Source organism: Leptospira ainazelensis, assembly GCF_016918785.1.
GTDB classification, from domain to species: domain Bacteria; phylum Spirochaetota; class Leptospiria; order Leptospirales; family Leptospiraceae; genus Leptospira; species Leptospira ainazelensis.
In genome coordinates, this window is record NZ_JAFFPT010000078.1 from 1 (window position 1) to 57671 (window position 57671).

The 57671-nt window shown below is 41.6% G+C and carries 55 protein-coding genes and 3 pseudogenes (1 of these 58 running past the window's edge); 17 read left to right on the forward strand and 41 right to left on the reverse strand.

Annotated elements, in window-relative coordinates; genetic code table 11:
- Positions 1–597 precede the first annotated feature (597 nt).
- From JWG44_RS18585 to JWG44_RS18600, 4 genes are all read right to left on the reverse strand, one after another.
- Positions 598–1860, reverse strand: a complete 1263-nt coding sequence (locus JWG44_RS18585; RefSeq protein WP_205276524.1) for a tetratricopeptide repeat protein — start codon at positions 1858–1860, stop codon at positions 598–600.
- Between the two features lie 256 nt (positions 1861–2116).
- Complete coding sequence (locus tag JWG44_RS18590; RefSeq protein WP_205276525.1) at positions 2117–2947, reverse strand: M23 family metallopeptidase; 831 nt, start codon at positions 2945–2947, stop codon at positions 2117–2119.
- 137 nt (positions 2948–3084) lie between these two features.
- A complete protein-coding gene (locus tag JWG44_RS18595) occupies positions 3085–3831 on the reverse strand; it encodes an SH3 domain-containing protein (RefSeq protein ID WP_232371740.1) in 747 nt (248 codons plus the stop codon).
- A 107-nt stretch (positions 3832–3938) separates the two neighbouring features.
- Positions 3939–4889 carry a hypothetical protein gene (locus JWG44_RS18600; protein ID WP_205276526.1) on the reverse strand — a complete coding sequence of 317 codons (951 nt, stop codon included), beginning with the start codon at positions 4887–4889 and terminating at the stop codon, positions 3939–3941.
- 436 nt (positions 4890–5325) lie between these two features.
- Between JWG44_RS18600 and JWG44_RS18605 the strand changes: the two genes are divergently transcribed.
- From JWG44_RS18605 to JWG44_RS18615, 3 genes and pseudogenes are all read left to right on the forward strand, one after another.
- Complete coding sequence (locus tag JWG44_RS18605; RefSeq protein WP_332460810.1) at positions 5326–6069, forward strand: hypothetical protein; 744 nt, start codon at positions 5326–5328, stop codon at positions 6067–6069.
- 2 nt (positions 6070–6071) lie between these two features.
- Positions 6072–6617: an SH3 domain-containing protein gene (locus JWG44_RS18610; protein ID WP_332460811.1), complete on the forward strand. Its 546-nt coding sequence runs from the start codon at positions 6072–6074 to the stop codon at positions 6615–6617.
- Positions 6618–6666: 49 nt separating this feature from the next.
- Positions 6667–7454: pseudogene (locus JWG44_RS18615) on the forward strand (IS3 family transposase); the annotation flags it as partial.
- 19 nt (positions 7455–7473) lie between these two features.
- Here the strand turns inward: JWG44_RS18615 and JWG44_RS18620 are convergent.
- Together JWG44_RS18620 and JWG44_RS18625 are read right to left on the reverse strand one after the other, a co-directional pair.
- Positions 7474–8337, reverse strand: a complete 864-nt coding sequence (locus tag JWG44_RS18620; protein ID WP_232371741.1) for an IS3 family transposase — start codon at positions 8335–8337, stop codon at positions 7474–7476.
- Positions 8334–8609, reverse strand: coding sequence for a transposase (locus JWG44_RS18625; protein ID WP_205276533.1), 276 nt, complete (start codon positions 8607–8609; stop codon positions 8334–8336). Before JWG44_RS18625 ends, JWG44_RS18620 begins: the two co-directional genes overlap by 4 nt.
- Before the next feature lie 47 nt (positions 8610–8656).
- On the opposite strand from JWG44_RS18625, the pseudogene JWG44_RS18630 reads away from it, so the two are divergent.
- Both JWG44_RS18630 and JWG44_RS18635 read left to right on the forward strand, forming a co-directional pair.
- Positions 8657–9037 (forward strand): annotated as a pseudogene (locus JWG44_RS18630) (DDE-type integrase/transposase/recombinase); the annotation flags it as partial.
- Positions 9038–9068: 31 nt separating this feature from the next.
- Positions 9069–9455, forward strand: a pseudogene (locus JWG44_RS18635) (SH3 domain-containing protein); the annotation flags it as partial.
- A 42-nt stretch (positions 9456–9497) separates the two neighbouring features.
- Here JWG44_RS18635 and JWG44_RS18640 read toward each other — a convergent pair.
- The 6 genes from JWG44_RS18640 to JWG44_RS18665 form a co-directional block, all read right to left on the reverse strand.
- Complete coding sequence (locus JWG44_RS18640) at positions 9498–10127, reverse strand: hypothetical protein (RefSeq protein ID WP_205276534.1); 630 nt, start codon at positions 10125–10127, stop codon at positions 9498–9500.
- Positions 10128–10130: 3 nt separating this feature from the next.
- Complete coding sequence (locus tag JWG44_RS18645) at positions 10131–10853, reverse strand: NADase-type glycan-binding domain-containing protein (RefSeq protein WP_205276535.1); 723 nt, start codon at positions 10851–10853, stop codon at positions 10131–10133.
- Between the two features lie 226 nt (positions 10854–11079).
- A complete protein-coding gene (locus JWG44_RS18650) occupies positions 11080–12009 on the reverse strand; it encodes a WG repeat-containing protein (RefSeq protein ID WP_205276537.1) in 930 nt (309 codons plus the stop codon).
- Positions 12010–12063: 54 nt separating this feature from the next.
- Entirely contained in the window at positions 12064–12456 is a 393-nt protein-coding gene (locus tag JWG44_RS18655) for a hypothetical protein (protein WP_232371742.1), read from the reverse strand.
- A 266-nt stretch (positions 12457–12722) separates the two neighbouring features.
- Positions 12723–13586: an SH3 domain-containing protein gene (locus JWG44_RS18660; RefSeq protein WP_205276539.1), complete on the reverse strand. Its 864-nt coding sequence runs from the start codon at positions 13584–13586 to the stop codon at positions 12723–12725.
- A gap of 353 nt (positions 13587–13939) precedes the next feature.
- Positions 13940–14749: a hypothetical protein gene (locus JWG44_RS18665; RefSeq protein WP_205276541.1), complete on the reverse strand. Its 810-nt coding sequence runs from the start codon at positions 14747–14749 to the stop codon at positions 13940–13942.
- Positions 14750–15035: 286 nt separating this feature from the next.
- On the opposite strand from JWG44_RS18665, the gene JWG44_RS18670 reads away from it, so the two are divergent.
- The gene (locus JWG44_RS18670) at positions 15036–16337 is read left to right on the forward strand and encodes a transposase (RefSeq protein WP_408612020.1); all 1302 of its coding nucleotides are present in this window, start codon (positions 15036–15038) and stop codon (positions 16335–16337) included.
- Between the two features lie 6 nt (positions 16338–16343).
- Here JWG44_RS18670 and JWG44_RS18675 read toward each other — a convergent pair whose 3' ends face one another.
- Together JWG44_RS18675 and JWG44_RS18680 are read right to left on the reverse strand one after the other, a co-directional pair.
- On the reverse strand, positions 16344–17063 hold the full coding sequence (locus JWG44_RS18675; protein ID WP_205276637.1) for a class I SAM-dependent methyltransferase: 720 nt from the start codon (positions 17061–17063) through the stop codon (positions 16344–16346).
- A 74-nt stretch (positions 17064–17137) separates the two neighbouring features.
- On the reverse strand, positions 17138–18478 hold the full coding sequence (locus tag JWG44_RS18680; protein ID WP_205276543.1) for a hypothetical protein: 1341 nt from the start codon (positions 18476–18478) through the stop codon (positions 17138–17140).
- Between the two features lie 110 nt (positions 18479–18588).
- Between JWG44_RS18680 and JWG44_RS18685 the strand changes: the two genes are divergently transcribed.
- Both JWG44_RS18685 and JWG44_RS18690 read left to right on the forward strand, forming a co-directional pair.
- Positions 18589–20601, forward strand: coding sequence for a protein meaA (locus JWG44_RS18685; RefSeq protein WP_205276544.1), 2013 nt, complete (start codon positions 18589–18591; stop codon positions 20599–20601).
- A 21-nt stretch (positions 20602–20622) separates the two neighbouring features.
- Entirely contained in the window at positions 20623–21573 is a 951-nt protein-coding gene (locus tag JWG44_RS18690; RefSeq protein WP_205276546.1) for a P-loop NTPase family protein, read from the forward strand.
- 258 nt (positions 21574–21831) lie between these two features.
- Here the strand turns inward: JWG44_RS18690 and JWG44_RS18695 are convergent, their stop codons facing one another.
- Positions 21832–22368 carry a DUF1564 domain-containing protein gene (locus tag JWG44_RS18695; RefSeq protein WP_205276548.1) on the reverse strand — a complete coding sequence of 179 codons (537 nt, stop codon included), beginning with the start codon at positions 22366–22368 and terminating at the stop codon, positions 21832–21834.
- A 124-nt stretch (positions 22369–22492) separates the two neighbouring features.
- Here JWG44_RS18695 and JWG44_RS18700 point away from each other — a divergent pair, with 124 nt between their 5' ends.
- Entirely contained in the window at positions 22493–23701 is a 1209-nt protein-coding gene (locus JWG44_RS18700) for an ankyrin repeat domain-containing protein (protein WP_205276549.1), read from the forward strand.
- 10 nt (positions 23702–23711) lie between these two features.
- Here JWG44_RS18700 and JWG44_RS18705 read toward each other — a convergent pair whose 3' ends face one another.
- Positions 23712–24362: an NADPH-dependent F420 reductase gene (locus JWG44_RS18705; RefSeq protein WP_205276551.1), complete on the reverse strand. Its 651-nt coding sequence runs from the start codon at positions 24360–24362 to the stop codon at positions 23712–23714.
- A 301-nt stretch (positions 24363–24663) separates the two neighbouring features.
- Here JWG44_RS18705 and JWG44_RS18710 point away from each other — a divergent pair, with 301 nt between their 5' ends.
- Both JWG44_RS18710 and JWG44_RS18715 read left to right on the forward strand, forming a co-directional pair.
- Positions 24664–25173, forward strand: coding sequence for a hypothetical protein (locus JWG44_RS18710; RefSeq protein WP_205276553.1), 510 nt, complete (start codon positions 24664–24666; stop codon positions 25171–25173).
- A 209-nt stretch (positions 25174–25382) separates the two neighbouring features.
- Positions 25383–26198: an acyl-CoA desaturase gene (locus tag JWG44_RS18715; protein WP_205276554.1), complete on the forward strand. Its 816-nt coding sequence runs from the start codon at positions 25383–25385 to the stop codon at positions 26196–26198.
- A gap of 805 nt (positions 26199–27003) precedes the next feature.
- Here the strand turns inward: JWG44_RS18715 and JWG44_RS18720 are convergent.
- On the reverse strand, positions 27004–27477 hold the full coding sequence (locus tag JWG44_RS18720) for a hypothetical protein (protein WP_205276555.1): 474 nt from the start codon (positions 27475–27477) through the stop codon (positions 27004–27006).
- The gene (locus JWG44_RS18725) at positions 27474–28394 is read right to left on the reverse strand and encodes an ATP-binding protein (protein WP_205276556.1); all 921 of its coding nucleotides are present in this window, start codon (positions 28392–28394) and stop codon (positions 27474–27476) included. The genes JWG44_RS18720 and JWG44_RS18725 overlap by 4 nt, the downstream gene beginning before the upstream one ends.
- 282 nt (positions 28395–28676) lie before the next feature.
- Between JWG44_RS18725 and JWG44_RS18730 the strand changes: the two genes are divergently transcribed.
- From JWG44_RS18730 to JWG44_RS18740, 3 genes are all read left to right on the forward strand, one after another.
- Positions 28677–31031, forward strand: coding sequence for a SpoIIE family protein phosphatase (locus tag JWG44_RS18730; protein ID WP_232371743.1), 2355 nt, complete (start codon positions 28677–28679; stop codon positions 31029–31031).
- Positions 31032–31269: 238 nt separating this feature from the next.
- Positions 31270–32169 (forward strand): NAD(+)/NADH kinase, encoded by a 900-nt coding sequence (locus JWG44_RS18735; RefSeq protein WP_205276558.1) that lies wholly within the window; start codon positions 31270–31272, stop codon positions 32167–32169.
- Positions 32166–32510 carry an STAS domain-containing protein gene (locus JWG44_RS18740; RefSeq protein ID WP_205276559.1) on the forward strand — a complete coding sequence of 115 codons (345 nt, stop codon included), beginning with the start codon at positions 32166–32168 and terminating at the stop codon, positions 32508–32510. Before JWG44_RS18735 ends, JWG44_RS18740 begins: the two co-directional genes overlap by 4 nt.
- Before the next feature lie 7 nt (positions 32511–32517).
- Here JWG44_RS18740 and JWG44_RS18745 read toward each other — a convergent pair whose 3' ends face one another.
- Positions 32518–34149 carry a PhoX family protein gene (locus JWG44_RS18745; RefSeq protein WP_205276560.1) on the reverse strand — a complete coding sequence of 544 codons (1632 nt, stop codon included), beginning with the start codon at positions 34147–34149 and terminating at the stop codon, positions 32518–32520.
- 126 nt (positions 34150–34275) lie between these two features.
- Here JWG44_RS18745 and JWG44_RS18750 point away from each other — a divergent pair, with 126 nt between their 5' ends.
- The gene (locus tag JWG44_RS18750) at positions 34276–34776 is read left to right on the forward strand and encodes a hypothetical protein (RefSeq protein ID WP_205276561.1); all 501 of its coding nucleotides are present in this window, start codon (positions 34276–34278) and stop codon (positions 34774–34776) included.
- Here JWG44_RS18750 and JWG44_RS18755 read toward each other — a convergent pair.
- From JWG44_RS18755 to JWG44_RS18845, 19 genes are all read right to left on the reverse strand, one after another.
- Positions 34757–35332 (reverse strand): hypothetical protein, encoded by a 576-nt coding sequence (locus JWG44_RS18755; protein WP_205276563.1) that lies wholly within the window; start codon positions 35330–35332, stop codon positions 34757–34759. The two genes, JWG44_RS18750 and JWG44_RS18755, sit on opposite strands and share 20 nt — an antisense overlap.
- Positions 35333–35349: 17 nt before the next feature.
- Positions 35350–37179: a molecular chaperone HtpG gene (htpG, locus tag JWG44_RS18760; protein WP_205276565.1), complete on the reverse strand. Its 1830-nt coding sequence runs from the start codon at positions 37177–37179 to the stop codon at positions 35350–35352.
- On the reverse strand, positions 37180–38841 hold the full coding sequence (locus JWG44_RS18765) for a BatD family protein (protein WP_332460812.1): 1662 nt from the start codon (positions 38839–38841) through the stop codon (positions 37180–37182).
- Positions 38838–39530, reverse strand: coding sequence for a TPR repeat-containing protein BatC (gene batC / locus JWG44_RS18770; RefSeq protein ID WP_205276574.1), 693 nt, complete (start codon positions 39528–39530; stop codon positions 38838–38840). The genes JWG44_RS18765 and batC overlap by 4 nt, the downstream gene beginning before the upstream one ends.
- Positions 39527–40570, reverse strand: coding sequence for a VWA domain-containing protein BatB (batB, locus tag JWG44_RS18775; RefSeq protein ID WP_205276576.1), 1044 nt, complete (start codon positions 40568–40570; stop codon positions 39527–39529). The genes batC and batB overlap by 4 nt, the downstream gene beginning before the upstream one ends.
- On the reverse strand, positions 40567–41505 hold the full coding sequence (gene batA, locus JWG44_RS18780) for a VWA domain-containing protein BatA (protein ID WP_205276578.1): 939 nt from the start codon (positions 41503–41505) through the stop codon (positions 40567–40569). The genes batB and batA overlap by 4 nt, the downstream gene beginning before the upstream one ends.
- Entirely contained in the window at positions 41502–42371 is an 870-nt protein-coding gene (locus JWG44_RS18785; protein ID WP_205276580.1) for an LB_053 family protein, read from the reverse strand. Before JWG44_RS18785 ends, batA begins: the two co-directional genes overlap by 4 nt.
- Positions 42368–43198, reverse strand: a complete 831-nt coding sequence (locus JWG44_RS18790) for a DUF58 domain-containing protein (protein ID WP_205276582.1) — start codon at positions 43196–43198, stop codon at positions 42368–42370. Before JWG44_RS18790 ends, JWG44_RS18785 begins: the two co-directional genes overlap by 4 nt.
- Before the next feature lie 9 nt (positions 43199–43207).
- Entirely contained in the window at positions 43208–44197 is a 990-nt protein-coding gene (locus JWG44_RS18795) for an AAA family ATPase (protein ID WP_205276584.1), read from the reverse strand.
- Between the two features lie 808 nt (positions 44198–45005).
- Complete coding sequence (locus JWG44_RS18800) at positions 45006–45620, reverse strand: LIC20036 family protein (protein ID WP_205276586.1); 615 nt, start codon at positions 45618–45620, stop codon at positions 45006–45008.
- A 281-nt stretch (positions 45621–45901) separates the two neighbouring features.
- Positions 45902–47221: an LIC20035 family adhesin gene (locus JWG44_RS18805; protein WP_205276596.1), complete on the reverse strand. Its 1320-nt coding sequence runs from the start codon at positions 47219–47221 to the stop codon at positions 45902–45904.
- A 76-nt stretch (positions 47222–47297) separates the two neighbouring features.
- Positions 47298–48365 carry a DUF1574 domain-containing protein gene (locus tag JWG44_RS18810; protein WP_205276598.1) on the reverse strand — a complete coding sequence of 356 codons (1068 nt, stop codon included), beginning with the start codon at positions 48363–48365 and terminating at the stop codon, positions 47298–47300.
- A 94-nt stretch (positions 48366–48459) separates the two neighbouring features.
- Positions 48460–48831, reverse strand: coding sequence for a hypothetical protein (locus JWG44_RS18815; protein WP_205276608.1), 372 nt, complete (start codon positions 48829–48831; stop codon positions 48460–48462).
- A gap of 59 nt (positions 48832–48890) precedes the next feature.
- A complete protein-coding gene (locus tag JWG44_RS18820; RefSeq protein WP_205276609.1) occupies positions 48891–49313 on the reverse strand; it encodes an SRPBCC family protein in 423 nt (140 codons plus the stop codon).
- Positions 49314–49322: 9 nt separating this feature from the next.
- Entirely contained in the window at positions 49323–50126 is an 804-nt protein-coding gene (locus tag JWG44_RS18825; RefSeq protein ID WP_205276610.1) for an SDR family NAD(P)-dependent oxidoreductase, read from the reverse strand.
- Positions 50127–50364: 238 nt separating this feature from the next.
- The gene (locus JWG44_RS18830; RefSeq protein ID WP_205276611.1) at positions 50365–50817 is read right to left on the reverse strand and encodes a sugar:proton symporter; all 453 of its coding nucleotides are present in this window, start codon (positions 50815–50817) and stop codon (positions 50365–50367) included.
- A gap of 202 nt (positions 50818–51019) precedes the next feature.
- Complete coding sequence (locus JWG44_RS18835; protein WP_205276612.1) at positions 51020–52291, reverse strand: NAD(P)/FAD-dependent oxidoreductase; 1272 nt, start codon at positions 52289–52291, stop codon at positions 51020–51022.
- A gap of 25 nt (positions 52292–52316) precedes the next feature.
- Positions 52317–52868: a low molecular weight protein-tyrosine-phosphatase gene (locus JWG44_RS18840; RefSeq protein ID WP_205276613.1), complete on the reverse strand. Its 552-nt coding sequence runs from the start codon at positions 52866–52868 to the stop codon at positions 52317–52319.
- Complete coding sequence (locus JWG44_RS18845) at positions 52844–53590, reverse strand: SDR family oxidoreductase (RefSeq protein WP_205276614.1); 747 nt, start codon at positions 53588–53590, stop codon at positions 52844–52846. Before JWG44_RS18845 ends, JWG44_RS18840 begins: the two co-directional genes overlap by 25 nt.
- A 151-nt stretch (positions 53591–53741) precedes the next feature.
- Between JWG44_RS18845 and JWG44_RS18850 the strand changes: the two genes are divergently transcribed.
- Entirely contained in the window at positions 53742–54758 is a 1017-nt protein-coding gene (locus JWG44_RS18850; protein WP_205276615.1) for a GGDEF domain-containing protein, read from the forward strand.
- Position 54759: 1 nt separating this feature from the next.
- Here the strand turns inward: JWG44_RS18850 and JWG44_RS18855 are convergent, their stop codons facing one another.
- Positions 54760–55158, reverse strand: coding sequence for a cyclic nucleotide-binding domain-containing protein (locus JWG44_RS18855; protein WP_205276616.1), 399 nt, complete (start codon positions 55156–55158; stop codon positions 54760–54762).
- Between the two features lie 94 nt (positions 55159–55252).
- Here JWG44_RS18855 and JWG44_RS18860 point away from each other — a divergent pair, with 94 nt between their 5' ends.
- Positions 55253–56431: an acyltransferase gene (locus tag JWG44_RS18860; protein ID WP_205276617.1), complete on the forward strand. Its 1179-nt coding sequence runs from the start codon at positions 55253–55255 to the stop codon at positions 56429–56431.
- A gap of 10 nt (positions 56432–56441) precedes the next feature.
- Here the strand turns inward: JWG44_RS18860 and JWG44_RS18865 are convergent, their stop codons facing one another.
- Together JWG44_RS18865 and JWG44_RS18870 are read right to left on the reverse strand one after the other, a co-directional pair.
- Complete coding sequence (locus JWG44_RS18865) at positions 56442–57044, reverse strand: NADPH-dependent FMN reductase (RefSeq protein ID WP_205276618.1); 603 nt, start codon at positions 57042–57044, stop codon at positions 56442–56444.
- 224 nt (positions 57045–57268) lie between these two features.
- On the reverse strand, positions 57269–57671 hold the 3' portion of the coding sequence (locus JWG44_RS18870; protein ID WP_205276619.1) for a ParB/RepB/Spo0J family partition protein. 305 nt of this gene lie beyond the right edge of the window; the window shows 403 of its 708 coding nt (coding positions 306–708); its start codon lies off the right edge, out of view — the gene reads right to left on this strand; it ends in the stop codon at positions 57269–57271.

Consider the following 57671-nt stretch of genomic DNA (forward strand, 5'->3'; position numbering starts at 1 on the left):
TTTTTCATCTGCCAAATCGATACTAATTTCATTGAATAAAGTAATATGACAATTATCCCAATGGGAACAAGTAAATTAGTTAGCTTAAATACCCCTCTACTAATGTCATCGAAATTTGATTTAATATAAAAAAAACAAAATAAATGAACGGGATGAGTATATACCACGATAATCGAATTTTGATTATAAATAAATTACTAACTGGTTCGATAGTCACATAAATTAGAGGGTTGTAGTTTTTTACACTGAAGGTTCCATATTCCGTTGGAAGCTTCATTCTTAAGAATAGCATTTTATTCGAAATTACTTTGACAAAGCCATTCTTAAACTCATAAACACGATTTGGCATCAATTCAAGACTCATTTTCAAAACGACTGACTGATGAAGTAATATTCCAGTAGAAAAATCTAAGTTAAAATATTGGTATTTTGTTAAGTAGGAGAACCAAAAGCCAATTACGACAATTAAAAATATAACAAGAAAAATCGATGAATAATCGAACATTTGCAATCAAATCCTTTAAATAAATACCAACTACTAATGTAAGTTTCTCGCCTTTACATCTCGAAACACCGTGAGAAGCCGAAAGGCGCAGACTAAAGCGATTCTGCCTTTGCGATCCACTGCTCTATATATTCTAAATACCCTTTATCAGGAATAAGGTCTTTCGCTTTTTTTAAGTGCTCCAATGAAGACTTTTTATTATTTAACCAATAGTAGGTGACCCCAATATTCAAATTTGAAATGAAATCATCGGAATAAAGTAACAAGGCCTCAGAAAGGTATTTTTCAGCCATCGAATAATCTTTTTTGATCAAATACATATTCCCTATATTAGATAGATTTGGCAGCCTCTGATCATAATCCAATCCATCAGTCATTTCTAACGACTTTATGTAAAACTTTAAAGCTTCATCGTACAGCTTCATTTCGCTTAATATGAATCCGATTCCATAAACTTGTTTATATGTTAATTCTTTAAAATTCTTTATTTTAACAATGTTTTTCTGAAAATAATCGGAGTCCCCTGAATAATATGCAATCATCGATTTTAGATATAACAAATAATCTTGTAATGATTCCGAAACTTTAATAGTCTCTAATTTATTCTTAAATTGACGATGCTCTTTCATGCCAATGAAATGGCCCGCAACTTTCAGATAGTTTTTAGGTGAGGTAGTTGATAATTCCGATAACTTATTATAGATTTTAGGATTGGATATAGATGGGACTTTGACTAAGCTCATTTGTCCATTTGGGGTTATGGTATTGATCACAGGTGCGCAAGTTAGATCAACGAAGCTATACATTACATTATCCGAAATAACCGTACAATTTTTGAAACAATCTAAAAGAGTCTCAATTGCTTCTTCTTTCTTTCCGATTTTCAAGAGGGCGAATGCCTTATTGCCGTAAAGGTCGCCAAATGAAGGTCGGGACTTAAGTCCATCATCCGCATACTTGATTGAAGCAAGGTAATTACCATTGCCTGCTTCCAGGAACGACAAATAATTTAAGACATTAGGATCGTTCTTATTCTTTGTAAAAGCTTCGTTGAAGTGGTAGAAAGAATCTTTTTCATCTAAAGGGAAGCCGACTAAACTGGAAACACCAAAAAGCAAATCTCTACGATAATGATTATTTTTTGAAAATTGGATCTCAGCAATTTTCTTTACTTTAGATAAAGGTATTTGCATGTTTTTAAAGTAATTTAAAGCTGCATTTGAATTTGCATATTCATCTGCAAGTTGGTGAGCAATCCCCGCTAACAAATAATATTCGGGTTCGGATTTTGCTTTAATCCTAGCTTGCTTAGCCGCCTCTGAATATCTACCTTCAAGAAAAAGATCTTCAAACATATTAGTTTTTCCGCATACTGCGGTGGAGCAAAATATTAATAGTATTAGATATAGATTCTTCATGTTTTCCTTTAACAATTTTATTTTCAATATCGTTCGCATATATTTCTCAACCTTTGCGTTCCTGGGAAGTTTGCACTCTAAGCTCGAATTGAATCCAAGAAACGAACGGAGCCAGAGCATAAATCAATTTTTGTTCTGTTCATTCTATACATATGGCGACCAACTAAACGAGAGTCAACGTTAGACGTCGTTATTACCTTTTTCGCTCCACTTTTCTCCAATCAAATTTCAGAGGATCTTCAAGCTGAGCAGTTGTATCGAATGGGTGATTATATTTTGAATTTGAAAAGATGATATAGTATAGAACTTTAGCGTTCGAAATCGGCCATTTTGTAGATGTTCCGACTTTTCCAAGAACTTGACCTTTGGAAACTTTATTTCCCTCTTCAACTTCAATGAAATCAAGTGGTCCATAAATGGATTTTACGCCCCTTCCATGATCCACCATAACTACGCCGCCATATCCTCTTGAATTTCTATCAATAAACGCGATTACACCATCACTCACAGTTGGTATATCCGAACTTTTTTCAACTTTCATTCTCAGTCCTCTTGTATAGATGGACCCAGTTGTGTCTTTAGTTATCGGCACCACGCTTCCGTATAATTCTCGAACATTATCCTCCATCCGGACTAACTGTGACCCCAATTCGATCAGTGAATTTTCTCCATCTGATAAACTATATTTTATTTCTATGGCTTTCGGGTTTTTAACAAGTAACCTTAGAATATCTGAGTTTTTCGAATTTTTAATTGTACAGATGTATGACTCATCGCAGCTTACATTTAAATCAGTTGCGATAAAGTCTGCATAAACTGAATTTATAATTAGAGCGTACTTGTTATTACTCTTATTTGTAAGAAACCGAAGATAAATCGGTGAATAATTTTTATCTTTATAACTATTTTCTGATTCTGTATTAAGTTTCCAAAGACCATCCAATTGTACAGAATAATTATTATCAGAGCCATTTATCAGTTCCGCCTGAGCCAACAATAGTATTACGATTAAATACTTTTTCATTTTTACCTATTCAATGTTAACCTGAAATAAAAACACCTAAAAGAAAATATTTCTCGAAATTCTCGCTACCGAAACATCCGGAGAAGTCGGAGCTGTCCAATGTAAAATCTATTTAAGAAACGGGTATAACCAAGACTTCAAATGTGAATTACAAACGTAACTTGGTTTCTCGTCAGCTCTATATTTGAAGTCGTCCCAATTGGAACCAGCTCCCTTTTACCCCAATTAAATTCTTTTCTTTTGCTATCCAGAAACCATTTCGTCACCGAAACTGCATTTTTATCTTCGTTGTTATTGCTCGAGTAGTAAATTTGAACTTCTTCAGAATTTCTTTTTATATCTGTAACCCTTACACTAAAACTATTATACTTACTCAATATAGCAATTGTATCTATGACGGTGTTGATTTCAATTGTGTAAACTTCGTAAAAAACATCGTCCCCATCCCCACTCAAGAACCCATCCGAAATAAAATTTAATTGACAATGGTTCTTCCCCGTCTTCTTGAAATAAGATCTTAACTCATTGTAGAATTCCTCTTTAACGATAGCATCACCTCTATATAATGAGTTGCGTTTGTCATAAAAACTTTGATCAAGAATTTGAGCAAAGCCACTAAATATCCATCCCGTCTGGTTTAAATATTTGACTTTCCACCAGGTGCCTTTCGTATTTTCTATTGTTTCATAAACTTCACTTTTAGCAAGAATTGTAAACACCTCGTCTTTCGGAATAAGCATTAGTTTGTCAGAGTTAGTTTTAGAATTCGCTCTTAGATATAGCCCTTTAGGTGCAATAACGTATCCTTGCTCATCCATTGGAATCTTACAGTTTAGCGAAATAATAAATATGAAAAAGTAACTTATAGCTTTTCTGTAGCTCATTTTTAATTCCTATAATTCTAATTCATGCATAAAACTACGTAGATTTCTCGACGTTTTGCTTTCGAGCAGGAATCGAATAATACGGCGTGGGGCCTTTTTCTTAAATCTTACTCTTCCGTAATAAACACGGAGAATATTTTTTTGTTCTTAGTTTCAAATGAACATTGCGAAAAGTCAGAATATAGCAAATCAATTTCTGGAGATTGTTTACGTTCTTTCAACTTAACGTTTAATTTCTTTGAAGCAATTTGAATATTGTCCCCAAAAACGACTGACTTGAATAGTTCCTGATTCGAATTGCCGTAGGTGCTTAATTGAAGAGAATAGACTTTACCCGCCTCCTCTTCTCCGCCATCATAAACGTAAAGAACAGTTTTCGTGTCTTTGTCTATTATATAAACTTTCCCATTTTGATTCCTATGCTTCATAGTATCATAGGCGGGACCATATTTATCTTCAATGGAATCTATAGTTTCATTGTAATTTGATCCGAGTTTAATTCCCATCAATGAGTCTGAGAAACATGCACTTTGATCCAATGGTGCATTCGATTTTTTTAGGGATCCAAGCAAGAATACACGTTTTTTATTTTTGAAAGCTCCGTAAAAAAACACGGTCGCTTTAAATTGAATGTTAGAATCTATTTCCTTTTGTAGTTCTGCAAATTGAGATTGAGTTATCCAAATTTTTTGTGTTTCTTTGCGATTTTGGAATGGGATCTCGTATTTATAATCACTGAAATTAAATTTTTCAATTCGTACGTTACCAAATGAGTCAATAATCCATTTCTCATTGTTAGGAATTTCAATGATTGGACCTACTGCCCTAACCAACACATCAAATTTAGACAATCTTGCGTCTGTATTAAAATCTGAGTCAGGAGAATTTTCTAAAGGAACTGCTTGTCGAAAACGCGAGAATGAAATCAGGTCTTCGGAAAAGAGATCAATCGATATCAGTAAGATGAGTAGCGGAACGAATTTTTTCATTATTTCTCCAATATTTTCGTAACTTGTCGCCTTAACAATACTATACCTTATCCATCCGTTTCCAGACATAGAATTTTTTCAACTACACCCTTACGAAATTTCGCCATAACTTCCCCTCTTCTTTGAGCGAACGTCCCCCTAACAAAACCTGCTTTCTGAATATCCAACAGCCCTTTACAGACAAGTTAAAGAGCAAATACATTCCAAAGTGGAATGGTCCATCACTGTTAGATGTGATTATCTTTTCGGTAATCGAAATTCTTTTGGAGATCGGGCGATTCCTACGCTGATTAGGAATCTCAATAGGATCAGCAATTTCAATTACTCGGCGATGGCAATGGAAATTATAGATGAAGCACAATAGGAACGGAATATTTGACAAAATCTAAAGTCATAATTTGCTCGCCATCAACACAAAGGTAAAAATATTATAATTTAAAACTTCGATTCTCAAACTTAATACAAACAGGTTATGATTAAAACGCGACTTTACTTTTTTTGCATTGTGATTTTGTTATTAGGAAACTGTAAAAAAAATTCCAACTCTCTACCCGATTATCATTGGCCTGATTCAGATCACGAAAAGAATCAAATACTCTTAAGTATAGATAAATGGAATAGTTCCGATGGAATTTATATAGAATTTCTTGCTGAAAATAAAATTAACTATCACGAGGAATCTGAACCGGTTCGATCAGGTCGAGGCGTTTACTCTATCAAAGATAACAAATTAAATCTCCAATTTAAAGAAACATATGGAGAAAATAATTATGAACACGAATTCGATTGTATATTCGGCTATGAAGAAAATAGCTATTTACCCCAGCAATACATCGAGTGCCCGCAATCGATTATGTCAAGTAGACCCGTAAAGATATATAATAAAAAATCGATTAATCCACCAGGAACTCCAGCCTTAATAGAAAACGAGAAAATCCTAACAATGGGTAATATACTTGGAACAATCAATTTTGACTCATTCTTTCGTTCAAAACCAGATCTTAACTCGAAAGAAATTCCTTTCTATGACCTCGCCCCTGAAGAATGTTTGGAAGATCTATCTAAATCTCCTAAGCAAGTAAGATTACCAAAAGGATTCAAAATCGTAATTATCGGAAAAACGGAAAAACTTAGTAAAATCGAAAACTGGAACAGTCCTTGGTATTATATCGAAGCGAGTATAAACTGTTACGGAGAGATACATAGGAGTAACGGTTGGATATACGGTCAATTCGTAGATTTAGAATAAGAATGGTTCCATCTAAAAATCTAACTACTATTAGGAAATTACAAATGTACTCTAAAATTACGATTATTATTCTATTACTCATTTCAACTTTTAATTGCACATCCAAAGAAACGATCCAAGTAAAAAGAGAATCTCTAAAAGGATATTTTTCAGTCAACGCAGAAGGCGGGCTACGATTGCGTGAAAATCCAAATATTCAAGCAAAAATAATTCTAACGATTCCGGAAAGTAAAATTGTCTATGTTCTCGAAGAAGTGGGAGAAATTGAAACGAACGATGAAAAAAAAGGGAAATGGGTAAAACTTGAATATAAAAGAACGATTGGTTACGCATTTGGCCCATTTCTCGCGAAGGTAGAAAGAGATCTTAGCAATTTTAAGAACAAGTCTTTAAAACTCGGTAACAGTAAAAGCCACACAAAAATTTTCGAAACATTGATAGAAAGTAAATTGCCTGAAACCTACGACCAAAGTAAAGATAGAAGAGAATATAAATCGGATGAATATCAAATTGAAAATTACCTTGCACGCGACGAATATTTAACCTAGTTACGTAAAAGTAGACACCTTTTTCGCTCCAAATAAGGAAAAGGTTAATATGAGTAGAAAGGGAAAATACTCCCCGGAGTTTAAAGAACAGGCAGTAAAACGAACGCTTTCTGGTTCATTTACAATAAAAGAAGTTTCCCAATCATTAGGAGTCAGCTATTTTATGCTACGACAATGGAAGGCAGAATACTTGAAAAAGTCTGACGATCAAAATCCCCCGACAGATAAACAGCTCAAAGAAAGCGAAGAGCTGAAAAGACTCCGAAAAGAAAATCTTAAACTTAAAGAAGAGAATGCTATCCTAAAAAAGTTTGCAGCCATGCTTTCTCGGGAACAAAATCCAGATTAGAGTTTATGGAAAGCCATCGTTCAGAGTTTTCCATTAAAAGCATGGCGGAAGTATTGAGTGTTTCTCGAACTTATTATTATAAGTTCCTAAAACGTTGCAGAAATGAATTCGATAAGGTTGATCGCGTTTTAGTCGATTTCATTCAAGAGACATGGATCAAAAGCAAAAAGAATTATGGGTTAGTTCGTCTCTTGGATGAAGTTCGAAAGGCTTCTCTTCCTTATGGAGCCAGGAAGGTTCGTAAAGTGATGAAATTATGCGATATCCGAGGAAAACAAGAGAAACGATTTCGGGTATTTACGACAGATTCGGATCATTCTGAGCGAACTGCTCCCGATTTGGTAAGACGTAACTTCCATGTAGCATCTAAGAATCGAACTTGGGTATCGGATATCACATTCATAAAGTGTTTTACTGGCTGGTTTTATCTTTGTGTCATCTTGGACTTGTATTCGAGAAAAGTAATAGGTTGGTCTCTTTGGAGTTCCCCCGAAAAAACGGACAGAGCTATGCAGTAATTCTTTCTCTGAACTCGACCGGGCTAAGATATCCTAAAGCCGAGTGCCTTCTTCTTCTGTTGTAATATCTTTCGATGTAGTCAAACAGAAAATATTTTGCTTCCTTAATTGTGTTGAATTTTCTTCTGTAAACTTCCTCAACTTTTAATGTTTTGAAGAATGATTCCATCGGAGCATTGTCATAGCAGTTTCCTTTCCTGCTCATGCTCTGAATGAACTCATTCGTATTTAACGCTTTTCTAAAGTCTTCACTGGCGTATTGAACTCCTCTATCCGAATGGAATATGATCCCTTTTGGAGATCGCCTTCGAATCAAAGCCTTTTCAAAAGCGTTCAGGAGATAGAGAGTTTCAAGAGTTGGTCCTAATTCCCATCCAATGATTTCTCGATTAAAGAGATCCTTGATTGCAAATAGATAAGACCATTTTCCTCCAACCGGTATATAAGTGATATCCGACAACCAGATCTTATCCAGACCTGATACCTTAAAGTCTTGATTCAAAATATTTGGAGCTATCGGAAGCTTGTGTTTGGAATCAGTAGTCACAGGGCGAAAGGAACGCTTCCGATCGGCTTTTAAACCCATTATACGCATTCTTCTGTAAACTCGATTTTTTGAAACGAGGATTCGTTCTGCTCTGAGGTCTTTGTGAATTCGCAAATAACCGGCTCGACTCTCATTCTCTCCATAAAGACGTTGGATATGTTTATCCAATTCTTGATTTGCTTTAAATGTTTTGCTATCGGGTCTCTTTAGCCAATCATAATAACCGCTCTTAGATACATCGAGTATATTGCACATCTTCTCAACTCGAAAAGGAATACGGTTCTTTTCAATATACGAATATTTCATTTGCGGGGTTTCAAGAAGATGGCCACGGACTTTTTTAAGATTTCCCTCTCCTCCGTCACTTCCGCTAATTCTTTTTTGAGGCGAGCTACTTCATCCTGAAGGGCATCTTTGAACGGTCCGTCATCTGTAAGATACTTCTTCTTCCAGTTTCTTAGGGTATTTATCGATCTACCTAATTCTTGGGCCAATTGACCTAGGGACTTGCTGCTTTTTAACAAGAGGTCTACTGCGTTCTTTTGAAATTCTTCATCGTATTGAGATTTACGCGTCATGCTTGTTGATCCTTTTTCTATTGCATAACCGTGTCCACTAAATCGGCGGAGGTTCACTTAGCAAAAGGAACGACTCTGAACTCGTTTGTAACACGCTCGCGAAGGCTATCGAATCCAGAAATCCAACAAGGGGTTTAATTTTCCATTCTGACCGAGGATCCAATTATTGTTCTCGTGAAGTTCGCGAGCTTTTGTTTGCGAATAAAATCCGTAGAAGTAATAGCAGAAAAGGAAATTGCTGGGACAACGCTGTTGCTGAGTCCTTCTTTGGTTCTCTTAAAAGAGAAATGGAATATAACGTCTTTTATAATCTTGAGGAAGCCACATGCGCTTTCTTTGATCATATAGAAGTATTTTATAATAGACAAAGGTCTCACTCCTTTTTAGGTTACGTGAGTCCTACGGAATTTGAAGAAAGAATTGCTTAAAAAGTGTCTCCTAAAACGTAAATAGGCTAATTCTGTAGTATCCATCTCTCCTCGCAAAGAACCGTGTGCCGGATACCTACACTCTTATTGCTATAATTTTATATTGAAGAATGGGAAGACAATCAATACCGATATGAATCGGGAATCTTACGGTGAGCTTACTCATATTTCAAAGAAGGCCGCATTCTTTACTATCTTCGGCGGCGAGGGTGACGAATATGGTGGCGGGTCGGAAAGCCATACAGTCGCTTTCGTATTTAAAACAAAGAAATCATTAGTTGCCAGGAGCGGGTGGAGCGAAACTTGTCCTAATGAATGTCCATGTGCCAAGCCAAAAGTATTTACCAAAACTGTTTACGAATATCTTGACGGCGGGGGAATTCCTTCAGACTCAGAGTTACGAGGAATTTTTAAATAGTGTGCAAGAATTTAAAGGGTGAACTAGTAATAGTATCTAAATTTAATCAGCTCTAATATGCAGCTGCAGATTCTTATCCAATTTAATATTCTTACCGCGAAATTCCCACAAATAATCGTTAACACAATCGCCGGGGAAAGTTGGATTTACTTTTTCTATTCTTGAACATAAGGGTTCTTCAAAAGAAACAGAAATCGTAAGATTTTCCAATTTTCCTCCCCAGAGCGAGCCTGTTCTAAGTATATATTCTAAATAATCTCCTTCACGACCGTCATACTTATCGTTTTCCCAACGGACCAAATCATAATCATAACTGATGATATGATTGGAATTCATTTGTCTCATGCTATCCACTTTAAACGTAATCATTGAGGAATAAAGGTCATCACCTAATTTAAAATACCCACCAATCGGAGGTTCCAATCTGGAACATTCCAACTCGATATTATTCCAAAATGCGCGAAAGTTTCGATACTTAATAAGCGAATTTTCAGGAAAAACAAGTTTTTCTTTAAACCCACGGGTCCCTTCAAAATTGAATTCGATTCTAACGTTGATTATTCTATCCTTTCTTACAAATAATGTAACCTTTTCATCTTTAAATTTTGGTATTGAATTTAGGTCAAATAAGGGAAGCATGAAGAGCGCGATAATTGGCCCCTTGAACAACATATACTAATATCGTTTTTTAATACTTGGATCCCTTTTAAAGTATTCCGGACCATAGTCACTCAAATTTAAGTCAAGAAAACTAATCTCCGCTATACATGTATCATTGTATTTTGAACCAGGATACGTAGAAAGAATCTCAAATTTAAAATATACGATCTTCAACCTATCATTAAAGTATATCCGTTCTCCTCCTCCATCATAATCACTCATAATACACTGATTTTGAAAATCATTTATGCAGGCTTTGAATTTGCTCGTATTCGCTGAAAATTCATTACAATAATCTTTGGCTGACTCTATCTTACCTCCCCCATTCTCTGATCCGCACGCATTATCACCGAAAGTATAAGTAAATTCTTTCTTTGTGCCATTTTCGGCAAGTATAGAGATTTTCGCTTCCTTAACTCGATTATTACTTAAATATTTGTCTTTATATTTTCCGAATCCATTTAAGACGTTCAATCCTATTACATCCGTTGGCGGAAGTATAAATTCTATATATTCGTTCACTCCAGAACCATCTTTTCCTTCGCACCAAGCCGTCTCGACTTTTCCGTCCATAGCCTTGATTGTATCATAAAAATCTTTTGGTTTACTTTTCTCTGTCAAGATCGAGCTTGAAGAAGCCTTAATTTTATTGATCGACAAGAAATGATAAGTTGTCGAATCCGCATTTAAATACATTGAAACGAATAAAACCAAACAAGTTAAAATTATTTTTTTCATTTTGCCCCTATTTTACTTTTTATTTTGTAAATATCGTTTTTGAATAATATGTTAATCTAAACGAAAAATTACGTTCTAAATTCTTAATGATCATAGTTATATCCTCTTATAATCTCCATTTCTTAGGTTTTTATAAATTATTGCATCTTCCTTTCGAAACCGTTCATTACTTTTGCCTTTGCCAAAGAATTCTAAGAATTAAGACTATGTATGATAGAATTATCGATCACTTTTGAAAATCATTTTGTTTCGTATAGTTTTTCAGTTCGAAATAACCAACTTTGCCTTTATACTTTACGGCAACAATGCCTTCGCTTTGGGTACCGGCTTCTTCGAAAATTGCCGGAATTAGAATACTACCATCCTTATTTATATATCCTTCTTTTCCTTTATCTCGAAATGCTGCTACACCATCTCTAAAAAAACCTACCCATTCAAATTTCGGATGTAAAACTTTAGATCCTTTTTTGTTAATGAAATAAGATTCGCCATTTTTTAATACACGTGCGTAACCTTCGCTAAAACTAAAACCATCGTCAAATATAGGCTTAATTTGAAATTCACCCTTCATATCGATATAGCCAAATTTGCTATTTTCATTTACAAGCGCCAACCCTTCAGAGAAAATGCCTGCTACTTTGTATTTTAGTTTAATTTTAAGTTTTCCATAGATATCAATATATCCAAAAAGTCCATTAGAAGATACCGAAGCCAATCCTTCACTAAATTCAAATACATCATCATATTGAGGCGTAACGATAATTTCCCCACTTTTATTTTTAAAACCCCACAATGAATTTGAATCATCCATAAATGGAATCAAACCGGAATTAAACTCATATGGGACCATGAATTTAATATCTAAAACTTCATTTCCCTGCTTATCTATATACCCATGAAAATTTTTTGAATAAACTGGAGCCAAACCCTCAGAAAAATATGTGGTTATTTCGTACGTTGGATTCAATATAAAATCACCTTTCGTATTAATAAAACCAAACTCCCCATTAATTTTTACAGCGGCTAAGCCTTGCGAAAATTTTCTTCCCTCTTCATAAGTAGGCGGAATGAGCCAATCAATTTTAATTTCTTCGGAGAATAACGAAGTCATTGTTAAAATCAAAATACTAAAGTAGATTATTACGATATTTTTCATTGCCTAATTTCCTTAGATATTATAAAGCGAGAAATCAAAATAAGACGTAAATACTTACTTTTTAAACCCTACACAGTAAAATAAATCCATCGGAAATGGAATCGATTTTTGTAGGTCATTAAATAAGATGAATATGTATGCAAAGCCTACTCCTTTCTTCCATAGTCCAATTACATGTACATATTTGTAACCTTTTGAGAAGTTTGAGTTACCTTCAATTAGACCTGACATGCCATAATCAGCTCCATACTCGGGTTTAACTCCTTCAGGTGGAAACATGCTAAATCTTCCTATCAATTCTCCATCTTTCGGTTGGCTAATGTTCAGCATTACAACCTCTGTCGAAGTGCGAAATAAATACTCGTTTTTCTTTTCATCAGAATATGTTGTTGAATTAGGAAATAACGAAATCCTAACCTTCTTTACTAAAAGCGTGCTGATAAACAACGTCTTCTTGTTTTATTCGACTTACAGGTTTGTATGAAGATTTATTCTTGAAATAGACAGAGAGTGATGATAGTGCTGATTCGAATTCAGGGTATTGGTTGTCACTTGCATTTAAATCAGTTAAAACTAAAACCAAGATAACCAATATATAAACTTAATCTTACAAAGAGCCTCATTGCCACCTTTACCTAATATCTTAAAATTGAATGTTTTTTATATAGCTAAAATTTTTAAAACGAATGGCGTCTGATGACGCTGGCTGTTTTTTATTTCTCGAAACATTGACATGAATCGTCGAACCCAAGTTTTTCACACAAGAAGCTTGCTTCTGCACCCCCATATGGCTCTCCTTCAAAAAATCGACAATTACTCTCCTCTAATACCCAAGCATTATAGTCTCCTTCAGGATGCGGTTTCCCGTCAAAAGCCTGAGCAAATATTTCTTTCCAATCAAAATTGTCATCTAAAGAAATGAATCCTTTAAATCTGCCATCCCACTTGTATTGTTTTCCATTTATTGATAAATCATTTTTATTTCTTTTGTAGCTTGCATCGGAACTGTCACAATATCTTTGACTAGATTCTTCAGTGTTAGGTGGACCCGACCAATAACGACAAGAATTCATTTTCCCCTTCTGTGACTTTTCATCTAGGACAAACTGAATTATTCCAATATCATGTCCTTGAACTGACATTCGATACAAAACGAGTCTATCTGATATTGGTGCAGGTTCTGGCAGTGGAAGCTCACGTATCGCTTTTCCGTACGAAATTTTGAACGCTAATTCTCTTGAATACTCTGATTTCAAAAAAGGCGAGAATACCCATCCTTCTTTATTTAAGAATTTTATTTGGCACCATGGACCAGAAAGATTTAGGAGTGTTTCATTAGTATTTTTACAACTGATAATTTGCGTACTTTCATTAAAAGGAATCTCTAATATTTTTTTACTATTAGCCGATGGTTCAGTGCGGACCACTAAGCCTGGTTTAACATTTACTCGAACAACGGTTCCAGGTTCAAAAATAGTCTTTTCTATTCCATTTCTTTCTGTTTTTTTACAGCTTATTATAAAAGTAATCAATACTAACAAAATCAAGGTGCTTTTTCTTCTTCCATTCAATGACATTTTTTGATCCTAATTCTTAATTTGATATTTTCATTCGCCAGCATGCTTATTAAACGAGGCTCGCAATGTTAAGTTTGTGGGTGACTAAAAAGAAATTTCTAATTTCAATTTACATCTATAAAAAAGAAAGAACTTAATTTTCTAATGTCATCTTTCCTTGTCCATTGTGATATGAGTCATTTCTACTAAATCTTTTTCTCAATGGTTCCGTAACCGATTGATATATTTCTTTTGACAAGCTGACCTTTTCATTTTCCTACAAATTTACGGATTCTTCTCTTTTACATCCATCCCCAATGAAATGAACAAAAGAAATGTTAGTAGCAACATTGTGGATTTAACACTTTTTATCATCATTTTTTTTCTATAAACTCCCCATAAGCCCAACCATAAAGTGATGTTTCATAGCCAATACAAGAAACAAATACTTTAACGAAATACCAATTGTTTTCGAATTTATCTACGATGTCTTTTTCTTTAGTTTCAGCAATAAGTGTTAGGTCAAATTTCGCAGGGAAGCGAACGTAAATATCTGAATTTACTTTTTCAGGTTTTTGTACTGATGGAAATAAATGGAATTCGTCCAAACATTCTTCGCTCCCAAGGTCCGAAAACGGAATTATTTTACCCGATATAGAGGGCGCTTGCCGGATATATAAAGAACGCTTTGTATTTGCTGGTTTATACCCAAGTATTCGAACTTCAACTTTATCAATATTACTTTCATTTCCTGAGTTAATTGATTTTGGGTTGGTAAGTTCAAATTTCTCTTCGCTTCTTCCTTGAATGCAAGATATGTACTGTTGAGGTTTCCAGGCATGTTCATTTACAATAAATTCGCAAACAATTTTTTTTCCATTTAACCAAGTGTGGGTATTTTTATTGCTAAAACTTAATTTAATCTGCTTGTTGACTAAGTGATATTTGCCAATTCCAGACACTACAGGTTCGCTTATTTGAGTATATTCGAATGTATTATCTTTATTGAAAGCGATGCGCTTACCTTTTTCATTTTCCCATTGATCGATAGAGGTTAATAACTGATTCAATTCGTGATCAGTTTTAGGGAGAGTCAATTTAACATCTTTTACATTATTTGATTTTGAACAATGCATCAAATAGATTCCAGATAATAACAGAAACGAATTTATAATTACTTTCATAATTTTCCTTTTGCCGTTTTTTATAACTCTATAGCAGATTTTTACCAAATATTCTCATATCAACTTTTTCAGTTATATCGCTACAAAAGTTTCAAAGAGCCTCTCTTATCCCAATAAATCAAAAAATAATAATGGTTTTGAAGGTTTTTTTCCTAAGACAATAGAATCCACTCTTACACAAAAAGACTTTTAACGCCCCATTTTCTCAAAAGTAGCCAAGAAAGAGAATTTCCGCTTGACAATCTTCCCTCTTTATGTATACAAAAGAACCTTCCAGGAACCAACTGTGGCCCTCACCTTGAATCAAAAACTTGCTCCAAACCCCCAAATTTCTACCCTCCCCGTAGAAACCACAGGAACTAACGCAACTTGGTCAGACTTAGGCATATCTCCTCGCACCAATCCTCACCAACCGTCCTTTTTCAAGATATCCACTAAGCCTTTCATTACCTCAAAGAACGTTAACTCTCATCAGAACAGTAAACAAAAGTTATTTCTTAAAGAATCTCAATTCCACTACTCCACCTTAGACAATTCTCCTTTCAACATCCCATTCTATACAAAAATCACAAAGAAGATCTTAAACGACTTCTATCCAAAGCATTGCCCTCACTGTGATGATCAGATTTTAACAAAAGAAATCTCTACCAGACCCGATGTAATTCGTTGTAAAATCTGTAGATACCAATGCTCAAGACTCAGCTATACTCCCTTAAATCACTTTAAACTACCCCTCTATATGTTCGGATTCGTCTTCTATGAATCTCTGATCCAATATCCTAAGGTAATTACATCTTCTGAGATCTCCAGGAAGCTAAAGATCAGTTACAAAGCCGCCTCGCTACTAAAGAGAAGGTTCCAACTACTCTGTTCTGATTTACTACCGATCTACAAAGATCTCACATTCAGAGTTTTAGAAACTCAGTTCAAAGACTTCAAGTTAGATCCTAATTCCGATACAGCTCTTACTCGTAAAATGGCTAAAAAACCCTTTGTATGCGCTGATTCAGCGGTTTTATACAGTGCGAGTCAAAGAGCGAACAAAGGAAGAGCTCGTTACAGAAAGACTGGTTTAACAGCTTCCATCTATCTCTCAGAGAAGCTCGGTGGTAAGCAGGTTGGAACACTTTTACATTCAATCGCAATAAAAAATGGACCTGCTTTCTTTACCTCAGTTTCCAATACAAAAGCTGATACGATTGGCCCACTGTTAGTAAAACAACTACCCTTCTCTACACCGCTTTTCACAGACGAAGGCTATCCATGGCTCTTTGGAGTCTACAAAAACCACAGGTCAGTAAATCACAGTGCGAAGTCGAAAGACAATCGTTACAAGTTCGCTAAGAATCGTTGGTGTAAAGACGGAATTCACAATCAGGTAGCGGAAGGAAATCACCGTTTAGTAAAGGCCGCCTTCTCTGCATACGGATACATTCGGCCGCAGTTCAGTCAGTTGTACTTAGATGAGTTTAGTTTTTTAAAGAATGCGAATCTGTTGGGATTCGACGATTTACCGATCAACTTTTTAAGGACGAGTGATGTGCGATCCTTGGGCTCCGATCCGGTGAGGATTGGAGGGAAGGGATAAGATGGATTATTCGTCCTTAAACAATTGATCGGTAAAACGGGAATCTGAAACGAGGCGGCTCTCTAAAAGATTAAAACCGACCCTTCGGAAGTAAGGTTCGATCATCTTCATGTATTGTTTTTTAGTTCTCACGAAGGCGTAAGGATCTTCAAAGTAGATTTCTTTTTTCATTCTTATGTAGTCGTCTTTCGTGGGAACGGAGAAATAGAGATACTTTACGATCCTATGAAGTTTTTCGAAGACCGGTTTTAGGTCGCCTTCTATGTATTGAACCACGGAATTGCAGATCCCGAGATCGAAAGGAAGATGAACAAAATAAGACAGATCCAATTCCTGAACCGTCGTGTTTAAGACGGAGATGTTCCAGGCGCGGATCCATTTTTGTGTTAGAAGTTCGTCGAGCATCTGTTCCGAAGGATCGATCGCAAGAACCCTCCCCGGCTTGAAAATCTTCACCATCTCTTTTAAAAGAATTCCCTTCCCAAAACCGAAATCCGCAATCGAATTTACGTTGATCTCCATCAGATTGAAGATCGATTTCGCATAACGTGCGTGTTCTTTTGCGTTAAATGTCGCGTCTACGTCGGTTCCCGATCCGTAGATGTCCCTCCAATACGCGGTCTCGAAGGGAAGTCCGTTGGCTCCTATCGTCAAACCCTCGTCCTCGGAAGATTCTTCTTTTTTGCCTTTTAAACCGAACTTTAATTTTTCCTTATATTCCGACAAGGAGACGGCGATCTTTTGACCTTTGGAAGTCGGATTCTTATCTTTTGGATTTTTCTTTTGATTCCAGATGGACTTCAAGGATTTTGTTCCGGACTCAGCGCGGAAGAGGTAAAGAGCCCCGTCAGAAAACGATTGAGCCCTTTTTCTCCATTCTTAGATAAGAGCTGAGAATTGGCTTTCTCCACCTGAATCTTGATCTGAGTATTTTCTTTTTCTCCGCTGATTACCTTTGTCAGAAATCCGGTGATCAAAATCTGTTCCCCGGATAAAAAGACGTATTGCGGATTCTTAAACTTATAACGTTTTAAAAGATCTCTCTTGTCTGCGAGCCAGACTTCTTCCAAAAAGAGATAATCTCGATTCTTCCATTCCTTTGGCTTAAAAGATACGAGCCTTTGTTTGGAATGAAAATACACGTAAGACGAAACAGCAGGACTTGCAAAGATCTTCTCTTCCGCCTGAATCACTTCCCTACTCTTTAAATTTACGAGATCTTTTGTAAAGGCGCTCAACTTCGTCGCGTTGATTCCCGTCGTAGGTTTTACGGAAAAATATGCGGAAACAAGAAGAGCGACAAACAAGACCGCGCTCGCGGCGATCGTATTCAGCTCTTTCTCCGATTTCAAAAGAAAACTTCCTACGTAGAGAATAAGAAACAAAGGACCGATGTTGATCAGATAATTCCATCCGAGTTTATAAAAACTTTCGAAAGAATTTTCTCCGTAGAATTCGACGTTGATTAGAATCGTTAGAAGAGCGAGAAACGCTCCGAGATAAACAAGCAATACAAGCTGAGGAATATTTCTTCTTTTGAAAAATACGGACTGATGTTTTTTTCTTTCTTTGATTCCCACGGTCCCGGCTTTGATCACAAAGACGGTCATTCCAAAAAGAAACACCGAGAAGTGGGAAAAGAAACTTCCGAGAATACAAATCACAAGCAAGAATATGTCGCCCAGAGTTTCCATTCTAAAAGCAAGAAAGAGAATCAACAAAAAGGAAAGACTAAACAACTCGGGATAAAAGTGCAAAGGTATAGAAAAGGTCAGCGGAGTCAGAGCCGAAAGATAACAGATCAGATAGTGATTCGGTTTCCATTTTTCTCTCTGAAGAATCAACCCGATCACGTGGATACAAAACGAAAAAACAAAAGCGGAAAGAGAATAAAAGGCCGTGGTATAATTGAGCCCTGTGATCGATTTCCAAAAATCCAAAATGAAAAAGGAAAGCGGCGCTTGATCGGAGAAAAATTTTCCTTCTTCGGTCAGAGAACGAAGGTTGGCGAGAACACTCAGCGCCTCCGGATTCAGAGGTTCTCCAAACCAGTGATAAAGGACGGAAAGCACGACTGAAAGGCCGATCGCCGAAAGAAAAAGGTAGATTGGGTTGGCTTTGTTGCTTCTTTCTAAATCCATTGCGGGTCCGTAGGGTTTTTGCGGAAATCAGAGCAAGGATAAAAATTGAGGTGAAATTCTACCAACACATTTTGAAGTAACAATGAGAACCTCGAATCGGGACAGAATTCATGGAAAATAAAGATCATATCCTTTACGACAAAGCCGGAAAACCATCCAAAGAACCAGCCTGGATCTTCCGAACCTACGCGGGACACACAAACGCGAGAGAATCGAACGAACTCTTTCGAAAAAACCTCTCCAAAGGTCAAACCGGACTCTCCATCGCCTTCGACCTCGCGACTCAGTGCGGTTATAGCTCCGATCACGCGATCGCAAGACCGGAAATCGGAAAAGTCGGAGTTCCCATCAATACTTTAGAGGATTTTAGAATTCTCTTCGACCAGATTCCTCTCGAGGAAATGAACACTTCGATGACGATCAACGGGACTTCGATGTATCTTCTGTCTCTTTACGTCGCCCTCGCACAAGAAAGAGGCGTGGACATCGGACTCCTCCAAGGAACCACTCAAAACGACATCATCAAAGAATACCTTGCAAGAGGAACTTACATCTTCCCACCCGCTCAATCCATCCGCGTGATCGTGGATATGTATGAATACAGCTTGAAGAATATTCCGAAATGGAACCCGTCTAACATCTGTTCGTATCACTTACAGGAAGCGGGCGCAACGCCGGTGCAGGAACTCGCCTTCGCACTCGCGACTGCGATCGCAATTCTTGACGCAATCAAAGAAAGAAACTGTTTTACTCCGGACGAATTTGAACAATGCGTGGGAAGAATTTCGTTCTTCGTAAACGCGGGAATTCGTTTTGTGGAAGAGATGTGCAAGATGCGCGCCTTCACCGATATGTGGGACGAGATCACAAGAGACCGTTATCAAGTAAAACAGGAAAAGTATCGCCGTTTCCGTTATGGGGTTCAGGTGAATTCCCTCGGTCTCACCGAAGAACAACCGGAGAACAACGCCTGGAGAATTCTCATCGAAGCGTTAGGCGTCACAATGAGCCGAGACGCGCGTTGCAGAGCGCTTCAACTTCCCGCTTGGAACGAGGCCCTTTCCCTTCCAAGACCTTGGGATCAACAGTGGTCTCTGAGACTTCAACAAGTTCTCGCTTACGAAACCGACTTGCTCGAATATCCGGATCTTTTCGAAGGTTCTAAAGTTGTGGAAAGCAAAGTAAAAGACCTCAAAGAAGAAGCTTACAAGGAAATTCAGAAAATTCTGGATATGGGCGGAGCGATCAAAGCGATCGAAAACGGTTACATGAAATCCCAACTCGTCAAATCGCAGGCGGAACGTCTCGCAAAGATCAACAACAACGAACTCATCATCGTCGGAAAGAACAAGTGGACCGAAGGAATTGAATCTCCATTGATGACCGACCAAGACGGAGGAGTTTTCAAAGTGGATCCTAAGTCCGCGGAAGAAACTCTGAAAGTATTGGCAAAGACAAAGGAGAAAAGGGACGCGAACCAAGTGAAGACCGCCCTCGCCAATTTAGAAGCGGATGCAAAAGCTAATAAGAATCTGATGACCGCTTCCATCGAATGTGCGAAGGCCGGAGTTTCCACGGGAGAATGGGCCGACGTCTTAAGATCCGTCTTCGGAGAATACCGACCCTCCACGGGAGTCGAAGGACAAAAACTCAATCTCGAAACCGAAAAGGTGACAAGGGTCAGAGGAAAAGTGGAAGCCTTCTTAAAAACAAACGGAACCAGACCGAAGATCGTGGTCGGCAAACCGGGGTTAGACGGACATTCCAACGGAGCCGAAATGATCGCCGTTTCCGCAAAACACGCGGGTTTTGACGTGATCTATTCCGGAATTCGTTTAACACCGGAAGAAATCGTTCAGACCGCTGTGGAAGAAAACGCGGACGTGATCGGAGTTTCGATCCTTTCCGGTTCTCACCAAGAACTCGCGGAACAGATCTTTCAGGAACTCAAACACTACAAAGCTGACATTCCCGTGGTCTTCGGCGGGATCATTCCTCCGGGAGATTTTGACGCTCTTTTAAAACTCGGGGTTAAAGCGATCTTTACTCCGAAAGATTACGATCTGATGGACGTGATGGAAAAAATCATCGACATCATTTCCAAAACGATCAAAGCCGCTTAACGCGTCTCTGCGGAATTGTCTGTGAACACTTCTTTGCAAGAACTCGCGGAGCTCATTGAAGGCGCGCGGGAGGGAGAAAAATTTCCTCTCGCGAAACTGATCTCCGGCGTGGAAAGACCGGATTCCTTCGAGTTTAGAAAGAATCTTTTTGAAGAACTTTACACAAGAGGTTTGACCGGAAAAAATTCTTTGACAGTTGGTTTTACCGGAACTCCGGGTGCGGGGAAGTCCTCTCTTCTCGGAGAACTCGCGACTCAATTCTTAAAAGGCGAAAACGAAGAGACGATGGCGATCGTTGCGATCGATCCGTCCAGTCATATCTCCGGAGGTTCCTTGCTCGGAGATAGAACCCGCCTTTCGCTTCCTGCTCGCGAGAAAAGAATCTACTTTCGTTCCCAACCGAGTCAACTCGAGCTCGGGGGAGTCAATCCTTACACGTATCACGTCATTCGTCTTTTACGTTGTTTTTTTCGTTACGTCTTTATCGAAACAGTCGGAATCGGACAAAACGAAATCGAAGTTTCCAAACTCACCGATCTTTCGTTTCTCGTCTTGCAACCGTTAGGCGGGGATCAGGTCCAGTTTATGAAAAGCGGAATTATGGAAGTTCCGGATTCTTTTATCCTAAACAAATGCGACGAGGAACAACTCGCGAATTCGAGTTATCATATGCTGATAACTACTTTGGAATTCTTAAAGGATATCATGCCCGGAAAAAATCTTCCTCCGGTTTTCAAAACTTCCACCAAAACAAAAGTCGGGATCGTCGAACTTTTGGAATTCATTCGGAAAGCGGCTCCTTCCGGAGTTCGTTCCAAAGAAACCCTTCTCCAACTCAAAAAATGGATCAAGAACGAGTACGGTAACTTCGGTCTAAGATTGATCGAAAATCTCCCCTTCTCTAGTTCCACAAACTTTGAAACCTTAGAATCCCTCGCCTTGGTTGAGATCAGGAAACACCTGAAAAGTTGAAATTCGGAGAAAGGACTTTGGGTAGAATTCATACGAAGTCTTTTCGCGAAAATTCCGAGTTCAAATGGATTGAGATGCCGGTTTTGAATTGGTTTTGTCGAGAAATTGGAGTGGGCGCGCGGTCTTGACGGTCTTGACGGTCTTGACGGTCTTGACGGTCTTGACGGTCTTGACGGTCTTGACGGTCTTGACGGTCTTCGAATGGTTGCGAGACCTTTGCGGTTGTGCGGTTTCTTTTTTTGGGCCGGACGGTTTTGTTTAGGCGCTATTCGGGGGAAGATGGTAGGGGAAGGTGTCGGTCATTGGGTTGGGTTCGAATTCCAGTTCTCGGGAAATGAGGTTTTGTCGTAAATCGAGGGTCCAAATCATCCTGTAAGACTCGTGAAACCTAGGAACTCCTTGGTTCAAAGTATCCAGGATAGAATCCCCAACTCCAACGTCATCCAACCAAAGCAAATAATTAAAAAGATAACACCTCGAAACCCCGTGCGCGGCCGCAAGCGCACCCAAAACCGCCCAAGCTCCGGTGTTCACACGAATGCTCATCTTCTTCATTTTCCCAACTCCCCGATTGTATTTAATTTTCCCGGCCCTCCAGTGTAATCTCTTCAGAGAACTCACGTACTTCGTATATCTCCTCAAAAGATACGGAAGTTTTTTCCGAAGAATGTTCCTTTCCTCCAAACTCAATTCATCCCAATAAGAAAGAGGGATCAAAATAGAGTCTGTCCCAATCTCTCCTTCAATCAAAGCAGATTCAATCTTTCTCTCAGAGCTTAACGATAGAATGTCCATTAACCAGAACGGTTCCCGAAACATTCCACGATATCGCAAAAAGAAGAAAAAAAATCCTCCGAGAATCATTTTTAAGAACACTTCTCCTTGACATCGGAAATTTATTTCTTACATTCCTTTCTCTATGAATCTACCAAAGTTCATCCTCCTCTTCTTCCTTATCTTACCGATTTTCGCCGAAGGCGAACATCCAAATCACGCAATTGGAGAATCTCTACTCAAAATCTCCAAACGCGCAAACTTACCGGAAGCGACGATATCCGGGAACGGATACAGGGCGGTCGCTTTAGTTGGAGATGTGGACGGAGACAACGGACCGGGAACATTGGGTTACATAAAGAATATGCAAGAAGTAACAAAGGTCCTCAAATCTCGCGGAGTACAAGTCACCGAATTTTATAGTCCTCGAACATCCTGGGAACAAATCAAAGAAGCGATCCAGGGAGCAAACATAGTCCTGTATGCCGGGCACGGAATCGGGAGCAATCTTACGAATTCACCTTTTCATCAAAAGTATGTGGGAGGATTCGCTTTGAAGGGGAAATTCGTTTCCAACGAAGAGGTGGAGAATTCTTTAAAACCGGCGCCTGGCGCCGTTGTCCTTTTTCTTGGAGCCTGTTTTACTGCGGGGAATATGGCTTATGATATGGGAGTCATTGATGCGGAAGAAACAAAACACAGGGTCTCGATGTATTCCGCTCCATTTTTAAAGGCTGGATTTCAAGGGTATTATGCGACCTGGGCCCATTGGACCGCGCAGAGTATCGTAGCGGAACTTTTTACGGGAAAGAATTTTGGAAGTGTCTACGATACGCAAACCAAAGTCTCCGAAGTGACAAAACTCGATCATCCTGAATTTTCCAATGGAAAACTCTTTTATCATCGGGGAGTCCAAGGCGCCAAGGTGGTTTTTGACTATGCATTCGCCGGAAACCCGAACTCCAACCTTTCCAATCGAACTACCCCCGAAGAATCGAAACCATCAAACAACCCGCTCCCTCTGACGCCGGAAGAACAGGCTTCCAAAAACAAAGCCCTTATCAAAGCGGTTTACAAGAAGGATCTCAATACCGCTCTTCGTTTGTTAAACGAAGGCGCCGATCCGAATACGGAAACAAAAAGTTGGAGAATTCTTCATCTTTCCGTTTATTTTGATCTTCCGGAACTCACCAAAATTCTTCTCGAAAAAAAAGCGGATCCGAACTATCAAGTGGACGGTTATACGGCGTTATCTTTGGCAACCGCATACGGAAGGACCGCGATCATTCCTCTTCTCGAAGCGGCAGGAGGAACGAAATCCAGATCCACTTCGAGCAAACCGAAACCGCAATAAGCCGCTCAGCTCACTTTAAAAGTTTGAAAGCATGTGTCCAGGATTGGGATAAGAATCCGGGGATACACCAAAGAATACAAAGCGGTTCGATCGCACGGGCCGCTTCGACTTTCCCCATATCTTCCGTCTCCCAGCCGAAAGTATCCAAGATTTCTCTCGTCTGTTTTTTAGAGTTCTCGTCGTTTCCACAGATGAACATACTTGGCTTTCCATCTTTCAAAAGAGGATTGACCATCAAAGAACTACCGACCGAGCTGAAACACTTTACAAAGTTCGCCTTAGGATATTCTTTTTGAATCTGTTCCATAAGAGATTCATTATATGATGTGAAAAAATTCAGAACACCGTTCACGGGCGCGCTATCTCCGATCGGATTCGTAGTATCCAGAATGGTCTTACCGTTTAAGGAATCGCTCCCCGCCAATTTCAAAACCTCCTTCGCCGCGTTTCCCTTGCAAGCGAGAACAAGGATCTCACCGAAACTCGATGCTTCCGCAAAAGATCCCACCGAAGCGCCTTTTCCGGTTTTGGACAACCAGTCTTTGAGTTTTTCAGGATCCCTCGTGCCGATCTTTACCTCGGCCCCATACTTAAGGAATCCATCAGCTAACGTCCGCCCAACGATTCCAGATCCTAAAATCCCTATTTTCTTTCCTTTCATTCAAGCCTCCGTTTCAAAATAAATTTCTTTGCGGATGAAAACTGCCGTTTCACCCGCCGCTCTGCGAGCGGCGGGTCCGCCTCTTCTTCAAAACAACCTTCCCACTTAGACGTCCTTGTATCCTGTTTACTCCCAAGGAAAGACTCCGTTATTATAAAAACGAAACTTTCAAATTAGGAAAATATTTGTTTCCTCAAAAGATGAGATGTTCACCCTGGATTCTTAGAATCGGATCGAGTCCGATTCTAATCTAAGGTATTCCAATTTCAAATGAGAATACAACTTTGACAAGGAGTCAAAAATGAAAAAAAAGTTTCACTCTATAACCGCGATTTTGGCCTTCGCGATTTCTCTAACTCTCCTACCCTCTCTTCTTTTTGCCGAAGAGGACGCGCACTACATTCAACCGGATGACTTTTTTATTTCCAAAGAAGAATTCAAAAATCAGTCTTGGATTTACCTTCACCTCGCCAAACAACTCACTCCTCCGTCTGCAAAGACAAAAAGCGAAGGAGAGTTTTTACAAGTTCACGACGGAAATAAGGTCTGGACTAAATTCTTTTATTCTACCGAAATCGCAAAACAAAACGATCTCAAAATCGGAATAAACGTGATCATAGCTGACCTAGGAACCGAAGACGGTTATCGAGCGCCTGAAAACAAAGAAGAAGCTCGAACTTGTTCCTGGTTTATCGCAAAAATCACCGATGTTTCCGATCTCTACAAAGGGGTCGTCACCGTATCCGGCGGATATAAAATCAAAGTAGACGCAATCCGAGTTCCCGTAAAACCGATTCACAAAGGGAAATAATTTCTCCGTTTTATCGTTTTGAAAAAGGCCGAGAAAACTCGGCCTTTTTTATTTTCATCCAAAACGGCACTTCTGCTTTCAAAAACCTTCTTTTTCGGCGAATATCGATTCTTTAGAACGTTTCCAGTTTTTTTAAAAAATTTCAGAACTTTTCTGCAACAAGCTTCCTCAGTTCGGCTCCTATTTATTACAATAGGAGCTAATATTCAATGGCAATCATTCTTACCTTCTTTTTCGCACACTGGTTTTTATCGGCCTTTGTTCAGTCCTTCTTTCTTCACAGATACGCGGCTCACGCGATGTTTAAGATGAACAAGTTCTGGGAAAAATTCTTTTATATTTTTACCTGTGTCGCTCAAGGTTCTTCCTTTTTAAATCCTCGCGCTTATGCGATTATGCACAGACAACACCACGCTTACAGCGATACTGCGAAAGATCCGCATTCTCCGATCGCCTCTAAGGGTTTTTTGGACATGATGTGGAAGACCGCACTCAACTACGAAGCGATTTTGGATGAAAAAGCGAACGTCGAAAAAGACTTTCGAGGAAACTATCCGCAGTGGCCTGCGATCGATAAACTCAGCGATTCTTGGCCGTTTCGTTTGACCTGTGGAACACTCTACACGTTATTCTACCTTTACTTTGTTCCTGCCGGTCAATATGGATGGTATCTTTTACTTCCGATCCACTGGTTGATGGGACCGATTCATGGAGCGATCGTAAACTGGTGCGGACATATGTATGGTTATAGAAACCACAAAGAAAATCCTGATCATTCGAAAAATACTCTTTTCGTGGATTTTTTGATCGCTGGAGAATTGTATCAAAACAATCACCACGCACATCCGAATTCTCCGAATTTTGCATTTCGTTGGTTTGAATTGGATCTAACCTATCAAGCCATGAAGGTTCTGCATCTTTTGAAAATTATCAAAATCCAAAGAGCCGTCTGGACGGAAAAAGGGAAAAAGATTCTTCGGGGATCCGATGTCATCGTCGATCCTTCCCCCAGCGTAGCCGCTTAAGAATTGCTCCTATTACAAGCCCGCCTTCGGCGGGCTTTTCATTTTATAACCCACTTTCTTATTTAGAACCTCTCCCAAAATCGTAAAAGAAACCGCTTCAAGATTCAATGAGCTCGTATTCGGAAACGCGGGAGTTCCCACATTCAAAGAACTAGTCTCAAATGTGGGAACTCACACCCCCGTGCAAACCCATAACCTTACCCACAAAGTGGACTGAATCTTTAAAAGAATCTGTCGGAACAGCGACAGTCCTCCGTGAAACGAAAGCCCCGCCCAAATTTCGGGTGGAGGGGTGGGAGGCGGAAAAACTCCGGGAGACTTTTGCTCTATCATAAAAACCTTATCTTTGCAAGTAAAAAGTCTCGAATGTAGGAACTCCTACAAGAATTCCGATGGCCCCCTTGTTGATTCCAAATCGTTTTTCCATTTGCGGGTAAGGATATGGTGCATACCAAAGGAACGATTAGGAATCCAACAAAACGTCGATGAGACGTAATTTGTGGAAACTCCTGCACATGGATTAGAATTTTATAATTTAGGATTCTCGTATTTTGAGGCTTTTGGACGATTTCAAATTTTTTCAGACGAACTCTGAAATCAAATCAGAGGATGTGAAGAATCGCCTCCTTCCCACGAATAGCATCAGCATCCATCCTTTCTCCCCACAAAAAAAATTCATCGAAAGAACTTGTTTGAATTCGGACTTTAAGTTGGTCCGACATAGAATCAGGAAAGAATTTAAACGTTTCGAATACTCGGTAAAAAGTAGGAACTCACACATCAGAAAGATTTTTCAAAAAGAATCCTATTCCAAATTCTCCAGATCCTTTAAAACTTCTTCTTCGTAATTTTTTTTGAGGGTTTCGAGAAAGTTTTCAGGAAGAGGGATTTTATCGTTTAGGACGAGGGAGAACAATTCGTTTAACAATTTCTTTTCTTCAAAACCGGTAAAGAGCCATTCTAAAAGTTCCAGAGCGAGATCCAACTTTCCTTCCGAGGAAATCATCGTTCTAAATTCGTTTTTGATTTCTTCAGTTTTTCCGACCTTTAAAAAACCGCGAATCTTTTCGGGATAAAGATTCATCAACGTCTGTTTTTTTGCGTTCGGGGTAAACACAAAACCCTTTTGGCCCGGTGAAAGATGGGAGCCCACGGCTTCTTCGGCTGATTCCGAAGATACATTCAATTCTTTTAATGTTTTTAGAAGCACTTCTCCGAGCAGAAAATCCCGGAACGGATAAAACGGAAATCCCGCCCCCGACGAGGAATCCGAACTCATTCCTTTTCGATCTCCACCTGTTTACGAACCTTTTCGAACAAGTTTTCCAATTCTCCAGGCGTAAACTCGCGGGTCGGCTCAAAGGAACAAAATACAGCTCTATAATACTTGTCCTTATGCACGAGATAGAATCCGGCTTCTTCCATCAACGTGCGAAGTTTGGTTTCTCTGGATGCGGTGACCACGATCGTCACGGAGGACAACTTACTCTTTCTGTGATCGATATGAAAATAACAAAGGGCTTCTTCCGGATCCAAACGGTCGATTTCTTCTTTGATCTCGTCAAAACTCGTTACGTCCCTCGGTCCCTTCGGATCCCTGTAATTGATCAAAACCCTTTTGAAGTAGTGAACCTTGTTTCCTTCTGGAGTGATTTCGACGCCGTTTAAAACCCTTCTCTCGTCGGCGAGTTCTTTCATTAAAAACTCCCCTCTTCCCCGGGAACTTTCGATATCGAAAAGTTCGGAGGAGAAATCCCCTTTTTTTACGTTCTCGTTGATTTGAGAAAGAGTGTATTTCATTCCGGGTTTCATCTCGTGTTTGAAAGACATCTTAAAAAACGGGTTTACGACTTCATTATGTAATTCTAATTCGATTTCGGCGTATTTTCCCTGTCCGTGTTCCACGATGTTCTGCGTGGCCTCGGTCGCTATGATTCGGATCGTATCGGGATCCAGTCCGGCTAAAGACGAATAACGGTGTACGAAATTTTTAATCTCGTAGAGGGTTCCCAAACTTTCGTCGATCCTTCCTCGGATTTCATTCTCGACGATCTCTTCTCGAAAAATTCTCGCGTAGTATCTTACGCTTGCCATCCCCTTTTTTAAGTAAGGAGATTGAGCCGTATTTTCGATTTGCCGTTTGAGTTTTTTGTTTTCATCTTCTAATTCTTGAATTCGTTTCTCTTCTGGGGACATAAAGCTCTTTATTTCTGTAACGAGATTTTCACATTCCCGATCTGAAAACCGGGGGATTTCTAAACTACCTTCCACTGCTATGGGTTCAAGTGATAATTCACTTTCGATGCTGAAAAAACAAATCGAGCCGATTTAGACCTTTAGAATTTTTTTCGAGCCGGCTCGATTCCGATGAAAAAATTCTCAACATTTGAAATCGAATGAACTGAGTATATCTCGAACCCGAGCGAGTTTTTTATGAGTTTCCGACAAAAAATATTTTTAATCCTAAGTGCAAGTCAATTGTTCCTTGTTCTCATTCTCGCGTTTACTTTCATTCAGATGATCGACCGAGTCAAAAACGAACCCCAGGACAAACGCGCCCTAGACAAATCCGTAGACTTTCAAAAAGAGCTCAGACATAAGGAAGAAACGATTCGTTTTATGCTAAAAGAGTTGGAACGAAATTCGAAAACGATTTCGATCTTAGAATCCGGTTCGAACAACCGCTCACTCTTGAATTCCCAACGGGAATACTTTTTGGGGATCATGAAACAATACGACCTTTCGATCTTTGAAGTGATCTCCGCTTCGGGCAAAGTTGTCTATCGTTTTCACAGACCTGCGGATTTCGGAGACGATAAATCCAAACAGAAGATCGTGCAGGAAGCTCTCAAGGGTAAGATCGCTTCCACTCTGGAACTCGGTCACAGCGGCTTGGGTCTTCGTGTAACATCGCCTCTACGAAACGGCTCTTTGGTGTTAGTCGGGCAGGTCGTGGATCAAAAATTCACCGAGAATATCACGGGGTCCACGGATGTCCACATGGCTATTTACGAAAAGGACAAACAGATCTCGGTTTCCGGCGATCAAATCCAGAAGTATCTAAAGAATCATCAGCTCCCCTCTCTCAAAAGCGGATCCCGTTTTCCCTTTGACGGAAAGTATTTTTATCTCACAAGAATTCCTTACGAAAACAAGGGTCTCACCAATTTAGCGCTCGAGTTCGTTCTAATGATCGACGAGACGGAGCTTCATACGACCACACAGAATCTCTGGATATATTGCGGTCTTTTAGCGCTTTCGATTTTTATAGGAATTCTTCTCGTATCGTATCTTTTTTCGAGGGACATCATCAACGCCGTCAAAGCCTTAAACTTCGCGATGAAAAATCCGTCCGAAGACGAGACCACCATCATCGATCTGGATCGCACGGATGAACTCGGTCAGATGGGAGAAGTATTCGTTCACATGAAAAAGGAACTTTTGGATCATCAGCTTTTTCTGGAAAGAAAGGTAGAAGAAAAAACCCAGGAACTTCAGGACACCCTGAGCGAAGTCCAAGCTTTGAAGGAAAAACAGGACGGGGATTATTATCTCACCTCTCTTCTCATCCAGCCTCTGACTGCGCTTCGTTATTCCGATGAAAACACAAGGATAGAATCCGTTCTCAAACAAAAAAAGGAATTTCAATTCAGAACTAAAAATTCCGAAATCGGAGGTGATCTCTGCTCCATCCAAGAGATCACCCTTATGGGAAAAAACTATGTAGTCATCTTGAACGCCGACGCGATGGGTAAATCCATCCAAGGAGCGGGCGGAGCCTTGGTGATGGGAACCGTTTTTAAGGCGATCATCACAAGAACACTCCTCTCCCGTTCCAACCAGAAAAAAACTCCGGAGAAATGGTTAAAGGACTGTTATACGGAACTCCAAAACGTCTTTGTAACGTTCGACGGAAGTATGTTAGTTTCGGCGGTGATCGCGTTATTTGATCAGGAAACAGGAGCCTTATATTCGATCAACGCGGAACATCCTTGGATGGTTCTCTACAGGGACGGAAAGGCGAACTTTCTAGATCCCGAACTTCTTCTTCGTAAGATCGGATTTACCGAAAACGCATCGGAACCGATCATCCGCGTTTTTAAACTCGAACCGAACGATTTCGTTTTTATAGGCTCGGACGGAAGAGACGATCTCCTTCTGAAAAGACCGGGCTCCGAAGAAACGTTTATGAACGAGGACGAAACCCTATTCTTACGGCTCGTGGAACTCGCAAACGGAGACCTCGCCGATCTCGAAAAACTGCTCCATCACGCGGGAGAAGTCACGGACGATCTTTCCATTATGAAAATTGCATATAAAACCGAAGTGGAACTCCCTCTGCAAAAAATTCCATCCGCCGGAGACGAATACAACCGTCTGGTAAAAGAGGGAATTCAGGAAATCCGAAAAAAAAATCTAAAAGTCACAAGGGAACTTTTCGAAAAGGCTCTTACAATCAGCGACGCGGATCCGGGTCTTTACAAACAACTCGCGAGAATCTGCATCAACCAAAAGGATTTTTCCGCGGCGGCCGCTTATTCCGAAAGTTACGTGGATAAGTTTCCGTTCGACAACGAATTCTTATATTACACTTCCTTTGCGTTGCGTAAGATCAAAGAATATTCCAAGGCGATCGAATATTCGGAACGTCTTCGTTCCCGCGAACCTGAAAATATCCGAAACCTAAAACATCTTGTGGAACTCTACAGACTCGTCGGAAATCGTTCCAAGTTCCGTTTTATCATGACGAACCTAAAGGCGCTCGTCGCGGAAAAAGAAGCCAGAGACGAAGACTACGATCAGGACGTTTCTTCCGAAACGATTCTGGTTTAATTTAAAAACGCGGAGCGTCCGATTCTTACCGATCCTTTTTTCGGAAAGAATCGAACGGCGCGCAAAACCGAAACGCTCCCCACTGAACGTTCCGTAATCCTCAAGACCGGTTTTGTGAAACAATTCTCCCTCTAAAACATTCTTCGCAAAAACCTTCCTTTCAACCGGAAACAAAAGACCGGAAACTCCCAAAAAATGGGTTTCTGTTTTCCAAAGGATCTTGTATTTGGATCATTCAATGGCTTTGGAGAGATTACAGTCCGTCAAACGAGTTCTCATCTTAGGAAAACGAACCAAGTTCGAGTTGGATTTGGAAGAATGGGGTTCTCTCGAAATTCTCCAAAAAATCTATAAGATCCAGAACGATTCTTTTGCGAGAATCCACGAATCGCATCTGAGACAAGTCTCCAATCGGGAAACTCTCAAACGGCTTTTCCCCGAAAGCACGTTTATCTTCCGCAAATCCATGGAAGAATTTCCGCCTTCCGGCTATGACCTCGTGATCGCGCTCGGAGGGGACAATCATTTTACCTATGTGGCGCACCACGCCGTCGATACGCTCGTCCTGGGATGTAATTCCGACCCTCCTACATCGGTCGGAGCCCTTCTTTCCTTTCACGTCGAAGATATCAAGGAAGCCTTGGAAACCGGTTGGAAAAACGCGATGATCGAAGAATGGCCTTTGATCGAAGTAAAAATCGATTATCCGGACGGAAGAAAGGTCAGCACTTTACAGGGAATCAGCGAGATTTCGATTCGGAACAACAGCCCGGATCTTACGAGCCGGTTTTTTATCTTTCACGGGAAAGAGATGGAAGAACAGAAATGTTCCGGTCTCCTGGTTTATACGGGCGCCGGTTCCACGGGATGGGTTATGTCCTGTGAAAACAAAGATACAAGTTTTGACAAACAATCTCCGTTTTTCAAAGTCTATTGTAGAGAACTTCGGAAAAAGGAACACACTCGATATACCCTCGACCATTTCACGGTCTCGGATAGTTTTAGTTTGATTTCCGAAATGAAAGGCGGAATTTCGATCGATTCTCTTGCGGAAACGATTTACGATTTTCCACCCGGCGCAAAAGCTGAATTTAAACTCTCTGAAAAAAAATTACATGTAGTGGTTCGTAAGTTATGAGTCAATTGAGCATCAAAATAAAAGAGACATCTGCGGGAATTTTCGTTTATACGCTCGATGGAAGACTGGACGAAAGCAGCTTTACCGATTTTAAAAAGGACATCATCGATCCGCCTCACCCGGACGTAGTCATTCTCAATCTCGCGGAATTAAAATACATTTCCAGTTCCGGAATTCGGGCGATCTTTGAACTCAGAAACAAACTTTCCAACGAAAGTAAAAAACTTCTTCTCACCGAAGCTTCGGACAAGGTCATTCAGATCTTCAATCTTCTAGGTTTGTGGAAACCGTTCACTCATCTGGAATCCGAAGCCGAAGCTCTCGAAGTCGCCAAAAAATAAATCCGATCTACTTTAGATAAATTGCAATCACTCCCGGTCTTGGGATCGAGTTTCCGCCTTGAGGCCAATGACTCGTCGGATTCCGATAGTCCTTTGTGGTTTCACCTGGATGTTGCACCGAGACAAACAATTCCTTTTCATCGGGAGTAAACCAGAGTCCGGTGAGTTCGGCTCCGACCGGAGCCGAGGCAAACTGAAACGCTTTCCCCGAGTCCGTTCCCGAAGTCGGAATCACGAACATTCCGTTGTTTCCAAATTTCTTATATACCGAACGATTGAGATTCTTTTGGGAAACGTCGGTCACCATCCAAAGATTTCCCCGTTTGTCAAAGGCGAGATTGTCGGGCGAGGCGAATCCGGACCCGCGTCCGCCCGCTGCGAATACTTCAAAGTCGAATTCTAAACCTGCGTGATTTCCGGATTTTTCCTGAATTCTTACGATCTGACCGAAAAAATTCCCGTGAGAATCGTTGTTCGTCATCGCGATAAAAACAGTCCCGTCGATCGGATGAATTTCTATGTCTTCCGGCCGATCCATCGGAGTCGCTCCGCAGATCTTCGCCGCCTCTCTGCAATGAACAAGAACGTCCGCCTGAGAATTGAATCTTCTTTTTCCGTTTTCTAATTTAGAATTTTTTAATACTTCATTGATTTCCAAATCGAGAGGAATCCAGGTTCCCTTCTCGAAATCGGCCGCGTAAAGAATCCCTTCTTCCAAAAGACTCGAGTTCCCCGCTCCGTACGACGGATCATAAGAATTTTTTGATATATACTTATATACGAATTGATCCTTCGCGTCGTCGCCCATATAAACAACGAGTTTTCCCTCCGGAGACAAAACCAGAGCCGCGTTTTCATGGGAGAATCTTCCGAGTGCGGTATGTTTTACCGGTGTGGATTTGGGATCGAACGGATCGACTTCGATCACCCAACCGTAGTGGGCTTCTTGGCTGAGTTTACAGGATTCGATCACCCATTCCACGTTTTCTTCGCAGGAAAGAATCGTATTCCAAAACGTGGTTCCTCCAGCACAATTGGCGAAGGTTCCAAAAACGCGATTTGTGTTCCCTAACGCAGAACTACCGGCTGCGGGCCCCGTCATACGAAACTCGGTTAAGCCGTTGATTCTTCTTCCGTATTTCGAATCGGGAGACATCTTCCAGTCTCCATTCTCCTTAGATATCCGGAGAACGGAACCGCCTAACGCATACAGGTGCTGTTCGATCTGTTTATCGGTCCTCAAATTCGGGCCTTGTTTCTGACTATCGTAGCCGTTTACGTAGTATTCCAATACTCCGAGGGTCTCGTGATTGTTCCAAAGAAGACCGTTGTCTTTTTTTCCCTTAAAAGGAAGATAACAATTGAAATCGGAATTAAACCCGAACGTATCTCCTTGCGGATTGATACGATCTCCGAAGAGCGCGATCGTGCCGTATCGATATCCTTCGGGTAGAATCAAAGAATCCTGTTCTCTCGCGCCGACGGGTTGAAACTTAGGAAAGGAATTTTTGACGGTCGGAATGGAAGGTTTGTTATAAGTGCGTTTGCCGGAACCGAAAAGGTTCCCGGACTTTGCAAGAGCGAGCGCTCCGATTCCCTTCCCTAAGTATTCTAAAAACTGGGATCGAGTCAGTGTCATACGTCTAAGTTTTCAGAATCTAAAACGATCGCCATCCTGAATTTCCCGATCACTTCCTATTTTATCTGGTTGTAATAATCCGAAGGCATTGAAAACTATCTGACAGAACTTGATTCTTTTTCTTCCATGAATTCATCTTCCTATTCAACTCCGTTTTATAAAATTCTTTTCGTACTAGGGTTGGGTTCGATCCTTTTCTTTCTTCCTTTTTATCTGGTAGTCTCCGGAGAAAACAAACATCTCGATCGGATTTATCAGAGTTTGAGAGAACCTGGCGCGACCGTCTTCGGGACGTTGACGGAATCGGTTCGAGTGGAGAAGTCGGGCAAACGCGCCTATCTAGTTTCCTATCGGGTTCCAGACGAATCCGGAAAACTCCACGAGATCACGGAACAAGTCGACGAAAATCTCTATCAGAGACTTCGGGTCGGAGATAGTATCGAAATCCGCAGAAAAACTTTCGAAACCTTCGGTAAAATCCGCGTTTTGGCGAGAATCAAAAAGAATTCCCTTTTTATCAACGACTTCGATTTTTTGGAAATTTTCGCTCTGACCGGACTTTGTTTTTCGGCGGCTCTGATTTTGACCGGAATCTATTACGGAATCTTCAAGGGTCGGGCAGTTTGATAAAGAATGGATTTTCTTTCTTAAAAATCAACTGCACCTGATACGGCTCCATCACGTAACGGGCCGGATTCATCTCATAGGAAATATAACAGAAATACTTGTCATATATTATGATATACATATATTCCTGAAACTTTATATGTTGCATCTGATTTTTAATTCCGCGCATCCAGATCGAATCCAGCTGTACTCGTTCGTAACGCACTCCTGCCGCCTTGATTTGTTTTAAATATTCCGGCGGGGTTGCGGGCTCTCTTCTTCTGAGCTCCAGCTTAAAGGAGCGGATGAGATTGTATTCTAACTTTGCCTTTTCTAAGGAATCGATATCCGGAATCGTGCGGAAATAGTATTCGTAGTATTCCTTGTCTAAGGATGCGGCGTTTTTATGAGCCTCTCCGTTTTCTTCCGGAGCTCTGGAGATGGGTTGAGAGGTCGGAGCAGAAGGCTCCTCTGCGTAGAGGATTCCCGAAAGAATCAATAAAATAGAAAAAAATTGTTTCCGAAGTCGGTCCATAAAACGCACATTATATGTATCGGACCGACTTTGGAATTCCAAGCTTTTTTTCCCGGTTTTTAGGAGGCGCTCAACTCCTCTAAGGTCTCCGTGGTCCGTTTGAGATACTCGGCGAACTCCGCTTCTCCGAATATCTTCGAAGAAAGAAGGGCCATGTCGTATACTGTACGAGTCAATTTCGCCGCCTTTTCGGGGTTAGGTCCTTTAGAAAGAGCCAGGATGTTTTTCACAAGAACCGAGCGGGTATTGAGAACGAGCGTATGGTTTTTCAGAAGATCCATCGGCTTCTGACCTCCCATCAGATTCATCTCGCTCAATCGACGCAGATGTTCGGGAAGAAGAACTACCGCGGGAACTCCTTCGGCTTTGAGAGGTTCCGCCTTGATTTCCAATCCGTCTCGTTTTAGGGTTTGTTCAAAACATTCCTTCACACGATCGGCTTCGGTTTTGTTTTCGGAATCGACCAAGGTGGAAGCGTTTTCCTTGTCCACAACTCCGTCCGCGAGTTCGGAATCCACTCTCTGGAACTTCATTTCCGAATTCTTAGATTCAATAAACTGAACAAAGTGAGAATCGATTCTGGAATCCACAAGAATCGCCTCGAGTCCTTGGGACTTGAGAAGATCCATATAAACGGAAGAAGTTTCCGCTTCGTTTGCGTAGAAGACCTTTCCCCCGTTTTTTTCCTTATTTTTGGTCCAGTATTCGTCGAGACGAACGACGTCTCCGTTCGAAGTTTTGAAAAATACGAGATCCTTTGCGGCTTCGTAGAACTTATCGTCGGTGAGCATTCCGTATTTTACAAAAATGGAAATCTCTTCCCAATTCTTCTTAAACTCTTCCTCGTTCTTTTTGAATTCCTCGTGAAGACGATCCGCGATTTTTTTTACGATATGCGCGGAGATCTTTTTTACGAGAGGATCGCTCTGAAGATAGGATCTCGAAACGTTAAGCGGAAGATCGGGAATGTCGATCGTTCCCTTAAGAACGGTCAAAAACTTCGGCACCAATTCGTTTGCGTCGTCGCTTACGAATACGTGATTGCAGTAGAGTTTGATTCCGGATTGATTCACGTCCAATTCGTGTTTCAATTTAGGAAAGTATAATATTCCCTGCAATCGAAACGGATAATCCACGTTGAGGTGAACATGAAACAACGGTTCTCCCGAAAAAGGAAAAAGATAGTTGTAGAACTCGTCGTATTTTTCCTTTGTCACCGAAGCCGGAGTTTCGGACCAAAGAGGAGTTTGTTTGTTAGCCTGTTCGGTTTTTACATAGATGGAAACGGGAAGAAAATCGCAGTATTTACGAATGAGTTCCTTTAACTTCCACTGATCCAGATATTCTCCCGAATCCCCGTCGAGATAAAGCGTGATCTTGGTTCCTCGAGTTGTTTTATCGCCGGCGCGCAGAGAGAACTCGGTTCCGGATTCGCTTTCCCAAACTACGCTCGTGGAATCTTTTTTGTAGGATTTGGTTTCTATGACAACCTTTGTAGAAACCATAAAACAGGAATAAAATCCTAAACCGAAATGGCCTATAATTTCGGGTTTTCCTCCTTCACCTTGAAATTTTTTGACAAATTCTTCGGCGCTGGAGAATGCGATTTGATTGATGTATTTCTGAACTTCTTCGGAACTCATTCCGATTCCGTTGTCTTCGATCGTAAGAATTCTTTTTTCCTGATCGAAGTCGAGATCGATTCTGTAATCGGTGCCGCCTTCGAATTCTTCGGAAAGGGAAATTTTTCTTAACTTGGTGATCGCGTCGCTCGCGTTGGACACGAGTTCTCGAATGAATATGTCTTTTTCGGAATACAACCACTTCTTGATGATTGGAAATATGTTCTCCGTTTCTACGGAAATTCTTCCTTTGATCTCTTCGCTCATTTAAGTTTCCTCCCTTAATTTTTTAACGATTGTCTTTGCGATTCTTAGCAAATTCTTTTTCCCATCGGAGTTCAATCGACGGGAGATTTCGACAAAGTTGGATTCCGTCCGGGAAATGTTTGCCAGAAAGGAAGCGTCCGGTTCAGAGATCCCCTTTGACAGCAGAGATTGCTTTAATACCAAGCCTCTTTTGCTCCCTACCAACAAGTCAAGTTCTTTTAGTATCGGCCCTCCGGTGATCCGGAGGATGCCGGGAATCCAATCTAAGAATTGAAAACCGTTTTCATTTTTTTTCCAGCGAATCCAAATCGAAAGTGATGCCGAAAACAAAATCAAAAAAACGAGAGATAAGAATAAAACTCGTTTCGAAAAAACGGAAGACGCCCCTTCTTCAGTCTTTTCATCGATCGAAGGTTTTTTCCTTTTAGACTCGGCGAGCACTTCCACGGATGGGAATTCTAAAATCGAGTTTTTATAGGTTCCGGAATCAGGATCGAAATAGACAAAAACCTTGGATCCTTCCTTCCAGATTCCTTTTTTATCCATCGGAATCCCGTATTCGAATTTTGCAGTGGAATAAAATCCGTATTCCGAGTTTTCCAACTCGGTGAATTTCCAGGACCGATATGTGTCATACAACGTGGCGTGCGGAAAACAATTTTTTCCGCCGTTACAGGAGGAGGAAAAAGGATCGGAAACGGAGGAAAGATTTCCTTCTCCTTCGATGATCACGGTGAGATAAAGTGTATCTCCCACGGCAATTTCGGAAGGATCGTTTTTGATTCTTATCTGAGTTTTAAACTTCCCCACTCCTCCGCTGAAATTTTCTTCTGTTTTTGGGAGCGGTCGCACCGAGATCTGATTCGGAATCGTGGAGACCGTCTTTACGTTGAAGTAGGATTGCAGTTGTCCTTCCAATGAGAACGTCGTTTTGCCGAGATAAAAATCACCGGGGCGAAGCGGGATGAGAGAATAGATTTCCTTATTGTAAACCGCGACGTCGTAGACGTTTCCTTCGTATAAAATCTGTTCCGGAATTTTTACCGCGACTCCTGATAAAACCTCGCTTCTAAAATACGGAAACTGAATCGAGTCCGCGGGATTTCGATCGAAATAGGGTTTTCGTACGTCGCGATAATAAAGCGTAAAATATCCGATGATCGGTTCTCCGATCCAGGCTTGTTTTTTACTCGTCTGAAACAAAACGCGAAGATCCGCGTTTTCCGGAAGATCCTCTCCTTCGACTTGAAAGAATCGATCGAAAAAAGATCCTCCTCGACTTTTCGCGGTTTGTGTTCTTGCAAGCACCTGGACTTGAGTTGCGCCGGGAGTAAACGTTTTACCGTTGACCTCGATGCTCAGCGGCGGGAGTTCGAAGGTTCCTTGTTTGGAAGCCTTGATTCTAAACTTCAAAAGTCTTTTTCGAAAAACTTGAAAGTTGATGATCGTGGTATTCTCTTCGATACTCGCGTAAACAACGGTGATATCTCCGTTGGAAAAGGAATTCCGAGGGATCGTATATTTAGAATTGAGATCCATCTCGAAAACGGCAAAGGATTCCTCTCCGAGATGAAACATGTTTCGCGTAACGTAGAATTTGGTTTCTTCCGCGCCGAGCGCGAACGCGCAAAAAAAGATTAAAACTGATAAAATCCTTTTCACCAAAAGACCTCTCTGTCCCGGCTCTTTCTGCTCTTTCTTCGAATCTGATTGAGATCTAAGGAATCCAAAATTCTTTTGGCTTCCTCTTCGGTTAACTTCCCTTTTTGATCACGGGGAGATTCTCCGATGACGTCCCCGTTTGAGGAAGGATCGTTTCTATTCTGCGGTTGATTTCCTTTTTGTGAAGGAGAATTTTTCGGATTTTGATTGGAAGAATTCGGAGTCGAGTTCGGAGAATTTTTCGGAGGAGGATTTTGTCTGAGATACTCCAGATTTTTTCTGGCTTCTTTGAGATCGGGATTGAGTTTGAGGGCTTTGATGTATTCTTCCGCGGCTTTTTTCCGATCTCCCGCGCGCATATAACTGTTTCCTAAATTAAAGCGCGATCTCCACTGCAGTTCCGGTGAAGAAGAATTTGCCGACTTTTCAAAATGGCGGATCGCCTTGTCCAGATTTCCAGACTTAAACTCCGCGGCTCCTCGGTTGAACTCCAGTCGCGGATCTTCCGGGAAATAAGTTTCCGCCTCCTGGTATTTTCGCAAGGAATCGAGATATTCTCCCTGATTGTAGTGTTCCAATCCTTCGCCGATTCGATTGCCGCCCGGATCCAATTCCACCGCGCTGGCGGAGGCTGAAAAAACTAAAAAATACATAATTGCAGAATATTCTAATATACGAATCCGTTTCACGCCGCGGCCTCCTCCTTTTTTTTGGAGAATAAAAACGCTTCCACAAAAACCCAATCCATGAGCATACAAAGAATCGCGGCAAATAAAAATTTACCCGAACCTTCGGCCCGTTTGAGATCTTTCTTTCTGGAATAAAGATTCTCCTCCAAAGAACGAATCTCCTTCTGAAAAGACTGCAAATCGGGTGGATTTGTTTCCAAAGAATACAAGGATCCGCCGTTCTTTCCCGCGAGTTCCCGTAAAAAAGCGGGATTCATCTTCGTCTGAATGACTCCGGGAACGTTCGCATTCGGACTCAAGGTTCCGTCTTTCAAAAGATAACCGCTGAGACCTGACTCTTCGTCGTTGTATGCGATCGGTCCTCCGGCTTCCGTTCCCGTAGCCCAGATCTGAAAGTTCGCGGGAAAGGAAACGAGTTCAGGATCGTTCTGATCCTCCCCGTCGGTCACCAAGATAAGAATTCGATTGCGAAACACCTTCTCCGAGTTTAACAGATCTTCCGCTTTTTGAAAGGCCTTCTTTAAATCCGTTCCACGGTCTCCCACCATATCCACGTCCAATCCTCGGACATAGTCGGAAAAAGCCGCCACGTCCGAAGTCATAGGACAGTATAAAAACGGACTCGCGGCAAAGACTATCATTCCAAAACGATTCCCCGCAAGCGAAGGTAACATTCTCAGAAGAGTTTCCTTAAATTTTGCGAGTCGGGTCGGCGCGTTATCGATCGCCTGCATCGAAAGGCTGACGTCAACGAGAAAAAGAATGTCGACTCCACGGAACGATTCCTCTTTTTTTTCGTCCTTATAATCCGTCTTCCAGCCCGCAAAAAAAATACAAATCAAAGTTATAAACAAAAGAACGATTCTCGCGGCAACAAGGCCGGCCTTTGGGAAGGAAGAAGTGCGTTCCAAGCCGGGATACTGGATTCTCCAATTTGAAATTTTATAAATCAAGTATATTCTAATACTCGAATATATGGACCAAAAAGCGAGGACCGCGTAAAAAATAGTCTTGAGATAGGACGAAAACTCGTGACTCATACGTAATACCGAAAGACAAACGATCGTAAAATAAGATCCAGGAGTAATACAGCAAGAGCGCGATAGAGCCAGAGTTCGTATTCGGTTTCCCTAACTTCCTTCGGAGGAGCGGCCAACGGATCCTTTTCTAAAGAATCGATGGAGGCGAGAACTTCCTTCATTTCCTCGGGATCTTCCGCCCGAAAAAACTGACCGCCGGTGTTTGCGGAAAGCTCCTGTAAAATTTCGAAGTTGATCTCGTATGAACTGTCTTCCTTTCCGATCCCGATCGAATAAATTTTGGCTCCGATATGTTCCGCGAGATCGGTGGCAGTGACCGGATCGATCTTACCCGTATTGGAAACTCCGTCCGTGATCAGAACGATGACCCTTGAACGAGCGCGAGAGGCTCGTAGACGATACGTGGAGAGAATGATGGCGTCTCCGATGGCCGTCCCCTGCTCCGCAACGGTTTCCTCCTCAATCGTGCCCAGAATCTCGTTTAAAGACTCCCTATCTCCGGTTAGAGGCGCCTGCAAATACGCGGCTCCGGCAAAAACCACAAGACCAAGACGATCGTTCTGACGTTTTTCGATAAAACGTCGAAGGAGTTTTTTGGAAACTCCCAGTCTTGTTTCCGGAAGAAAGTCGCGGCTTCTGGACATCGATCCGGATACGTCGAGAGCGATCATGATATCCACTCCTTCCTTTTCATCCGGAAGAAAGGTCGTTTTTTTTCCGGGTCCGGCAAGAGCGACGATGAGAAAGCTGAGTGCGATCGGACGAAGTAAAGGAAGAAGAATTCCGAATCTTTCCATCTTCGAAAAAGAACCCGTTCTTCTTCCCGGAAGACGAACCTCCATCCTCCGAAGATACATTCTTCTTTGATAATATATCAGAGTCCAGATCCAGACCGGGGCAAAAAATAAAAAAGCGTAAGGATATTCAAAATTCATGATTTATCCCAGGTGTTTTTCCAGTGAGAAAATTTGTCTTCGGCGTCTTCTTTGGTGAGAAAGGATTCTCCTGGTTTGAATTTTTTTTCGGTTAAGAATTTTCTCCAAGACTGCAGTTCTCTTTCTTCAAAAGGAAATTGATCGTATAAAAATCGAAAGAGTTCCGCTTCGGTAAACGCCGAAGTTTTTTTTCCCGAAAGATTCGCCGTTTTTTCCCGGATATAACCGGACAAAAGTCTCGCAAATTCCCTCGCAGGGATCCGGTCTTTTTTTAAAAGTTCTTGGAGACGGATTTCATAAACATCCATTCTTTCCAGTTGTGGAGTCGTTTGTACGATCGCGTCCATCGGCGAGGATTGTCCCGCATACAATCGATACGCGTAAATTCCGAACGCGAGAAGAATTCCGAAAAGAATTAGAAACACAAGAAGTCTTCCCAGATACGATCCGGAAAAATTCAACGGAGGAATGATATCGGATGGGCCGGTATCCGAATCGGAAAGCGCCGAATTTACGAATACTTTTTTTTGCGAGGATTCTCGTTTTCCGTTGGAAAGAATCCAGGAAACCGGAATCGGAAATTCTCCCGTTGCGTAAAAAGAAATTTCAAGCGCAATACTCGTATCCTTTTTTTCGGAGAGAAGAACTTCGAACCAGGGAAGATCGGAAACTCCTTCCGCAAAATGAATTCCGACCTGGGGCGCTACGATCTCCTTGATTTCTCCGGCGGACCACTTGAGTTCGTAACGCACCTTCTGCGCGACCAAAACCGTTTCGGGGGAAAGAGTTTCGACCGCTTCCCCCGCGAGCGAGGAAGTAAGGATTAGAATCCAAGAATATACGATCATTTGAATTCTTTTTTTCATTTTGAAAAATACCGCATTATTTTCTTCGGATCCAATTCCGATTCGGTAAGATCCAAGAAAGAGCCTTGAAAAAAAGAATTTAAAGTTTTTGTTTCGTATTCGGGAGAGAGGGTTCTTGCAAAAAGGCCTCCGCTTTTTTCCTCGGGATCTCTTGTGTAAAAAAAGGAAAGTATGGACTTCGGAGTTTCCATTTCGATCGGATCTCGAAAACGAATCGCGTGGAGAGAATAAAGTTTTTTCAGACTCGAATATTTTTTGAGAGCTCCGATTCCGATGAAGTCGCTTAACAAATATACTTCGGCGTGTCTGTGGACCCGATTTTTTAGATATCGAAACGGTAAAAGAGGATCGGAGATTCTTTCGACCGATTTTTTTTTCGATATTTTTTGGAGCGTGGGGAGAAGTTCGTCTCGGGATCGGAGAAAGTCGGTTTCCCATTCCACCTTATCGCTGAAAAGAACGATCTTGACACGATTCCCTTTTTGGACATAGAGTAAGGAAAGAAGAGCTAAAACTTGAAACGCATTTTCAGAACGTGAGAATTCTCCGGAACCGAATTCCATAGAACTTGAGATATCGTAAAAAAGAATCGCTTGTCTTTCTTTTTCTTCGTAGAATTCCCTTACGTAGAGTTCGCCAAAACGGGAAGTCACGTTCCAATCGATCAAACGAGTGTCGTCGCCGAAACTGTAGAGACGAACGTCCTTAAAGTCGAGCCCCCTTCCGCGTTTCGAACTCTCGGCGCTTCCCGCTTTTTCCCGAAAGGACCGCGTTCTACGACCCAACTCGAGGTTCGAAAGAATGGATAAGAATTCTTTACGAATCATAAAGGACGTTTAAGGAACCGGAGTCGCCTCGACCACGGTTTTGATCAGAGATTCCACGTCCAATTCTTCCGAAATGGCTTCAAAGGTGAGAAGAATTCTATGTCTCAATATTTCCACGAGTGAAACTTTGACGTCTTCGGGAATCACGTAAGTCCTTCCGTTAAGGAGCGCATTCGCTTTAGAACTTTTTAATATACTCAAAGAAGCTCTCGGAGAAGCGCCGTGACGGATATAAGGAAGGAGTTCCGGAATCGTCCTTTCCTCGGGTCTTGTGTTTCTTACAAGACGAACGATATACGATTTGATCTTCTCCTCGATAAAGACGTTATCCAAAAGCGAAGACAGTTTTAGAATATCTTTCGAAGTTACTACCTTTTTGATCTTCCCGTTCTCCGTATTCAAACGTCCGTGTTGTTCGAGGATTGCAATTTCTTCTTCAAGCGCCGGATAACCTACGTTGACCTTCATAAAAAATCGATCCATCTGCGCTTCGGGGAGAGGGTAGGTTCCGTCTTGATCGATCGGGTTCTGAGTCGCGATCACGAGAAAAGGCCTGTCGAGTTTGTAGGTTTTGTCTCCGATGGTGATCGTCTTCTCTTCCATACTTTCCAGGAGAGCCGATTGAACCTTTGCGGGCGCACGATTGATTTCGTCGGCGAGCAAAACCCCCGTGAAAACCGGACCCTTTCTCGTTTCAAACTCGGTCGTCTTCGGATTAAAAACTACAGTTCCTACAAGATCGGCCGGCAACAAATCCGGGGTAAACTGGATTCTTTTAAAATCCAAATCCAAAGCGGAAGCGAGAGATCTTGCGAGTAAAGTTTTTGCAAGCCCCGGCATCCCTTCCAAGAGGACGTGACCTTGACAGACAAGACATACGAGGACGTTTCGGATGACCTCGTCTTGTCCGGTAATTTCCTTACTCAATTCTTTCTTAAGAGTTTCCAGAGTGATCCTGGCAAACTCGACGTCTTCTCCAGATAGAAGATCTTTTTCCATATTGTAAGAATCGGAGAACCTGGGATCTGCTTCAAGCGAATTCCCTCGAACGCGCCGCGCTTACTTGGTCGGTTCTTCTTTTACGGGGAGAGATTTCCGAAGAAAATCGGATCTATGAAGTCAAGAAAATTCTTTTAGGTTTGTCGGAGTTCCGACAAAGGAATTTTGGAAAATCGTCCTTGCGAGAACGGCTTTTCTGTGCTCGAGAAAAATCTCACGATTTTTTTCCCTGCAACGCGATCCATAGAGAGCGTTGCATTGAGTTCACGCGATCCATAGAGAGCGTTGCATTGAGTTCACGCGATCCATAGAGAGCGTTGCATTGAGTTCACGCGATCCGTAGAGAGCGTTGCATTGAGTTCACGCCACTCCACCCAATCAGCATAACCTTACCCACAAGTTAAAAAGGCGATTTCGAATCAGGGCGATCCCAATCAAAATTTTTGTAGGAGTTCCTACATTCGAGACTTTTTACTTGCAAAAAATTGATTTTATGATAGAGCAAAGCCACCCGGAGTTTTCCGCCTCCCGCCCCTCCACCCAAAAATTCAGGGCGGGGCTTTCGTTTCACGGAGGATTGTCGTAGTTACGACAAATTCCTTTAAGATTCAGTCCACTTTGTGGGTAAGGTTATAACCCGATCAGGGTGGGGCGGGGCCGCGATCGTTTCACTGAAAAATCGTCGGACCTACGACGGATTTTTTGGAAAGGATGACTCTTGCGACAAGAGATTCTTCGTTTCTCCTCGAATAACGGAAGAGCGTCGCCTCGAAGGATTTCGGAAGAAATCATATCGAGGAAAGAAAACTTATCTCTTCGCGTCCCAGTTCCCGGAGCTGTTGTTCCCTCGATAGGTTCCGGAGATCGAGCGCCCTTCCAACACTCCGGTATATTTTTGGGAAAAAGGAACATTACTTCCGATCTCCGAACATTTCACACCCGAACAAGATCTTACAAATTGAATCTGATTCCCTTTTATAAAAGGCCCTCCGACGAGTTCCCATTTTCCCTTTCCCCAATTGGAGAATTTTAGATTTCCATAGAGGCGACCATTCTTACCTCCGAAAAGTTGAAGAACTCCCTTGTGAGGGCCGACCGTGAGCTGATAGGTTCCGACGAAAAGTTTATCATTCGAAGAGAGTTCCGCAGAGGTCGTTGGAGTTTCTTCGGGAAAAAACTCGATCTTTTCCACAGTTTCCATGGAGATCTCTTGATCCGGGTCTCTCAGCTTTATCGTATTCTGATCCAGAAATACCAAGGTGCCTTGGGTAAAAGAACCGTTATAAGTCACCTTTGCCGATCGATGTATTCCCGATCCGCAGGTTCTTAAGAAAAAGCCCAACAGAAAAAATAAAACGGCGATGGAAATCCAAATCGTAAGATCCCTTCTCCAAAAAGATCGGGAAACTGTTTCAGTGTTCATACGATATTATCGGAGAATTCGAAAAAGCATTCACGCCTGAAAACAAAAAAAGCAGAAGGTCACCCTTCTGCTTTCCTGATTCTTAGATCTCGTATGTTTTCGGATTTCTAAAAAATCGAAAACATTTTTTTCGTCAACACACAACACACAAAGGTCACTTGCGAACCGAATAAAAAAACCGCCGCGATTTTATCCGAAAGCGGACTTCAAACCCGCTTCCGACTTTTTTCAACGGGCTCGGTTTTTCGGAGCAACAAATGTTGTGTAAAAAGAAATAGATTCTATTTACAACCCTGCATCTCACCCATCTTTTTGTTTTCGTTTCCATTGATGTAGTAAGTCTTACCGGAACTCACCGACCAACAACCGTTCTTCTTATTTGTTCCCGGCATGATAGGACCTTCTCCGAGTTTTGTTCCGCTTTCGTCGTATTCGATCGCCTTTGTTTCGCTCAAAATCTCGAATTGTTTTTTGCCGTTCTTGTAATACGTAAAAGGGATATCCGGTCTGTAACTCGACTTGAGCTCGTTAGTCGCTTCGTCGATGTTCATGATCGAAAACTGAAGTTTTCCCTTTCCGATCATCTGCCCTTCTTTGTTGTAAGCTTCCGCAGAGGACATCATAAACTCGTTCATCATCTCGCCTTTGTAAGCCGGATTCCCGTTGCTCCAGTTGAACTTCCAAACTCCTTTCCGAGTGTGTTCTCTCTGGCCTTCCGCGAAAACATTTCCATTTTTATAATATTCTTTCCAATAGCCGGAACGAAGAGCCTTTTTTTCTTTCGGATCTTTTTCCTTATCATCCGCTGGAGCCGGTTTCGGTTTGTAGCCGCCTTCCATCTGGATCGAAGCGTTGTCGTAGTAGGTTTTCCAGATTCCGGTTTTAAGATCGTCTTTGTAGGAACCTTCGCTCTGAATCGTATTTCCGTCTTTATGATACGAAGTTTCCGGACCTTGTTTTACGCCGCTGGAATACGTGGAAACTTTTTTCTTCGCGCCGTTTTGTCCCGGTTCCGCGTAGTATTCCGTCCAGACTCCGTCTTTCTGATCGTCTTTATAAGCGCCTTCTTCGTCCATCAGGCCTTCGTTGTTTTTCTTCCAATAAGGACCGTGTTTTTTATCGGCCTTATAAACCGTACTTTCGATTTGTACTCCGTCTCTTTTGAGTTTTTTTTCTTCGCCTTCTTTCAAACCTGCGACGTAAGGAGTATCGCGAAGAACTTCACCGGTCTCATAAAGAGTCTTCCAAGAACCTTCTCTTTTATCGTCTTTGTATTCTCCGGTCCGAATCAGAACGCTGATCTTTTTTTTGGTCGCGGAATCTTCCTTCTCTTGGTATTCTTTCCAAGGCCCGTTCTTCTTAAACTTTTTGATCAGATCGGGTTTTAAGCCGTCGAGTTGTTCGGGAGTACAAGGTTTACCGGAACAGTCCGTAACAACCGGGCCTTCGGCTTTCATATTGAATGTTTCTTTGTATTTTTCCACACGAATATTGGGTGGAAGGATTTGGATTTCTTGATCCTTACCTTTATTTTCCACGCCCGGAATCGTAGAGCAGGAGACGGCAAGAACTGCGAGCAGAGACAAGCAGAGTTGTTTCATGATTATTCCTTAAGAGTTTAAAAACTTCTCCCAAACGTTAAGGAAGCGAATCCAAAAGTCAAGAAATTCCGAAAAATTACTTCGGATCCAAGTAGTAGTGGAGAAGAATAAAACGTATAAAGGGCCGATAACAATCCAATGAAATATGACCGCTGTCCGCGTAAGTGTTGCAGGTATAATAAGAATCTTTGCTCATATCGATCAAAGGAACGCCCGCCCTTTCATGCATCGGCCTCACGATCTCAAACCACGGCCCTGGAATATTGAGTTCGTCTAATGTTTTTTCCATCGGAATCGAAGACCCCGGTTTTACAAACAAGGCCCTCCAGTTTTTTTCCTTCAGCAAGTTAAGAATTTTTTGATAAAATTCGTATTGCATCTCCGAAGGAGCGTAAGAAGGATAAATCCATCCCACCGTTTTTTTGGCCGATTCTTGAATTTTCCCAAAGTCCCTTTCTACATAGGCACCGGCCGGCGAAATCGAATTCCCTTTGTCGTTTTTCAAAGTGGCGATCGTCATCGACTTCAGCATCTCGCCGATTTCAAAATTCTCATTCTTCAAACGTTTGAGCACGTTCCCGACATACGGCTTATTATAGCTCACTCCGAAAAGATAATTCCCGAAAAAATAATTTACGTTTTCCTTTCCCAACGTCCACGAGTATTTAAGAATAAAGATCGGATCAAAGCTGTTGGCTAAATTCGATTTTTTGAATGTAGTACTGTTCTTATTAAACTGAAACGGATCGGTTTCGATCACAACGAGATCCGGATGAACTCCTCCCTTTGCAAGTCCTTCCAAAAAGTAAAGATAATACGCGGGCGTCGTGACTGCGGAAGAAAGATTGTAGATATCCCAATCCGGATAAAAAGCTTCCAGATCCGAATTTTGAAAATAGAGCATCCGGGAAGATCCCATAAGAATCATGAGTTTTTTCTTTTTGGAAGAATCCTTATGATATTCTCCGTCGCTTCCGTATTTGGAAACTATCTCTTTTAGGAGTTCTTTTTTGACGTCGTAGTAGATGTAAGTGAATTCTTGTTTTACGTAATCTCTTACCGTATCCAAAAAGAAAAGTTTATCGAAGAGAAAGATTGCAGAAAAAAGCAGGACTGGATACCAGAGGAAAGGCTTGGACTTCAAGAGATTCTCCCGGGAGAATAATGCGTTAATATGAAAAGAGCCGGTGAAGACACCGGCTCAGATTCTTAAAGAAGCGGGTAGCTGTCAAATGAAATCAAGCAGTTACCATGTCTTTCTGCGAGAACTGTTTGCGTCTCTTTTGAAGTTCCGCAAACCATTCTTCGGCGTGCTTATGATAGGCTACAAGACGTTTGACGAAGATCCTTCTTTCAGGCATCAGAACTCGTCTCGCTTCATGAATGATTTCTTCCACGATCTTTGCGTGAAAGGTAAAGTGACTGGAAAAAAGATTAAAATAATCTCTTTCCGAAGTTTCCCAGGGTCTGGAAGCAATATCAGAAAAATACTGCTCTAACTGTCCGATATCATGGTCAAAGTCTGATTCGTATGGAGAATTGACGACTGCTATGGTATCAGTGAGATCTGTGAGTGTTTGAAAGTAACTTTCTAAATCGGGTAGTTCCACAGGTAAAATCACCTTTCCTATAGGTTCCTTTTACCATCTTTTTTAGAGGCCTTGTCCGCTCAAGATTTTTTTAAGTATTCTCTCAAATGTTTTCCTTCTTCTTCCCATCCCTCAGAGGCCGCTTCGATCCAAACGTCATACTTATCGCCTACCGGATAACCCGAATTCGTCACGATGAGCTTTGAAGAATTCTCGCTCAAAGATTGAAATTCGAGTTTGAGCTCGATGTCCCCGGCCGGATGATCCTGCCAGAGAAGTATCAATTCTTTTAAAGGAACTATCTTTTTATAAATCCCGTTTGTGGTGAGGTCTCCCTCCATTCCGAGTTTCCAAGTCCAGGCAAAGTTTGCCCCTTCTTTCGGACGTCCGGTCACCTTATCCGCCAACCAGTGGATTAATTCTTCGTTGATCGTCACCGCGTTCCACACTCTCATCAGAGGATAGTCGAACTGAAATTCTTTTACAACACTTCTCGTTTCCATGCTTTCCTACTAGTGAAAATCTTTATAAAGTTTTTTGAATAGAGTTCTTTCTAAAAATGCCGGAGCGATATTGCGGAGCCATTTTAAAAAGAATCCGGAGCTGTCCATGAGGACCAATCTGGATTCAGGATCTTCTACGGCGTTTAACATCCGTAAGGCGACTTCTTCCGGAGTTTTGATTTTTTTGCTCGGATAATAACCTTCGTTCAGAGTTTTTCCGTCTCCGTCCAAACCGCTCGCTCTCAGTTTTGTTTTCGTATAAGGAGGACAAAAAATAATAAAGGAAAGTCCTTGTTCGGAAAGTTCGATTCTCGCCGCTTCCAGGGCCGCGTGTAACGCGGATTTAGAAGAAGAGTAAGCGCTTCTTCCCGGAATTCCATAAAGTCCGCTCACGGTGGAAGTGGCGATCACGGTTCCTAAGTTGAGTTTGATCTGCGGAAGTAATCTTTGTATGAGATAGACTGGACCGAAAAAATTGATATCGAACGTTTTACGGAAGGTTTCGATTCTTGTTCCGTCGAAACGTGAATGAGTTGTGACACCCGCGTTTGCAAAAAGAACGTCGATTCCTCGATATTCTTTGGAAATTTTTTTGATCGCCTTATCGATTTCCTTTTCGGAACTCAGATCCGTGGGGATATGGAGCAAGTCGGCGACAAACGTATTCTTACGTTTTAAAAGTTCGGGTTGTGTTCTGGAAAGATTGATCAGCTTACAATCGATCTTAGAAAGGGTTGAAAGAATCGCCTCTCCGATCCCGGATGAACCTCCGGTTACGACGATGGTCTTGCCTTTCCAATAATCCGGATTCATTCCAGAGCATTTTGTCCGTGAGAAGAGAGCGTTCAAGGATTTTTTCAATGGGAAAAGCGAAGATTGTGTTACGGCTAACCTAAAAAAGCGGGGTCTTGTTCGTCGTTTCCGCCGGAGATACGGTAAGAAATTTTCTCTAAAATGGACGCTCGCAAAAACAAAGAAGAAGCCTAAGAGGTATTGATAAACGACTTCACCCGTAAAGAAGTTTAGAGAAGTCGATTTATCTTTTAAGGATCTATTCCGCGTGGGACTGAAAATTTACGACCTTCCATTCTCCGTTTCGATTGAATCTCAGTGAAATTCTAAACGGAATTCCGCAAGGATCGTATTCGACGTTAAACGGATCGACCTCGACGCCGTTTTGATTCCAGTATCTCCGGATCCTGTTTCCATAAGACTGTTTTGGATAATGACCCGTAACCGAAAGATCGCAGGCCGTTAAATCGCCGTTTCCCAATTCTTTGCCGACCTTCTTTTGAAATCGTTCGAAGGAAGTTCCTACGATTGCATTCTCGTTCGTAAGAGTGAAGGCTTCTTCGAGTTTTTTTACGATCAACAATTCCAAAAATCGATCGGAAACGAGAATCGCGTCTTTTGGCTCGTATTCCACGTTCTTCAAAAAATAAAAGGAACCACAAAAAAGAAGGGCGCTCAGAAAAACGATCCTGATCAAAATTCTAATTTTCATAAGGGTCAATCCAAATTCTTCTCATAACCAAGATCCAAGAAGCCGGTTTCCTTGTTCGAAATCATTTTAATTTCATTCAAAAAAACGCATAACACGGCAATACGATCGTTTCCGAAAAGGGCGCATTCCAAAGACATATACCGATCTTTTCAATGCGCGGTTTCAACCTGATGACAGATAACGTTTTTCGGAGAATCTTGTTTTAATCCTTGTTGTCGGCGCTGACCTCGTCCTGAATCACTCTCGCTTCCGCGCTAAACGCGATATACGACCAAACCCAAGTAATCAAAATCGTAATCTTATTCTTAAACCCGACCTGATAGAACAAGTGGACAAAAAGCCAAGCGAGCCATCCGAAAAAACCCTTCATCCTTAGAAAGCCGATTTCGGCGACGGCGTCCGTTCTTCCGATCGTCGCCATCGAACCCTTGTCGATATAATGAAACGGTTTGCGTTTTTTATTCTTCAGGTCGTTTTTGATCAGAGCGGCGACGTATCTTCCCTGCTGCATGGCAACGGGAGAAACGCCGGGAAGAGGACGTTCCAAACCCTTTGTATAATTGGCGATATCGCCGATCACAAAAACTTCAGGATGACCTTCTATATTACAGAACTCGTCGACCATCACCCTTCCGGAATGATCCAAAGAAGCGCCTAACGTGGATGCGATCGCGTTCGCCTGAACCCCGGCCGCCCAGATTACGGTTTCGGAATGAATCGTTTTCCCTTCCAGATGAACTCCCTTTTCGTCGATGTTCACGACCCTCGTCCCGGTAAGCACTTCCACTCCCCTCTTCTCCAATCTTTTTTTTGCAAATTCTCCAAGAGACGGAGAAAACGCCATCAGAAGCCTCGGTGCGGCCTCGATCAAAGTGATTTTGGAAAGCGCCGGATCGATGGAATGAAATTCATCCCGAATGATTTGATGGGAAAGCTCCGCGATGGAACCGGCAAGTTCCACACCGGTCGGACCTCCTCCGATGATCACGTAGTTCAAAAGGGACTTCGCGATTTCAGGATCTCCGGAAAGTTCGGCCTTTTCAAAAGAGATCAAAAGTTTATGGCGAATTTTGAGAGCGTCCTTCAGATTTTTTAATCCGATCGTATGTTGAGCCCATTGATCGTTCCCAAAATAACTCGATCTTGCACCCGCCGACAATATTAGATAATCATAATTTGTAGAAGTGTTCTGATAATAGACCGTTTTGTTTTCGATATCGATCTTAGTGGCTTCCCCCAGTACTACCGTGACGTTTTCACTTTCTCCGACGAGGGATCGAGTCGGAATCGCGATATCGGCGGGACTCAAAACCGCCGTTGCGACCTGATAGAGAAGCGGTTGAAAAAGGTGGTGATTTTTTTTATCGATGACCGTGATCTCGAGGTCCGAGTTTTGAGAGAGTTTTTTGACGGCTTGAAGACCGCCAAACCCTGCGCCGATGATGACTACTTTCTTCTTTCCGGATTTACTCATAGAGAGATTTTTTCCTCCCGGATATTTAGGCTTTCAAATCCAGCTTTTTAGAGAGGAGGAATTCCAGAAAGTCTTCTGCGGTTTCCGAGACGATATTTTGCACTTCGTCAAAGTCTTTTAGAGTTCCATAAAATGGATCCGGAACCTCGGAATCTTTTTTGGAATCCTTTTGGAAGAATCGAAAGAGTTGCACTTTTTTTCTTTCTTCATCGGTCGAAGCCAGATAGAGGATGTCTTTCTGGTTCGATTTATCCATCGCAAGAATATGATCGAATTCTTTGAAATCCTCCTTTCGAAACTGACGCGCCCTGTGTGTGAGTTCGATTCCTCGTTTACGCGCGGCTTGTCTCGCTCTCGGATCCGGAAGTTCTCCGAGATGAAACCGAGACGTTCCGCAGGAATCCACGACAAAGGCGGATTCTAAATTTCTTTTTTGGATCAAATCTAAGAATGCGCCTTCCGCCGCGGGAGAACGGCAGATATTTCCGAGACAGACAAACAAAACACGAATCGGGCTTCCGCCTTGTGAGGCTGACTTTTCAAAAGGTAAATTTATTTCGGATTGATCTTCGACCATAAAAACTCTGGCATACTTCTCATGAGATAACCGATAAATGTCCAAGGGAACCAAGGAACTGTAGCCGATAAAACTTTGTTTTCAATTCTTTTATAAATTTTTTGCACACCCTTCTCGACCGGAACCACAAAAGGACGGGACTTCATCTGGTTGTTGATCGGGGTATCGATAAAACCGGGATGGATCACCGTCACAAGAATTCCATAACGTTTTACTTCTCCTCTCAGAGCTTCCAGATAAGTGGAAAGTCCCGCTTTCGAAGAAGAATAACTGGCGGAACCCGGAAGCCCTCTAAACGAAGCCACGGAGGAAATCCCCACAATCTGACCCGACTTTTGGTTTTGAAAGGTCGGAAGAACGGCTTCCACACCCGCCATCGCGCCGATCAAATTGGTTTCGATCACCTTCCGATCCGCCTCAAAGCTCCTTCCACCAAACGAAGAACTGGTGGAAATTCCCGCGTTGAGAATCATCAAATCCAAACCGCCCAACTCCTTTATCAGTTTCGGAATCACTTTGAAATTTTGTTCGTAGTCGGCCACGTCCAAAGTCGCGAATACGATCTTCCCCTTCGCCCCTTTCAACTTCAAATCATCCGCGATTTTTTTTAAAGAATCTTTTCTTCTCGCTGTCAGAGCCACGTTAGCCCCTGCTTCCGCGTACATCCTGGCTAATTCTTTACCGATTCCGGAACTCGCACCTGTAATGAGGACATTTTTCATAGAATCAACTTCCTATTATCTTATAACTTGCTTCAAACATTAATTTCCGAAAAGGTTCAGTTTATTTGGTTTACCTTTAAAACCTCAAAGCAATAAATTTGTAAAAGGGCCCCTTTGGGAGCCGGTGCGAAAAAGAAAGGCGGTGAGGTGAATGGACCTGAACCAGCAAAATGAAATTACCAGACTCAAAAGCCTGGTAGAACTCTACGAAAGAATTTCCAGACTCAGTGAAAGCGAACTTTTAGAAGCTGAAAAAACTCTCCAAGCTCACGAAAATACGGCGGGAATGGCGAGGCTCGAGTTAATCAAAATGAACGAACAACTCAAAGCCATCCGCAACATCGGCCCCGATCTCAAAACAAAAGTAATCTCCCTTTTACACGATCACGAATCCGGATTGCCGGAATTTAAAACCCGAATCGCCGAACTCGCCTTAAACAATCCTTACTTCTATTCCGATTTTTTTAGAATCATCTCCCACTTGGAAATCCAAGAACCGGAAGCGCGAGAACTCTGGGAAGAAATATATAAACACGGCGAAAGTATGAGTTCTTCTCTGGGAAGAAACGTCAACTTCGTAGTTTCGATGCTCGACTATATCTTCAGCAAAAATAGAATCATAGAAAATCCGAAAATCGTCGAGTTGTATTCCTTCGAGGAGATCATTCTCAACACCGTCATCGACGAAACGAGCGGGATCTACAACCGCAGATACTTCAACATCATTCTCAACAAAGAAATAAACCGAAGCTCGCGTTATCAGAGGGATTTTTGTCTTTTGATCCTGGATGTGGATAACTTTAAGATCATCAACGATACATATGGACACGGATTCGGAGACGACATTCTAAGATTGATCGCCGGCACTATGCTTTTCTCTTTTCGTCAAGAGGATATCTGTTGTAGAATCGGCGGAGAGGAATTCGCGGTGATCTTACCGGAAACTCCGAAAGAAAACGCGCTCGTCGCGGCCAATCGTTTTCGAAACTATCTCTTAGAAGCTTCGATGAGTCAGTATGGACTGGCCGTCACGGTCTCCGGAGGGATTTGCAGATTTGGAGAAGACGGAAAAGACACGAACGAACTTTTTAAGAATGCGGACTCCGCCTTATACAAAGCAAAAAAATCGGGAAAGGATAGAATTTTGATCCATTCTTCCGAAACTTAAATCATCCCTCGGAAGTCCCGAATTCCAATTCTCCCGATGCGTATTCGTCCAACTTAGAAATCAAAATCGCGTTCGTGTTTGCGAGGCGATCCGCAAGAATTCGAACCATCTTTGCGGAGAAGTCCGGATTGTTCACTAAGAACTTTTCCAGTTGTTGTTTACTTTCGATCACGGCGAGTTCACAATCCAAAATCGTCTTCGCGGTGGCCGTTCTCGGCGAGGAACGAAAGAGAGCCATCTCGCCGAAAAAGTCTCCTTTTTTCATGATCGCGAGACGTTGTACTACATTCTTACGAGTAAAAAAGATTTCAACGGATCCGCTAAGAATCACATACATCGCGTTATTCAGTTCGCCTTCGCGAAAGATAATTCCGCCGGCAGGGATCTGCACCTTATTCATTTTTTAAACCGACCTAATAAATTAGATTCTTTACCAAAAAATCGCATATTGACAGATGAATATTAATTCTACCCCGGAAAAGTACACTCTTTTTATGAATTCACATCTTCAGCTTTTCATGGATCTATTCGGTCTGTTTCTTCTATTTGCCTTTTTCTTTTTCGCAAATCGATCTTCCCAAATTCTAATCTCGTCTCCGCAAAAAGACGACTCAAGCGGCGGAAGAAGCGAATCGATAGATTTTATCCGCGGACTCGCGATCACCGGAATCGTTTTTATCCACGTCAATTCCTACTTTCAATACTTCGGACCGGAGCAAAGCTCATCGGTTGCGACTCTCGCCCTTTCCAATCTTGCTCGATTTAGCGTCCCGGCCTTTATTCTTTCTTCCGGAATTTTTCTGAAATATACAAACTTTAGAGACTACTGGAAATCAAAGATCCTTTCACTGATTCTTCCTTATTTCTTTGCGAGCCTACTCGCGGCTTGGGTTAAATTAGGGACGGCGCCGGATTTGGGATCTTTCTTCTACGGGTTATTACTCGGAACCTGGTGCGCTCCTTATTACTTTGTTCCGCTTCTTTTTTCGTTTTATCTGATCTTTCCCTTGTTTTCAAAAATCCAAACAAAACTTAACACTAAAAAGGCGATTTTTTCGATCCTCCTCTTAAGCCTGATCGTCAACTTAACTTCCAATCATGTTTTTCCGCTTTTTCCGGAGGGAATAATACGAACGATCGAGCCGATTTTATTCACCGGATTTGTATTCTTTTTCACCTTCGGAATGTTAGCCGGAAAATGGTTTAAACAACCTAAGAATTTTTTGACTCTTTCGGAAGAAAAGTCCTCCCCCCTCCCCTACTCTCTAAAAACGATCCTTTGGATCGGAATTTTAATCTATCTTTCAACGCTGTTTTTGGCGGGAATTTTTTGGAAGTTCGATTCCTCCAATCACCTGATCTTCTATCCGCTCGGGATGTTTCTCGCGATTTTTTTCTGGGCTGAAAAAACGCAGGGCCAAAGGAGACATAAAACTTTGATCGGCGCTTTTGCTTTTTTAGGAAAGAACAGCATGGGAATTTTTCTTTTACATCCGATTCTCATCCACCTTATGCACGCTTGGAGTCCTTTCGAATGGGGGGCTGCGTTTTCTTGGATTTGGATTCCGATAACGGCTCTGGTCAACGTTCTTCTGCCGCTTTTGATCTGGCTGGTCGTAACTAAAATTTCGGAATTTCCGGCAAAAATCCTTTCGCCGGCGACTAAAAGTTAAAAATAAAGAATCACATCCCGTTTGAAAATTCTTTCTTAAAAGTAAGACCGGACGCACGGACGGTCTTCAGCGCCTCTCCATAACTTACCAAAATTTTGAGTGCAAAGTCGATCCTTTCACGGATATAAGAATCTTCCTTACTTACGGCTTCCGATCCGTTTAGGACGTTTTCAGCGTCTCTTACGATGATATGTTCCGGTATATAGCAGACTTTTGTATTTTTATAACTGCTCATTCTAAGTTCAGCGACCGGATAACTTCCGCCGCGGCTCGCGGAGACGGCCCCGATGAGCGCGGGTTTGTGACCGAGAATTTTGTGATTACAGTAGAGAAGAAAATTCTTTAGACCCGGAGACGCCATTCCGGAGTATTCGGGAGTCACAAAAACAAAAGCGTCGGCTTGATCCAGTTCGGACTCGATCGGTTTCCAAATCTTATCCCATTCTTCGCCTCCGTCCCAGAAAGAATCGTCCCATACGGGCAACCTATGATTCCCGAGATCCAGAGTCCAAACCTGGTGCCCGAAGGAAATGAGCCGGGTTTTCATCCATTCTGCAACCTTTGCAGACTGGGAAATTTTTCGATGTGAAGCCGAAATGATGGCAAGTTTCATGTTTTCTCCGATTTGAAAACGTTTAGCTCTGATTCTTTTTTCACGATTCGTTTTAGATCCTAACCTTGTGCTCGGAATTTCCAAAACAAGAAGTTACTTTATTATAACCTTAGAAGGAATCGACGCCCCTTCTTCAAGCCATTTTTCAAAGATATCCTGGGAACAAAGATGAAAAGAAAAAAACGGCCTTAAACGGAGCTAAAGCCGATGATTCCTGAAAAACCTCAGTCCTTCAGGCCGTATTTCTTCTTTAGCGAGGAAAGTTCTTTTATGAATTTTTCCCTTTGCTGCGAGGTGAGTTTTCCGAGTTGTAAAACTATCTTTGAGGGGGCCGACTTTCGGGGTGAAATCATTTCACCCCCCCGTCCTTCCTTTTGTTTTAGGAGGTCTTCCAGATTTTTTACGGACGCGTCTTTTCCGGATTTAATTAGATCGGCGACGGACTTCTGATCCAGACGCGCGATCGAGCTGAGCTGTTTTACGTATCTTTCGGTAAATCCCAAAACCTTTGAGACCTCTTCCGCGGTTTTTCTTTTTTCCTTTCTGAGATATTGAATCGCGCGTCCGACTTCCCAAGGATTGAGGCTCTTTCGTTTTTCATTTTCCGCGAGGGCCATTTCGAAACAC

Coding starts and splice junctions, on each gene's coding strand:
- JWG44_RS18625 (WP_205276533.1), bottom strand. CDS start 8,609: ATGACGCGTAAATCTCAATACGATGAAGAATTTCAAAAGAACGCAGTA.
- JWG44_RS18805 (WP_205276596.1), bottom strand. CDS start 47,221: ATGAAACAACTCTGCTTGTCTCTGCTCGCAGTTCTTGCCGTCTCCTGC.
- JWG44_RS18715 (WP_205276554.1), top strand. CDS start 25,383: ATGGCAATCATTCTTACCTTCTTTTTCGCACACTGGTTTTTATCGGCC.
- JWG44_RS18720 (WP_205276555.1), bottom strand. CDS start 27,477: ATGAGTTCGGATTCCTCGTCGGGGGCGGGATTTCCGTTTTATCCGTTC.
- JWG44_RS18650 (WP_205276537.1), bottom strand. CDS start 12,009: ATGAAAAATATCGTAATAATCTACTTTAGTATTTTGATTTTAACAATG.
- JWG44_RS18865 (WP_205276618.1), bottom strand. CDS start 57,044: ATGAAACTTGCCATCATTTCGGCTTCACATCGAAAAATTTCCCAGTCT.
- JWG44_RS18795 (WP_205276584.1), bottom strand. CDS start 44,197: ATGGAAAAAGATCTTCTATCTGGAGAAGACGTCGAGTTTGCCAGGATC.
- JWG44_RS18705 (WP_205276551.1), bottom strand. CDS start 24,362: ATGAAAGGAAAGAAAATAGGGATTTTAGGATCTGGAATCGTTGGGCGG.
- JWG44_RS18640 (WP_205276534.1), bottom strand. CDS start 10,127: ATGTTGTTCAAGGGGCCAATTATCGCGCTCTTCATGCTTCCCTTATTT.
- JWG44_RS18855 (WP_205276616.1), bottom strand. CDS start 55,158: ATGAATAAGGTGCAGATCCCTGCCGGCGGAATTATCTTTCGCGAAGGC.
- JWG44_RS18600 (WP_205276526.1), bottom strand. CDS start 4,889: ATGTCTGGAAACGGATGGATAAGGTATAGTATTGTTAAGGCGACAAGT.
- batA (WP_205276578.1), bottom strand. CDS start 41,505: ATGAATTTTGAATATCCTTACGCTTTTTTATTTTTTGCCCCGGTCTGG.
- JWG44_RS18745 (WP_205276560.1), bottom strand. CDS start 34,149: ATGACACTGACTCGATCCCAGTTTTTAGAATACTTAGGGAAGGGAATC.
- JWG44_RS18725 (WP_205276556.1), bottom strand. CDS start 28,394: ATGTCCCCAGAAGAGAAACGAATTCAAGAATTAGAAGATGAAAACAAA.
- JWG44_RS18750 (WP_205276561.1), top strand. CDS start 34,276: ATGAATTCATCTTCCTATTCAACTCCGTTTTATAAAATTCTTTTCGTA.
- JWG44_RS18790 (WP_205276582.1), bottom strand. CDS start 43,198: ATGATTCGTAAAGAATTCTTATCCATTCTTTCGAACCTCGAGTTGGGT.
- JWG44_RS18740 (WP_205276559.1), top strand. CDS start 32,166: ATGAGTCAATTGAGCATCAAAATAAAAGAGACATCTGCGGGAATTTTC.
- JWG44_RS18590 (WP_205276525.1), bottom strand. CDS start 2,947: ATGAAAAAGTATTTAATCGTAATACTATTGTTGGCTCAGGCGGAACTG.
- JWG44_RS18710 (WP_205276553.1), top strand. CDS start 24,664: ATGAAAAAAAAGTTTCACTCTATAACCGCGATTTTGGCCTTCGCGATT.
- JWG44_RS18685 (WP_205276544.1), top strand. CDS start 18,589: ATGGAAAATAAAGATCATATCCTTTACGACAAAGCCGGAAAACCATCC.
- JWG44_RS18845 (WP_205276614.1), bottom strand. CDS start 53,590: ATGAAAAATGTCCTCATTACAGGTGCGAGTTCCGGAATCGGTAAAGAA.
- JWG44_RS18785 (WP_205276580.1), bottom strand. CDS start 42,371: ATGAAAAAAAGAATTCAAATGATCGTATATTCTTGGATTCTAATCCTT.
- JWG44_RS18800 (WP_205276586.1), bottom strand. CDS start 45,620: ATGAACACTGAAACAGTTTCCCGATCTTTTTGGAGAAGGGATCTTACG.
- JWG44_RS18585 (WP_205276524.1), bottom strand. CDS start 1,860: ATGTTTGAAGATCTTTTTCTTGAAGGTAGATATTCAGAGGCGGCTAAG.
- batB (WP_205276576.1), bottom strand. CDS start 40,570: ATGAGTCACGAGTTTTCGTCCTATCTCAAGACTATTTTTTACGCGGTC.
- JWG44_RS18620 (WP_232371741.1), bottom strand. CDS start 8,337: ATGAAATATTCGTATATTGAAAAGAACCGTATTCCTTTTCGAGTTGAG.
- JWG44_RS18825 (WP_205276610.1), bottom strand. CDS start 50,126: ATGAATCCGGATTATTGGAAAGGCAAGACCATCGTCGTAACCGGAGGT.
- JWG44_RS18645 (WP_205276535.1), bottom strand. CDS start 10,853: ATGAAAAAAATAATTTTAACTTGTTTGGTTTTATTCGTTTCAATGTAT.
- JWG44_RS18860 (WP_205276617.1), top strand. CDS start 55,253: ATGAATTCACATCTTCAGCTTTTCATGGATCTATTCGGTCTGTTTCTT.
- JWG44_RS18695 (WP_205276548.1), bottom strand. CDS start 22,368: ATGGACATTCTATCGTTAAGCTCTGAGAGAAAGATTGAATCTGCTTTG.
- JWG44_RS18850 (WP_205276615.1), top strand. CDS start 53,742: ATGGACCTGAACCAGCAAAATGAAATTACCAGACTCAAAAGCCTGGTA.
- JWG44_RS18840 (WP_205276613.1), bottom strand. CDS start 52,868: ATGGTCGAAGATCAATCCGAAATAAATTTACCTTTTGAAAAGTCAGCC.
- htpG (WP_205276565.1), bottom strand. CDS start 37,179: ATGAGCGAAGAGATCAAAGGAAGAATTTCCGTAGAAACGGAGAACATA.
- JWG44_RS18700 (WP_205276549.1), top strand. CDS start 22,493: ATGAATCTACCAAAGTTCATCCTCCTCTTCTTCCTTATCTTACCGATT.
- JWG44_RS18660 (WP_205276539.1), bottom strand. CDS start 13,586: ATGTCATTGAATGGAAGAAGAAAAAGCACCTTGATTTTGTTAGTATTG.
- JWG44_RS18835 (WP_205276612.1), bottom strand. CDS start 52,291: ATGAGTAAATCCGGAAAGAAGAAAGTAGTCATCATCGGCGCAGGGTTT.
- JWG44_RS18610 (WP_332460811.1), top strand. CDS start 6,072: ATGGTTCCATCTAAAAATCTAACTACTATTAGGAAATTACAAATGTAC.
- JWG44_RS18680 (WP_205276543.1), bottom strand. CDS start 18,478: ATGGATTTAGAAAGAAGCAACAAAGCCAACCCAATCTACCTTTTTCTT.
- JWG44_RS18820 (WP_205276609.1), bottom strand. CDS start 49,313: ATGGAAACGAGAAGTGTTGTAAAAGAATTTCAGTTCGACTATCCTCTG.
- JWG44_RS18830 (WP_205276611.1), bottom strand. CDS start 50,817: ATGAAAATTAGAATTTTGATCAGGATCGTTTTTCTGAGCGCCCTTCTT.
- JWG44_RS18595 (WP_232371740.1), bottom strand. CDS start 3,831: ATGAGCTACAGAAAAGCTATAAGTTACTTTTTCATATTTATTATTTCG.
- JWG44_RS18665 (WP_205276541.1), bottom strand. CDS start 14,749: ATGAAAGTAATTATAAATTCGTTTCTGTTATTATCTGGAATCTATTTG.
- JWG44_RS18735 (WP_205276558.1), top strand. CDS start 31,270: ATGGCTTTGGAGAGATTACAGTCCGTCAAACGAGTTCTCATCTTAGGA.